General features: G+C 58.4%; 36 protein-coding genes and 2 pseudogenes. 21 read left to right on the top strand and 17 right to left on the bottom strand.

Features of this window, described 5'->3' with window-relative positions; translation table 11 throughout:
• Window positions 1-98 precede the first annotated feature (98 nt).
• From ACEWE8_RS23450 to ACEWE8_RS23480, 7 genes are all read right to left on the bottom strand, one after another.
• On the bottom strand, window positions 99-1,748 hold the full coding sequence (locus ACEWE8_RS23450) for a restriction endonuclease subunit S (protein WP_046785167.1): 1,650 nt from the start codon (window positions 1,746-1,748) through the stop codon (window positions 99-101).
• Window positions 1,745-3,214 (bottom strand): class I SAM-dependent DNA methyltransferase, encoded by a 1,470-nt coding sequence (locus ACEWE8_RS23455; protein WP_046785168.1) that lies wholly within the window; start codon window positions 3,212-3,214, stop codon window positions 1,745-1,747. Before ACEWE8_RS23455 ends, ACEWE8_RS23450 begins: the two co-directional genes overlap by 4 nt.
• Before the next feature lie 99 nt (window positions 3,215-3,313).
• Window positions 3,314-5,677: an EcoAI/FtnUII family type I restriction enzme subunit R gene (gene hsdR / locus ACEWE8_RS23460; protein ID WP_046785169.1), complete on the bottom strand. Its 2,364-nt coding sequence runs from the start codon at window positions 5,675-5,677 to the stop codon at window positions 3,314-3,316.
• An 81-nt stretch (window positions 5,678-5,758) separates the two neighbouring features.
• Window positions 5,759-6,067 (bottom strand): hypothetical protein, encoded by a 309-nt coding sequence (locus tag ACEWE8_RS23465; protein WP_046785170.1) that lies wholly within the window; start codon window positions 6,065-6,067, stop codon window positions 5,759-5,761.
• Complete coding sequence (locus ACEWE8_RS23470; RefSeq protein ID WP_046785183.1) at window positions 6,064-7,044, bottom strand: integrase domain-containing protein; 981 nt, start codon at window positions 7,042-7,044, stop codon at window positions 6,064-6,066. Before ACEWE8_RS23470 ends, ACEWE8_RS23465 begins: the two co-directional genes overlap by 4 nt.
• Window positions 7,045-7,997: 953 nt before the next feature.
• Entirely contained in the window at window positions 7,998-9,254 is a 1,257-nt protein-coding gene (locus ACEWE8_RS23475; RefSeq protein WP_046785171.1) for an integrase domain-containing protein, read from the bottom strand.
• A gap of 881 nt (window positions 9,255-10,135) precedes the next feature.
• A protein-coding gene (locus ACEWE8_RS23480; RefSeq protein WP_085983057.1) for an IS5 family transposase occupies window positions 10,136-10,989 on the bottom strand; the annotation gives its coding sequence in 2 pieces (ribosomal slippage) (window positions 10,136-10,633 and window positions 10,636-10,989; 852 coding nt in all).
• A gap of 346 nt (window positions 10,990-11,335) precedes the next feature.
• Between ACEWE8_RS23480 and ACEWE8_RS23485 the strand changes: the two are divergent.
• From ACEWE8_RS23485 to mobI, 6 genes and pseudogenes are all read left to right on the top strand, one after another.
• A pseudogene (locus ACEWE8_RS23485) lies at window positions 11,336-11,503 on the top strand (PAS domain-containing protein); the annotation flags it as partial.
• A gap of 177 nt (window positions 11,504-11,680) precedes the next feature.
• Window positions 11,681-12,790, top strand: a complete 1,110-nt coding sequence (locus tag ACEWE8_RS23490; protein ID WP_395589381.1) for a methyl-accepting chemotaxis protein — start codon at window positions 11,681-11,683, stop codon at window positions 12,788-12,790.
• Between the two features lie 36 nt (window positions 12,791-12,826).
• The gene (locus tag ACEWE8_RS23495) at window positions 12,827-14,518 is read left to right on the top strand and encodes a putative bifunctional diguanylate cyclase/phosphodiesterase (protein WP_395589376.1); all 1,692 of its coding nucleotides are present in this window, start codon (window positions 12,827-12,829) and stop codon (window positions 14,516-14,518) included.
• Window positions 14,519-14,767: 249 nt separating this feature from the next.
• A complete protein-coding gene (locus ACEWE8_RS23500) occupies window positions 14,768-15,037 on the top strand; it encodes a hypothetical protein (protein ID WP_003253606.1) in 270 nt (89 codons plus the stop codon).
• A 182-nt stretch (window positions 15,038-15,219) separates the two neighbouring features.
• Window positions 15,220-15,801 carry a hypothetical protein gene (locus ACEWE8_RS23505; protein WP_395589377.1) on the top strand — a complete coding sequence of 194 codons (582 nt, stop codon included), beginning with the start codon at window positions 15,220-15,222 and terminating at the stop codon, window positions 15,799-15,801.
• Between the two features lie 410 nt (window positions 15,802-16,211).
• A complete protein-coding gene (gene mobI / locus ACEWE8_RS23510; protein ID WP_014754508.1) occupies window positions 16,212-16,673 on the top strand; it encodes a conjugative transfer protein MobI(A/C) in 462 nt (153 codons plus the stop codon).
• A gap of 369 nt (window positions 16,674-17,042) precedes the next feature.
• Here mobI and ACEWE8_RS23515 read toward each other — a convergent pair whose 3' ends face one another.
• The 4 genes from ACEWE8_RS23515 to ACEWE8_RS23530 form a co-directional block, all read right to left on the bottom strand.
• On the bottom strand, window positions 17,043-17,408 hold the full coding sequence (locus ACEWE8_RS23515; protein WP_395589378.1) for a hypothetical protein: 366 nt from the start codon (window positions 17,406-17,408) through the stop codon (window positions 17,043-17,045).
• Window positions 17,409-17,630: 222 nt separating this feature from the next.
• Window positions 17,631-18,110: a helix-turn-helix domain-containing protein gene (locus ACEWE8_RS23520; protein WP_256207026.1), complete on the bottom strand. Its 480-nt coding sequence runs from the start codon at window positions 18,108-18,110 to the stop codon at window positions 17,631-17,633.
• On the bottom strand, window positions 18,103-18,342 hold the full coding sequence (locus tag ACEWE8_RS23525; RefSeq protein ID WP_082810596.1) for an AlpA family transcriptional regulator: 240 nt from the start codon (window positions 18,340-18,342) through the stop codon (window positions 18,103-18,105). Before ACEWE8_RS23525 ends, ACEWE8_RS23520 begins: the two co-directional genes overlap by 8 nt.
• Window positions 18,343-18,802: 460 nt before the next feature.
• Window positions 18,803-19,405, bottom strand: coding sequence for a site-specific integrase (locus tag ACEWE8_RS23530; RefSeq protein ID WP_256207027.1), 603 nt, complete (start codon window positions 19,403-19,405; stop codon window positions 18,803-18,805).
• Here ACEWE8_RS23530 and ACEWE8_RS23535 point away from each other — a divergent pair.
• From ACEWE8_RS23535 to ACEWE8_RS23590, 12 genes are all read left to right on the top strand, one after another.
• Entirely contained in the window at window positions 19,361-19,657 is a 297-nt protein-coding gene (locus tag ACEWE8_RS23535) for a hypothetical protein (RefSeq protein ID WP_177342411.1), read from the top strand. The genes ACEWE8_RS23530 and ACEWE8_RS23535 overlap by 45 nt on opposite strands.
• A gap of 69 nt (window positions 19,658-19,726) precedes the next feature.
• The gene (locus ACEWE8_RS23540) at window positions 19,727-19,957 is read left to right on the top strand and encodes an AlpA family transcriptional regulator (protein ID WP_009683504.1); all 231 of its coding nucleotides are present in this window, start codon (window positions 19,727-19,729) and stop codon (window positions 19,955-19,957) included.
• Window positions 19,958-20,294: 337 nt separating this feature from the next.
• Entirely contained in the window at window positions 20,295-21,302 is a 1,008-nt protein-coding gene (locus ACEWE8_RS23545; RefSeq protein WP_009683505.1) for an inovirus-type Gp2 protein, read from the top strand.
• Between the two features lie 67 nt (window positions 21,303-21,369).
• The gene (locus ACEWE8_RS23550) at window positions 21,370-22,209 is read left to right on the top strand and encodes a DUF2950 family protein (protein WP_079279884.1); all 840 of its coding nucleotides are present in this window, start codon (window positions 21,370-21,372) and stop codon (window positions 22,207-22,209) included.
• Between the two features lie 141 nt (window positions 22,210-22,350).
• Window positions 22,351-23,616: a cytosine permease gene (gene codB / locus ACEWE8_RS23555; RefSeq protein ID WP_023101490.1), complete on the top strand. Its 1,266-nt coding sequence runs from the start codon at window positions 22,351-22,353 to the stop codon at window positions 23,614-23,616.
• Complete coding sequence (locus ACEWE8_RS23560) at window positions 23,613-24,830, top strand: PucR family transcriptional regulator (RefSeq protein WP_023101489.1); 1,218 nt, start codon at window positions 23,613-23,615, stop codon at window positions 24,828-24,830. The genes codB and ACEWE8_RS23560 overlap by 4 nt, the downstream gene beginning before the upstream one ends.
• Window positions 24,831-24,834: 4 nt before the next feature.
• Entirely contained in the window at window positions 24,835-26,076 is a 1,242-nt protein-coding gene (gene codA / locus ACEWE8_RS23565) for a cytosine deaminase (RefSeq protein WP_023101488.1), read from the top strand.
• A 210-nt stretch (window positions 26,077-26,286) separates the two neighbouring features.
• Entirely contained in the window at window positions 26,287-27,543 is a 1,257-nt protein-coding gene (locus ACEWE8_RS23570) for a beta-ketoacyl synthase N-terminal-like domain-containing protein (RefSeq protein WP_009683511.1), read from the top strand.
• A gap of 120 nt (window positions 27,544-27,663) precedes the next feature.
• Entirely contained in the window at window positions 27,664-28,989 is a 1,326-nt protein-coding gene (locus tag ACEWE8_RS23575; RefSeq protein WP_009683512.1) for an MFS transporter, read from the top strand.
• Window positions 28,990-29,105: 116 nt separating this feature from the next.
• Window positions 29,106-31,196 carry a hydantoinase/oxoprolinase family protein gene (locus ACEWE8_RS23580; protein WP_023101487.1) on the top strand — a complete coding sequence of 697 codons (2,091 nt, stop codon included), beginning with the start codon at window positions 29,106-29,108 and terminating at the stop codon, window positions 31,194-31,196.
• A 17-nt stretch (window positions 31,197-31,213) separates the two neighbouring features.
• Window positions 31,214-32,974, top strand: coding sequence for a hydantoinase B/oxoprolinase family protein (locus tag ACEWE8_RS23585; RefSeq protein WP_009683515.1), 1,761 nt, complete (start codon window positions 31,214-31,216; stop codon window positions 32,972-32,974).
• 142 nt (window positions 32,975-33,116) lie between these two features.
• A complete protein-coding gene (locus tag ACEWE8_RS23590) occupies window positions 33,117-34,598 on the top strand; it encodes an NCS1 family transporter (RefSeq protein ID WP_023101486.1) in 1,482 nt (493 codons plus the stop codon).
• Here ACEWE8_RS23590 and ACEWE8_RS23595 read toward each other — a convergent pair.
• Entirely contained in the window at window positions 34,589-35,500 is a 912-nt protein-coding gene (locus tag ACEWE8_RS23595) for a LysR family transcriptional regulator (protein ID WP_009683517.1), read from the bottom strand. The two genes, ACEWE8_RS23590 and ACEWE8_RS23595, sit on opposite strands and share 10 nt — an antisense overlap.
• A gap of 124 nt (window positions 35,501-35,624) precedes the next feature.
• Between ACEWE8_RS23595 and ACEWE8_RS23600 the strand changes: the two genes are divergently transcribed.
• The gene (locus tag ACEWE8_RS23600) at window positions 35,625-36,314 is read left to right on the top strand and encodes an isochorismatase family protein (RefSeq protein WP_009683518.1); all 690 of its coding nucleotides are present in this window, start codon (window positions 35,625-35,627) and stop codon (window positions 36,312-36,314) included.
• A 151-nt stretch (window positions 36,315-36,465) separates the two neighbouring features.
• Window positions 36,466-36,650: pseudogene (locus ACEWE8_RS23605) on the top strand (transcriptional regulator); the annotation flags it as partial.
• Between the two features lie 329 nt (window positions 36,651-36,979).
• On the opposite strand, the gene ACEWE8_RS23610 reads toward ACEWE8_RS23605, so the two are convergent.
• The 5 genes from ACEWE8_RS23610 to ACEWE8_RS23630 all read right to left on the bottom strand — a co-directional run bounded on the left by ACEWE8_RS23610 (window position 36,980) and on the right by ACEWE8_RS23630 (window position 40,678).
• A complete protein-coding gene (locus tag ACEWE8_RS23610) occupies window positions 36,980-37,168 on the bottom strand; it encodes a hypothetical protein (RefSeq protein WP_009683519.1) in 189 nt (62 codons plus the stop codon).
• A 56-nt stretch (window positions 37,169-37,224) separates the two neighbouring features.
• Window positions 37,225-38,118 carry a hypothetical protein gene (locus ACEWE8_RS23615; RefSeq protein WP_009683520.1) on the bottom strand — a complete coding sequence of 298 codons (894 nt, stop codon included), beginning with the start codon at window positions 38,116-38,118 and terminating at the stop codon, window positions 37,225-37,227.
• 87 nt (window positions 38,119-38,205) lie between these two features.
• The gene (locus tag ACEWE8_RS23620; protein WP_034023887.1) at window positions 38,206-39,210 is read right to left on the bottom strand and encodes a YqaJ viral recombinase family protein; all 1,005 of its coding nucleotides are present in this window, start codon (window positions 39,208-39,210) and stop codon (window positions 38,206-38,208) included.
• 75 nt (window positions 39,211-39,285) lie between these two features.
• A complete protein-coding gene (locus ACEWE8_RS23625) occupies window positions 39,286-40,254 on the bottom strand; it encodes a DUF932 domain-containing protein (RefSeq protein ID WP_395589379.1) in 969 nt (322 codons plus the stop codon).
• Window positions 40,255-40,348: 94 nt separating this feature from the next.
• Entirely contained in the window at window positions 40,349-40,678 is a 330-nt protein-coding gene (locus ACEWE8_RS23630; RefSeq protein WP_009681987.1) for a hypothetical protein, read from the bottom strand.
• A 255-nt stretch (window positions 40,679-40,933) separates the two neighbouring features.
• On the opposite strand from ACEWE8_RS23630, the gene ACEWE8_RS23635 reads away from it, so the two are divergent.
• A protein-coding gene (locus tag ACEWE8_RS23635) for an IS3 family transposase (RefSeq protein WP_395589380.1) occupies window positions 40,934-42,079 on the top strand; the annotation gives its coding sequence in 2 pieces (ribosomal slippage) (window positions 40,934-41,168 and window positions 41,168-42,079; 1,147 coding nt annotated over the 2 pieces). This gene is flagged as partial in the annotation.

Below are 42,079 nucleotides of genomic sequence, written 5' to 3' on the forward strand. Positions count from 1 at the left end.
GATGCACTCATGCAACTGGCTGGGTTGCCCACCGACCGTCCAGATTTGCGTTTTGATGGGCATAGGGTTGTCCTTAACGTGATGCAGCCTGCAAGCCGCTAGGCCACGGCCTGCTCGATCATGGTGCTGGCCAGTTGTTCATTGAGTTGGCGGGCCTGGGTTAGGCTGGTTTTCAGTTGGTCGCAGAGGGCCATGAGTTGATCGACTTTGGCGACGATGCGGTGTTGCTCGGCGAGTGGTGGAATCGCTAAGACAATCGGATAGATTTTTCTACCTGAGATTACAGGTTGTGCTGTCGCGTTTTCCTGCTCTTTGAGATTCGTGCCTTTGAGAAGCCAAAAGAGAAAATTCTTATAAAGATTCTCTTCTGAGAAACTCACAATCAAGGCGTTGTCAGTAATCCACGCGCTGGCTGGCGTTAAATGTATTGATCCGCAGTAATAGCCTACGCGACCAATAACCAAAGTTGCTTTATCAATGTTCTTTTTATCGTGGTATCCAGTTACACCATTCCCACCATAGACAGGGATTCCACCCTCTACTTTCATGTTTGCGGATACAAGTCCATCACCAGAGGAAACCGAAATGATCTGCTGAAGCCGTACCCATTCCCAGCCACTTGGAAGCTCGAACGTCTTTTCAGTGTCATCAGTGCTAGGTAGTGTAGTGTGTTTTGCTGATCGCCGACCAGCCACACAACTTTCCCTTTCCTCAGCAATCCGCCTAAGCAGTTCACTGGCTGGCTCATCATTGGGATCTTGCGGCACCAGTTTCCCCATCACGGCCAGTTGCAGCAGCGTTTGCTTGAGGGCGTCGATGCTGGATTCGGTGGTGAACAGTATGTGGAAATGTTCGGCTAGGCGTTGCCAGTTGGTGGCGAAGTCGGTCGCGTCGCTGGCTTGGGTCAGGCTGTCGAGCAGCGCTTGCACCAGTTGGGTGTGGGCGTTTTTGGCTTCGGCCTGCTCGGCTTCCAGGCGGTCGCACAGGGCCATAAGCTCATCGACTTTGGCGACGATGCGGTGTTGTTCGGGGAGTGGCGGAATTGCAAAAGGTAACGGTTTCAGCTTAGCCAGTGAGACGTTTGCAATATTTGTTGTCTGGCTTGAACTGTCGATTAAAGCACTACGTGCATGAGGAGTGCGCAAAAGCGCCATAACAAACCTAGGCTCAATAAAAACAGGTCGTAACACGCCTAAAAAGCCACCAAAACTAGTCTTCTGCGTAAGCTCTACATCAATAATGGCAACTTTGCCAACAAGCTCTCGGCTGTTTGCCATCGACATGACTATGTCGTGTGGCTGTATGTACTGATCTTCGCGCGACACAAAACTTTCGCGGATGTATAAAAGATCGTCCCACTCAATTTCGTCTTGAACGTTTGCTGTGCGTAAGCAGGCTACCCGGCCTGGCTCGGGAGTTCTTGATTTCTCGCTAGCTGGGAAAGTAATACCGCGAACAATCTCAACTACTTGCCCTAGACTAGTAACATCCCAGTTTTCCGGAATTGAGTAGTGAACCTCTGTAACCTCATACTCCTCCTGCTTGTTTTTTTTGATCTTCCCCTCCGCCGCCAACCGTTTTTTTTCTTCCGCAATACGCTTGAGCAACTCGCTGGCCGGCTCATCATTGGGATCTTGGGGCACCAGCTTCCCGCGCACCGCCAGTTCCAAAATCAGCTCACGCAGCTTTTTGATGCCATTGGGTGCACCGGCCATTAGTGGCAGGTTGTCGGTGAGCAGCGCCGTCATACCTCACGCTCCAGGGCTTCGGTCAGCACCGCCTTGAGCTGATCGCGCAGGTCGCTGATTTCTCCTTGCAGACTGGCATAGTTACGCAGCAATTCATTCGGGTCGCGGCTGATCTGCTCGCCAATATGTGGGTTTTTGCAGTCCAGGTTCCAGTTGCGGGCCTGCAGATCCTGGATGCTGACCTTCCAAGCAAACTCGTTCTCCACCCGTGCGGCAAATCCATTGGCCTCGCTGCCCCACCAGGCTTCCTCAGCAGTGAACTCCTCAATGCGCATCGGCTTGGTCTTGGAGTAGCTCTTATAGCCGGCCGGGTACTGGTGTTCGAAGAACCAAACCTGTTTGGTGGGTGTGCCCTTGGTGAAGAACAGTAGGTTGGTCTTGATGCCGGTGTAGGGGTTGAACACGCCGTTGGGCAGGCGAACGATAGTGTGCAGATTGCACTCGGTTAGCAGCTTTTCCTTAATACGGCTTTTAATGCCTTCGCCAAACAGAAAGCCATCGGGCAGCACCACGGCGGCGCGGCCACCGTCTTTTAGCAGCTGCATGATCAGCACCAGAAACAGATCGGCGGTTTCCCGGGTGCGGAAGGCAGCGGGGAAGTTGGTTTCGATGCCGTCTTCTTCCATACCGCCAAACGGCGGGTTGGCAACGATGCAGTGTACACGCTCGCTCGGGCCCCAGCTGATCAGTGGTTTGCTCAGGGTGTTGTCGTGGCGGATCTGGCTGGGCACCTCGATGCCGTGCAGGATCATATTGGTGGTTGCCAACAGGTGCGGCAGCGGCTTTTTCTCCACGCCGAAGATGCTGGCCTGCAAGGTGCGTTCGTCTTCAGCGGTTTTTACATAGCGGCTGCGCTTGTGCTCGATCGCGCAGGTGAGAAAGCCGCCGGTGCCGCAGGCCGGGTCCATGACCTTTTCGTCCAGCTTGGGATCGACCATGCGCACCATAAATTCGGTGACCGGACGCGGTGTATAGAACTCTCCAGCGTTGCCTGCGTTCTGCAGGTCGCGCAGCATCTGCTCGTAGAGGTTGCCGAACTCGTGGCGCTCCTTGGCTTTGTTGAAGTCCACACCGTCCTGAATCTTGTTGATCACCTGACGCAGTAACTGCCCGGACTTCATATAGTTGTAGGCGTCTTCAAACACGCCTTTCACCACGAAGGCGGAGGGCGTGTTGCTATACTCGTTAAGGTTCTGCAGCTGGGGGAACAGGTTGTTGTCGATAAAGTCCTTCAGCGCATCGCCGGTCATGCCTTCTGGGTCGGCAGCCCAAGTGCGCCAACGGCAGCTGTCGGGGATGGGCGAAGTGTAGTTGTCGTCCATCAGCTCCCATTCCAGCTCGCGGTCATCGAAGATCTTGAGGAACAGCAGCCAGACCAGCTGGCCAATGCGCTGGGCGTCGCCATCGACGCCGACGTCTTTGCGCATGATGTCCTGGATGGACTTGATGGTGGAGCTGATGGACATAACGAATTCTCGGTCGGTGTGGCAAAGCGGGGATTGTAATGGAGTTGGCTGCTTAGGTGGACAAGGCTCCGCCGTTGCCCACCCTACGGCTAGAGCGGATTAACTGGCGTACAGCGCGTCTTCCAGTTCATGGATAGCTTTGTTGTAGCCAGCTTTGCCGCCAAAGGCTTTAACCAGTTCGATGGGTGCACCGAGTTGGTTAAAGGGATCGAGCTGGAGGATTTTGATGTCCTCGATGTGCTCAATGCCGGTATCGGCGTATTTATCCAGCAGCGCTTCCAGCACCTGGCGGGCTGCACCGGAATACTTGGCGAAGTAGTTACGCTTTTTCACCTGTTCGGCGCGTTCTCTACGCGACAGCGGCGGTTGGTCGAAGGCGACGTGGCAGATCAAATCAAACGGATCGAGTGGCTTGCCCTGTTTCTTTTCCACTTCTTCGGCCAGGGCTTCCCACATCACGCCCTGGGCGGCAATTTCGTCGATGATGGCCTTTTTCTGCTCGGTATCACTCCAACGGCGCAGAAAGTCGTCCAGCGAGGCGAACTGTTTTTGCACGCAGGTGCGGGTGTAGTCGTGCAGTGATTCGGTGATCAGCCGGCCATCCGGGCCGTAGTACTGCACACGTTCGGCGATGACATAGATCGGGATGCTGTCGATGACATACTTGATGCGCTTCTTGCCATCTTCCCCGCCGGTAAAGTCCAAGTCATCACCTTCTCCATCGCTGCCTGCGCTGATGCCATCGCCTTCAAGTAAATCGTCGGGCGGGACTGGCGGCTCATTGCCTTCTGGGGCGTAGACCACCACCGGGTCACCGTCGAAGCCCGGGTCGGCAAACAGCTCGGTGGCCTTCTTGAAGTCCATGATGGTGAACCAGTATTTACCGAAGTCTTCATTGATGCGGGTGCCACGGCCGATGATCTGCTTGAACTCGGTCATCGACTTGATGTGCTGGTCGAGCACGATCAGCTTGCAAGTCTGCGCATCGACACCGGTGGTCATCAGCTTGCTGGTGGTGGCGATGACCGGGTAGGGCTCTTCCGGGTTGATGAAATTGTCTAATTCGGCCTTGCCTTCCTGCTCATCACCAGTGATGCGCATGACGTACTTACGGTTCTCAGCCACGCGTTCGGGGTTGAGGTTGACCAAGGCTTGGCGCATGCGTTCGGCGTGATTGATATCGTCGCAGAAGACGATGGTTTTCTGAAACGGGTCGGAGGCCTTGAGGAACTCTGTGACCTTCTGCGCCACTAGTTGGGTACGCGCCTCGATGACCAGGGTGCGATCCATATCCTTGAGGTTGTAGATGCGGTCTTCGATCAGCTCGCCATTCTTGTCGAGCATGCCCTTGGGGGGGCGCCAGCCTTGCAGGTCTTTGTCAAAGTCGATCCGCACCACTTTATAGGGCGCGAGGAAACCGTCCTCGATGCCCTGTTTGAGGGTGTAGCTGTACACCGGCTCACCGAAGTAGGTGATGCTGGACACCTCTTTGGTTTCCTTCGGCGTCGCGGTGAGGCCGACATGGGTGGCGTTGGAGAAGTAGTCAAGAATCTCGCGCCAGGCGGAGTCCTCGGCGGCGCTGCCACGGTGGCATTCGTCGATCACGATCAAGTCGAAGAAGTCGCGGGAGAACTGCTTGTAGACGTTCATCTCTTCTTCAGCGCCAGTCACCGCCTGATAGAGCGACAGGTAGATCTCGTAGGAAGTGTCTATCTGGCGTCTGGCGATTTTGGTCATCGCCTGGCCGAAGGGCTTAAAGTCATTGTTCTTTGTCTGGTCGACCAGGATGTTGCGGTCGGCAAGGAACAGGATTCTTTTTTTCTGTTTTGATTTCCACAGTCGCCAGATGATTTGAAAGGCGGTGTAGGTTTTTCCGGTGCCAGTTGCCATTACCAGGAGGACACGGTCCTGGCCGCGCGCTACCGCCTCAACAGTGCGGTTGATGGCGCTCATTTGGTAATAGCGCGGCATGCGGCCGGAGCCGTCGTCGTAGTAGGGCGCTTCTATCTTGTGTTGGGCAGCATTGTCCAACCCCTTCCATTGGCAGTAGCGGTGCCAAAGTTCGGCAGGACTAGGGAACTGATCCAAGGAGAGTTCAGTTTCGACCTTGCTGCCTGTTCCACTGCGATCATGAAAGAGGAAGCCATCGCCATTACTGGAGAACACGAATGGCACATCCAACGCCTCTGCATAGCCAAGCGCTTGCTGCATGCCGGAGCCAATGGAGTGCTTATTGTCCTTCGCCTCGATCACAGCGATAGGCAGGTTGGCTTGGTGGTAGAGGATGAAGTCTGCACGGCGTGCTTCGCCCCGGCTGTGAAGTTTGCCACGGACCATAATGCGGCCTTTGGTGAAGCTGACCTCCTCACGCACCTGTTTGTGCATGTCCCACCCAGATTGCTGGATAGCTGGGGCGATGTATTTACTGCAGATGTCCCGCTCGGAAAGTGATCTCTTGTCCATGGCTGGCTATATCCTTATGACGTGCTGCAGACTTTATCAGAAGGGCTAGAGGCATGCTGCCAGTATCAGCGGCGGAGCCTCTCAGGCTCGGCCGTCAGGCCTGCTTACGTCCTGATAGCGGTTGAAAACCCATGACTTTTCTAAACGACGAGCGAGCAGCCGCACAGTTAGCAAATAGTAATACCTGGTATCCTCACTGCTCCGACCTAGACGATGCTCAAGAAACCACACCACGTGCTTTCTCTGCCAAGTCCATGGAGTCTGTCGCTGCCAGCGTTCCCCGATTTCAGCTTGGATAAACGTCGCCTGCCGCAGATGGCGTTGCCGCGTCGCGTGCGACCCGGTCAGCACGCCAGCCAAAAATAATCCCATATCGAATGGCTTGCTCATGTCCGTCCTCCAATGTAAGCCGCGACCACGTCGATCCGACTGTGCCCAAGCTCGTAGCTGATTAGCCTCCGAGCCTCGCGATCAAGGTACTGTTCTAGCTCGCAGCATTGACCGCCGGTGATAGGTGCGCGGTGTTGAGTGATTTGCTCGTAGCGATCACATGCGTATGCCGCTCGTAGCTCATGAAAACCTTTGAGGTTGTGTGCATGCAGGACATCCCGCGCAGGACGGATAATCTCTTGCAGAAAACTCAGGTAGCTTTCGTGTGGTGCAATCAGGTTGCGACTACCTGCGGGCGACACTTGTAATGCGGACCTAAGCGCTTCGCGAACATGGTCATCCACCGCAATCCAGCGGGGTGCGGAGGCACCGGCGCGTCCCCCCTTGGTACCGTCCTGGATGTTGATCCTGCCTAAATTTTGGGCCTCACGACTTAGCCGTGGCAGGTCAGCCAAGATGGCCTCACGCAAGCGCATGCCGGTGGCTCGCGCTAACAACACAATCGCGGCGGCCCGCTGCTGATGATTTCGGCAAAGCGCATTGACGATCTCTTTAACCTGATTGCGGTCTTGGCCCTGCGGCACTGAGTGGCGAATACCGGTGCGCTGCATACCCAACGCCTTGCTCGGACTGGGCAATGTCACGTACTGATCACCGCGAAGCGCTGCCATAGTCCTGTTAACGCTGGATAGACGGTTTTGTGCGGTGCTGACAGCAAGGTCACCGCGCCTAACCACGTCGCGCAGATACGCCGCATAGTCCGCCAATACCTTCCGGTCAATCTGCCGCGCATCATTGATACCGGGCCCCTGTTCGGAGCGGCACCACTTAACGAATGCCTGCCACCGATCACAGTGTGCCTTCACCGTGCCGTAGTGGCCGCCGCCGAACATGTCTTTCAACGCCTGCGGCCCTGCATAGCTCAGTTGCCTGCCATAGCCGAAATTGCGGCCATCGCGTCTACCCACCAATGCCATGTCGGTCACCTCATCTGCCGATCTCCGATCCTCGCCCCACGTCATCCCGCCAAGAATGTTGAGTGTTATCAGGGATCAAGGCCCCTGCGACCTGTGGGGAATGTCCTCTACGCGGGACTGGCGGCTCCTTACTTCCGGGAGCAAGGGCATCTCATGATCTGGCCTCCTGAACACCGTTACCGGTGGGCGGGTGGAGGCAGCGCTGGCTGACGAGACCAGCGCCTGAAGATCCTGAGCCGGGTGAACGCAGCAATGCGATGACCGGGGCATGCCTGACTGTCAGTCAGGTGCAGTCCATTCCCTGGTCTGCGGCACCATCATCTACAGCGCTGTTGCTGGTGACATCGGCGTTTGTCACGCCAATTGTCAAGAGGGGAATTGCCGCAAAGCCAAGTGCGATAAGGGCTGCAGCAGTGTTAGAAGCGCCCGTCTCTTTCCAGTAGAAAGAGACGGGCGCAGGTTGGCGCAAGATTTGGCCAAGCGGATAGGTTGCTGCAGGGCAGCGAAGTAGGAAGTGTCGTCTGGCGCACGAGGGCCATGATCTGAAGTAGGCATCCATCACCGGGGAGGTGACCGGGCGAGCTGCCGGACGCGAATCGCCATTTGGGAGGAGAACCACCGCGGGAGCGGCGTGACCTTCAAGGTTCGGGTCACCTGGGTTGCTGTCATCGACAGCGCTTGCACGGCCAGTTCTACGCCTGTGGATAAACCCGGTCAAGGGGCGAAATTCAGCGCCACTTTGGACTTGAAGAACGGTTATCCACCGGTGGAATTACGTGGTAAATCCTGGACAACGTAGTCGCTTTTAGCTCCTCAACGTAAGGTCCATCCAAACAGGGCGGCTTTGCAGCCCTGTTTGGATGGACCCGCGCTTAGAAGCGAATAAGCGAGGCTGCTTGCCCCGAATCTTGCACGTTCAGTTGCTGTTGCTACAGTTCTTGGCCTTTACAGCGCTAGCGAATCGGCACCACGTTCTTGTCTCTGACTTGGCCGTACGCTGAGGCGAGCAGGCTGCCGGTGGCGGCTTTTTGGATGTACTCACTCCACCAAGCCATCATCGGACGACGGCGCTCGATGTAGTCGGCTCGGTTGTATGCGCTCCGCACCTCATCCTTGTCGACATGCGCCAGTGCGACCTCAATGAGTTCCGGGTCCCACCCATGTTCATTCAAGATGGTGCTGGCCATCGAGCGCATGCCGTGGCTGACCAATCGATCCTGAAAGCCCATGCGTTTCAATGCCATGTTGGCGGTCTGGCTATTGGCGTGGGTGCGTGGATTTCTATCGGCCGGGAAGACGTATTCGCGATGGCCGCTGTGAGTCTTCAGTGACTCCAATAGTGCGACAGCATGATCACTCAACGGGATGCTGTGTGGACGGCGCTTCTTCATACGCTCCGGTGGGATAGTCCAGACACGCCTTTCGAAGTCGATGTCTGCCCAGCGAGTAGTCGCCGCCTCGGCGGGGCGAGTCATCGTGTGCAACTGCCATTCGATCAGGCAGCGGGTGGTGCGTTTGATGCTGGCGTTCGCGATCTCCAGCATGAGCTCGGGGAGCTCTTCGGGCGGAAGCGCAGCCATGTTCTCTTTCTTGGGCTTTTTGAATACTGCCCTGATGCCGGTGAGCGGATTGGCGAAGATCAGGCCGGAGTTTACGCCGTAGGTCATGATCTCGTTTAGCCGCTGGCTGAGACGCTTGACCGTCTCCAGGCTGCCTTTCGCTTCGATTGGACGAAGCAAGGCGATCACCATCGGCGCGGTGATTTTCGTCAGTGGCGTCGTCTTCAAATCGGGGAACACGTGCAACGTGAGCGACCGCCAAATGTCCTCGGCGTAGGCCGGGGTGACCGAGTCTTTCTTGAGCTCGAACCAAGCGGTGGCCACGTTCTCGAAGGTGTGTTCCGTTTCTGCGCGCTTGGCTTCATTCACCGTATTGCGCTGCACCTTCGGATCAATGCCCTGAGCGAGCAGCTCACGCGCATCGACTGCCATCTTTCGTGCATTCGCAAGTGACAGTTCGGGGTAGGTCCCGAAGCCGATGTTAATGCGCTTCTTGGTCACTGGTTCGCGGTAGTTGAAATTCCACAGCAACGAGCCGTTGCTGCGTACGCGGAGCTGCAAACCGTCGCCGTCAGTAAGGACATAATCCTTGGACGCGGGTTTGACTCCCTTGAGCTGTCGATCGGAGAGGCGGAGGTTTTGAGCAGGCATGAGATTGTCCTCAGGCACTGATTCGGTATTCCAAAGATTAGCATCGGACGGACTGGAATACCGCCTGGAATACCCGAACGGTTGGAACTCAAAAACTCTCAAAAGACCGCAAAAGCGCTGGAGGCCGCGTATTTACTGGATCGCAGGCACAAAAAAAGACGTCCATGGACGTCTTTGATTGATCATTTGGTGGAGCCGGGGGGATTAAATATTTGTATCTAAGTTACTGTTTTAAAATGCATTTTTGTTTGTATTCTGCGTAAGTGCCCCCATAAGTGCCCCCGCGCACATATTTTCGATGAACGGCTATTTGAGGAGTTGAACTGGCGTCCTGAATTATCGTTCTGCGACAAGGCGGAGCTAGCCAGTCACCGGCGGGCATTAGATGGTGTCGGTCGTGCACAGCATGGTATCGGTTATCTGGCGACCAGGGTTTGATCCTAGCCCAGGCCGGGGCGCTGGGTAGCTCGGGCCACGCAATTGGGTTTTTTCCGCGGTCGCGCACCATGGGCTCATCTAGGACGTCTGAGCTGAGGTGCGGTATGAAACACTCGATGGTTACCTGTCAAAACTGTGGCAAAGCGATGGTTCCGAGAGCGACATATAGCCGTGGCTTCTGGGGCTATTCGCCTTCGTCGAATCACTGTCCCTTTTGCCTGAGTGAGAATTGGCATGGCGGCAATCCGGGGTTAGGGACTCGGCTATTTGCGTTAATTGGCCTGGCTCTAGGTGTTCTGGCCTGTGTGTTGATGGGAGCGTTTCTGTTCAAAGTGCAGTGGTGGCTGGGCGTTGAAGGACAATGGCCTCTATTGAGCCTAACCACATGCGCAGTGTCAGTTATCGCGGGGTATCGATTTTACAACTGGTTTGTAGATTTCTGACTAAGCTTTGTACGAAAAGTATTGCCGCATGCAACGTAGGCTGCAGGCCAAGGTGACCATGGCTGCAAAGCTCTTGGCCAGCTTGTCATAGCGAGTGCCGATCCTGCGATTTTCTTTCAGCCAGCCAAACATCCGCTCAATGATGTTCCGTTGCCGGTATTTGGGCCGGTCAAACAGTCGGGGCAAGCCAGGTCGAGGTTTGCGCGGCATAGCGCGCAATGGGATTACCGGCTGCATTCGGTAACGGTCGCAGTACTGGCGCAGGTGCTCGGCATCGTATCCCTTGTCAGCCAGCAACCACCGGCTACGTTTACGCGGTCGTCCTGGCTTGCCAGCAATTCTTACAGCATCCAGCAGCGGCTGAGCGTGGGAGACATCACTGGCTTGTCCTGGTGAAAGCCTGAAATGCAATGGCACGCCATTGGCATCGCACACCATGTGAATCTTGGTGGTCAGACCGCCTCGACTGCGCCCGAAGGCATGGTCTAACGGTTCTTCAGGCCCCCCTTTTTCCCGGCGCCTGAAGAGGCTCGGGTTGCTCGTACTGCGGTGGAGTCGATCATCCAGGTGTCCAAGTCGATCAGTCCTTCCCGGTTCAGCCGAATATGCAGACGCTCCAGTACTCGCTCGAATGTGCCGTCGTCGCGCCAGTCACGAAAACGCTGATACACCGTTGACCAAGGCCCAAAGCGTTCAGGCAGGTCGCGCCAGGGAGCGCCCGAGCACAGGATCCACAGAATTCCGTGGAGAACCTGACGATCATCGTTGCGAGGACGGCCCATTTTCTGTTCTGGAGAAACCAAATCCTTGATCAGCTCCCATGACGCATCAGAAAGTTCGTAACGCCTTGCCATACGGGCCTCCAACCGGTCATGGCGGCAATTTTAGCCACAACGACTTTTCGTACAAAACCTAATTCGCACTGGCAGGGGGACTTCAACCGAAGTCACCAGTGTCAGATAATGGTTGCAGCTGAGAACCATGGCTTAGCGTACAAACATCTCAGTGCTCTGTGATTTCCCTTTATTTCGCATGACCCGTTACTCACGCCTTATGGCATAATGCCATTATTGCTCATGGAGACTCATCTTGCGCTCGAACCTGCCTGTCACAACCGTTGAACAAATATTTCCAGTCCAGCAGCGATTGATCTCTGCTACGGATACGAATGGGAATATTTCCTATGTGAATGATGAGTTTATGAGAATAAGTGGCTATTCTCGTGAAGAGTTGTTGGGCAGTCCGCACAATTTGGTTCGTCATCCCGACATGCCTCCAGCTGTTTTCGGGCTGATGTGGGGCTATCTGAAGGCTGGCAAAAGCTGGATGGGTATCATCAAGAATCGCTGCAAGAATGGTGACTTCTATTGGGTCAGTGCGTATGTGACACCTATTTTCGAAGATGGCCGCTTAACAGGCTACGAGTCCGTTAGAGTCAAGCCGACTCGGGAGCAAATTGATCGCGCACAAAAGCTGTATGACCGGTTGCGTGCAGGTAAAAATTCCATTCCCCAAAATCGTCATTATGCGGCATTCATGAGGAGGATGGTCTTACCTGCAACTGCGGCTGCGTTGGCAATAGGTGCGGCTAGCGTGCTGCCAAGCCTGGCAGCACAAGCGGTAACTGCCGTGCTCTTTCTCGTTACAGGATGGTGGTCCTATACGCGGCTGGAACATCAGTTGAGTCATATCATGAAATGCGCCCCTGACGCTTTTTCAGATCCGATTAGCGCCATCACTTACAGCGATACGTATGGCCCTTCAGCGCAGTTGGAAATGATATTGATTAGTGAGGATGCACGCCTTAAAACCGCACTGACTCGGCTAAGCGATCTGGCCAGCCAAGTGGCTGAAGCCGCTGCGCATTCCTCCTTACTCTCGAACCAAACTGAAAATGCCTTGCTGGAGCAGCGAGCGGAAACGGACATGACGGCAGCCGCCATGACGGAGATGGCGGCCTCAATCAACGAAGTGGCAGGGCATGTTCAAAAAACCGCCATGGAAGCGCAAGCAGCAAATGAACTGGCTGAACAAGGTGATAAAGTCGCCGGTACTTCCCGTGAGGCCATTCAGTTGCTGGCCAGTACCGTCACGAATATCAGCACTGCTGTGGATTACCTTGCCAATGAAACCCAGCAAATTATGGCTGCTGCGGGGGTGATTCAAGCCATTGCTGATCAAACCAACCTACTCGCTCTCAACGCTGCAATTGAAGCGGCTAGGGCTGGTGAGCAGGGTCGTGGTTTTGCGGTAGTAGCTGATGAAGTCCGGGCCTTGGCCGCTAAAACCCGCGTATCGACTCAACAAATTCAAAGCGTCATTGAAACCCTTAAAAAAGGCGCAGATGAGGCTGTGAGCATTGCCAAACTCGGTATTCGCGAGGCCGACCACGGTGTACAGCAAGTTATAGAGGCGCAGTGTGCTCTCCAAGGCATTCGCGATGCTGTTGAACGGATCAGTGGTATGAGCCAGCAAATGGCAGCCGCTTCAGAAGAGCAGGCTAGTGTCGCTGAAGATATTGCTCGGCAGATTAATAACGTAGCGGGAACGGTTGAGAGAACAGCGAAGAATGCTAACTCCGCCGTGATTCGTGGCCGCGAACTTGAAAGTACATCCCGTGGTTTAAACTCGTTGGTTGAACGGTTCAACAGGTAGTGACCTTATGACTATTTTGGTGAATTAGGTTTATATATGAGTGCAAGATACCGTGCAGCGGTGGATGCGGCAGCTATTTTCTCGGAAACCGATAAATCCGGAATAATCACCTATGTCAATGAACAGTTCTGTGATATTTCTGGCTATAGCGCACAGGAGTTGATTGGGCAAAACCACCGCATACTAAACTCAGGGCAGCATCCCCCTGAGTTCTTTATTGATATGTGGAAAAAAGTTTCACGTGGGCAGGTATGGAAAGGTGAAATTTGCAACCGTAAAAAGGATGGCAGCCTGTATTGGGTAGAGAGCACCATTGTACCCATGTACGATGATGCCAGCCAGCGGGTGCAGAAATACGTTTCCATTCGTTTCGATGTGACCGAAAAGCGGAAGTTTCTGGAAACCTTGCAATGGCAGGCTGAGCACGACGAGCTGACGGGTCTTCCAAATCGTTTTTTGCTGTCCAAAGCGCTTGATCAGGCTATTGTCAAAGCAAAGAGCCAGCCCAGCACGGTTGCCGTGGGCGTGCTTGATCTCGATGGGTTTAAGCAGATTAACGACCGCTATGGCCACGAGATAGGTGATCGTCTGTTAGTGGCGGTGGCTGATCGCCTGAAACATAGTATGCGTATCGAAGATACCGTAGCCCGTTTGGGAGGCGATGAGTTCGTGCTGATTTTGGGTGTGCTGGATCCCAAGGTGTTGGAAAGCGCCCTGCAGAGGCTTTTAGCTGCCCTTTCCGCCGTCTACATCATCGATGGCATAGGCATTAATATTTCCGCCAGTATCGGTGTGACGCTCTATCCAAACGATAATGAGAATGCCGATACACTGCTACGTCATGCCGATCAGGCTATGTATAAGGCCAAACAAAGTGGCCGTAACTGTTTCCATTTGTTTGATGTATCAAAAGATAAGATGGATAAATCAGCTTTTGATACCGTAATACGGGTTCGCCAAGCGTTACATGATGGTGAGTTATGCTTGCATTATCAACCAAAAATAAGTTTGAGCAGTGGGGCAGTGATTGGTTTTGAAGCACTATTGCGTTGGCAGCATCCGCAAGATGGACTTATATTACCGCAGTATTTTATACCGTTGATTGAGCAGAGCGATCTGATCGTGGAGATCGGCGAGTGGGTCATAGATCAGGCGCTCAGTCAAATAGAACAATGGGCGGACTTGGGTCATTCGTGGTCTGTGAGTGTAAACATTGCAGCAATACATTTCAAAAAAGAAAACTTTGTAAAGTCCCTAAAGTTTTTGCTGGACAGCCACCCTAATGTTTTGCCGCAGATGTTGGATATTGAGATTACCGAATCAGTGGTGATAGAACACTTATCACATGTCACTCAGTGCCTCATTGCTTGCCAGGATCTGGGTGTGACATTTTCGTTGGACGACTTTGGAACCGGGTATTCATCGCTGAGCTACCTTAAACAACTGCCCACGCAGTCAATCAAGATAGACAAATCTTTTATACGCGACATACTCATCGATAAAGACAGCTTGGGGCTGACTAAGGCGATCATCGGCCTAGCGAAATCGTTTAACCGCGAGGTTATTGCTGAAGGGGTGGAAACGGTTGAGCACGAAGTGTTGCTGATGAACCTAGGTTGTGATGTAGCGCAAGGCTATGGTATTGCGAAACCCATGCCGGTAGAAAAAGTGCCATCTTGGGTGGCGAAGTTTGTCCCTGCTCATTTATCTAGAGGGGGTAATAGATAAACCGCACCGTCCACGAACTGATTGCGTCGTCGCAACCTAGTGGATTGAGCGGTTAATTCATTTATCCACCGGTAACGATATACTGTGCGTCCAATGCCATGGATTGGTTATGCGCATGCCTCGACCGACTTTCCCCATTTGCTCGAAATATATTTTTTATGATACACTATCCCAGCTGTTTTTTCTGGAACAATGAAATAATTAATATTATCATAAACAACAAATCGATAATAATAAAGGGGATCATATATGTCGGATCAAGAGTTAATACTAGAGCAACTCCGTAACGTGAATTATGATAAGTTAAGCAAACAAGATATCGTAACAATGCTAGATGCAGGGGAACAGACTCTAGAAAATATGGCAGCATCAAGAAAAACTGCCATTGATATAATAGCAGAGGCAATGAACCAAACAAAGAATACGCTTGAGGCACTTGATTATTCTGGAAAGGTAGAAGCTGAAATCAGGAAAAATCTCAGCATACTGAGAGAGCTACTGATGACTGGCGATCTATAGCCCCCTAGACTGGGCGAATTAGATTATGGGCTTTGTTGCATGAGGGGCCTGCAGTTGACAGCGCACCTCCTCCTGGATCAGAAGTGTCAGGCTCTGTGGCATCCCCGGCAGCAAACAGTTCCCAGAAAGCAATTCCGAGCCAGGCAGAGCCAGCTATTACGCCAGCAGTGATAGGTGTTGAGATGCCCGTCATTTCCGGCTGGTACACGTTCTGCCCTACCGCGGCTGACCAAGGTAGCCCAAAACTTCTGGATCTCCTTTATGACGTGCGAGCGAATGCCGGCAAAGTGGCCTTCTTCGACATACAGGTGGACATCGACTGCGTGTTGGGTAGGCAGCCGGACTATGATGCTGCGTTCAGTAGGCTCGAGGACGCGGACGAGGTAATTTACCTCTTGCGCGTGTCCCTAGTAATGGACGGCGATCCTGTCACGCCCCGGCAATGGATTAGCGGCAAGCGCGATCCCTCCGTTCTGCGTACCATGTATAGCGACAATGGTTCCGCGATAGCGATACACAATGGGAACGACAGTCGTAATCCCCTGTCACGTTTCCAGCCCCATGTTGAGGGAAGCAACGACATCCTCTTCGGGCCCTATGCGATAAAGGAAAGCTTCGACGACGATGCCATCACGTTCGATCTGAACGCTTCGTTTCTTGACAGTGCCGCTCTGCAGCAGGCGACCATTATCGCGGAAGAACTCCGTGCTACCCGTGCGCTGCCTACGACTTTGCATTCGCCAGTCGGGAAAGGCGGGTCATAACCGTTTTTGTTTTGCGCAACTGCCATTCTGCTTGTGGTTGGGAATGTTTGCGAACCAACACCGCAATGTTCGAAGCGCGAGCGGTAAAGATCCGGCTTGGGGCGGAAGCCGTCGATCAGAAGGATCAGCTCTTGGCCATTGCCTGCTTATCGTCACTTTGGCATTCGTTGATTCTGTTCAATCTCGAGCCAGGGCATCCGTCGTCGTCTGTTGTGCATCCTTTGCACGTAATGTTGCTGTACGTCTGCAATGTCGTCATCTGCCGCCCATCTAACGCGCGGCAGAGCGGCAGCGGTGCATTGCCAACTCCGCTTCCGTAAATTTCTGACGGTAAAATCGCCTGAAAGCGAATTTTTGATACCGGATGAGATGCCACCATTTGGGCTCTAGAAGCAGTTGGAGCCTTGGCCATGAGCAAAGAACCGCAAGCGATAGTCGCCTTGCTGGATCAGCAATATGAGCAGTTGTTGGTGGACGCGAGACGCCTGGTAACAAGCTATGTGGATGCGTCCATGAAGCTGTACAAAAAGACTGGGGCCAGATCTGTTGTAGCTGCCGTGTCAATCAAGCAAACGAGCCCGAATGCGTACTCGATCTACTGGTGCAAACTGGTGCCACTGCATGGGCAAAAAAACAAATTCGCGCCCCTTACTATTGCCAAGGGCAATGGCAAACACAAATACCCGGCTTCCTCGTTCGAGTTTGTTAAATACCCTTACCGCCGCCTGGTTTTGCAGGTTGAGGAGCGTCTTGCTGAGATTCGTAGCATTGCCAGCGAGAATCGTCAGCTGCGTCGGACGTTGGTCGCTTATGAAAAGAAACTGTCTAGATACCAAGCGCTTGATCATGGCGGTCTCTATTCGGGAGAGTAGAGGCTGAGTGCCTATAAGCAGTGCCGAACGGATCTGAACCGATTTTAGCGTCCGAAAGCCCCGTGCAGCATGGTCTGACGGGGCTTTCTTGTATCAGCAGTGAATTCCTGTGCGACATGTTGCAGCGCTTGAGTAGGTTACGGGCTATAAGCAGTGTAGTGCGCTAAATCTACTCGCTGCCAGCCAGCAGGCCAGTGCATGCGGGGTTCACAGGCTATATTTGCTATTAGCAGTGATGCGTACGTCTAAGGCTGCTGGCCAACTGCGATCTGTATTAGCAGTGAGAGGCTTCACTTTCATAAAATAAACATTGGTAGGTGCCGGTCTAGCTGGTACCTGTGTCGCGCAGCGGATGGCGGCGGTGATGCGCTACCCTTCACTGCATCGCTGCTGTTCGAATGCAATGCGGTTCATTACGCAGATGGGGATGGGGTAGCCCTGGATGTGGGTCGTGAGAGCCTCGCTGCCGGCGATCACCATGATGCAGGAGAGGCCTCTGCGGAAGCGCATTCCTCGTCCCGAGTAATTGCGCGGGATGATCTTCCATGATTCGTCGTCGTAGTAAAAACCAACGATTTCTGACCAGTGCGATTGGACGCCCGCGCCCATGATGCCTACTGGTGTCAGGCAGAAAATTTCTACCTGGGTTTCCTGCCCAAGAGGTACGGCGTAAACCCGACCGTTTGGTGCAATGGGTGGGAAGTACTGCCCGTTACCGAGGTGGCGAAATTCCATGGTGGTGCTCCGGATAGATGAGGTCGCTAGACACTCTCCGGTAGTTTTAGGAAAACCCAAGATCAGATGGTGCCTGCGAGTCGGCGCACGGGTTATGGCGTACCGGGCAAGCTAATTCGCCACATCGAGAAGCGAGCATGCCGTTGATCTAAGCGCTTCGGCGCTCCGGTCATTTTCGCATTGACGCGGCAACTGACTACCCAGCCAAGGTCATCGCTGATCTCATGGACTTGGGTGGCAAATATTGCGTATCGCAGTAGTGATGCCTTGCAGGTGGATTCGGGTACTCACAAGATCTCCGGCGGTCATGGCTTTTCTAAGCTCGGAAACGGTGTGCTGGGCGCGGCTTGGCACGTAATCCCAAGTTGCGACGGTATGAGGTAGGCCCGCCTCAGTGACCTGAACCTTTTCGCGTAGGGTGTAGTGATTGGATCGGCCGGATTTTGTTTTCGTGATGAGGCCGGCCGTTTCGAGAACCCCCAATGCCCGTTTGACCTGTGCCAGGCTGACGCCAGACTGCTCAGAGATCCGCTCGATGCCCGGATGCGCCATGCCGGAGTAGTAATTGGCGTGTGCCTTAATGACTGCATAAACCGTAAACGCGTAGGGCCCAATTCGGGCAACATCGCCTTGATCAATCATTGCCCTGAAAACATGGAACCACTGGGTCTGCGCGCGCAGTGGGGCTGATACATTAGTCATTGTTATGTCCCCCGCGGAGCTGTACGCGCGGTCGACTCAGGATCCAGGCAGATATCTCCGTGCTGAGCCAGCCAACCGATCTGCTGCTGCCTAGATCATATGGAGCAGGGAATTTTCCTGCGGCTATGTCGCGATAGATCGTGGATCTTTTTTTCCCGACAACGAGCTCAACCTCGGGCAGACGAAGGAAGCGCGGCTCCTCCGGGCTGGGTGCAATAGTTTGTGCTGACATTTGATTGGTGCTCAGGCGGTGGCGTTGCAGCAGCCCTCAAGTGCTGCAATACGCATATGTGTTGGGAGTGGCGCTCGGACTTTCCTACTGCAAAGCAGAGGCGTTTGTCGGGCCTCGTGTTACGGGCCTCCGAGGTTCATTGCCGGCGGCAGCTGTGCTCATGACAGCTGAAGCTGTGTCTTTGGCGTGGGGGAGAGGAAAGACCCAGCTGGTACGGGATAGAGGCCCGTACGTTTTTTAAGCAGCCTTGATGCTGACGAGCAGGCGAAAAAGGCCTTGCGAGATGCTGGCGATACCCCGATGAGGTAGCCAGAAAGTCCATTTGCTAACAACAGATGGACTTCGGATTCTTAACGCCGTAACCGGGGCAGCGTGACGATCCCATTGCGTCCTATGAACGCCCTAGAGATGCATGATTTTTACCAACCGGGAGTCTGTATTGCAAGCCCAAGCAGTGAGCTCAAGCCTTGATTGCATCTAGGTAATCTGACCAGCGCTGCATCATATCGCGGCGCTCAGGCAGAAATGATGTTCGGTCGTATGCGCGCCCCAGTGGATTTTTTACCGTGTGTGCAAGCTGATGCTCCAAGAGATCGGGGCGAAACCCCAACACCTCAGCACCTATGGTTCTCGCGGTCGCACGAAAGCCGTGCCCAGTCATTTCGTCGCCGCTGATGTCCATGCGGCGTAACGCGCTGAGTACGGCATTGTTGGACATCGGTCGGTCGCCTCCTCGTGCCGAGGGGAAGGCGTACCGATGTCTGCCGGTGAGTGGTTTCAGCTCGCGTAGAACCGCGATTGCTTGCTGGCTTAGGGGAACCAAGTGATCCGGGCGATCCTGTTTGGTGGCAGTGAGCCCTTTCATCTTGTGGCCGGGAATCAGCCATTCGCCAGCATCCAGATTGACCTCCGACCACTCCATGTGGCGCAGGTCTCCGGGTCGGCAGAACAGCAACGGAGCCAGTTTTAACGCACAACAAAGCCGGGGCAGGACGAGGCTGGCTACTACTGGCCTGGAGTGCTCGATCACTTTTTTGAGGTGGCGTTTGAGTGGGCCGAGCATTTGAAGCAGAAGTTCAATGGCAAGGCATGGTCGGGGTACCAACCCCAGGTGATTAGGCTGATACCTGTGCCAAAGCCAGAAGGGCGCGATGATGCCTTGGAGGTCGTTTCTCTGATCGTCTATCCGGCTCCCGAGAATCAGAACTGCTGCATTGTGTACAAGGATGTCCGGGGCGGGTTTCTTCGTGAGTTCGACAGCGAGGCTGACCTGGATGTGTGGAACCGCTATGAGTTTGGCTTGCTAACCGAGTAGGTGACGGGGCTTCAGGTTATTTCTTACTGCTCCTGCAGATCCTCTGAACGAATATGAGGAGCCCCGTTCATGAGGATCATTCGCCTGAAAGAAGTCATCGATTCGACTGGTCTTGCCCGATCGACCATCTACAAACACATCTCGGAAGGTACCTTCCCGAAGCCGGTCTCGTTGGGCGACCGCTGTGTCGGCTGGGTCGATAGCGAGGTGCATGACTGGATCCTGGCAAGGATCGAGGAGCGGGACCTGGCAGAGGGGGCTGCGGTGCGCCCCACCGGCCACCTGAGTATGGCTAGCTAGAACTATCACCTACGCCATGACCGGCTAAGGCTGGTCATGGCGTTTATGCCGCTTGGAAAGTCCAGCGCTCTCAGCTAACTCTCCCAGGATGCGATTGGGTGAATCTCTCGGCAGGCTCGGTAATGTTGCTCCCCATTGCCAGGCCAACCTGGGGTGATCGCTGAGTCTTGGAGCGGGATCTAGTTATATAGTTCTAGTCTATCACCGTGTCAATACTCGATAGGCTGAGTTTTTAGTAACCACACCGGCACTATCACCCTGCCTCCGGGTTAGGTCATCGGTTAATAAATACACATCCCGTACCTGGTATGCGAAACCACTCACCAGGTACAGAGCCATGACCAAACAAAACGCCAACACCCTCCAATCCCAGTCCGATATCGCAATTCGAATTGAGCGCCTCATCAACGCCATCCAGCGTACAGATAGCCAGGCCTGCCGAATCTCATATTCAAAGCATGGAGATGAACAGGTCAGAGAAACCATGCTTTCAAAATACTTCGATGGGATCGTGCAGATGGTCGCGCTGCTCGACGGAGATGTGGCGTATCAGTACAGCTGGCACTTGAGCCTTCTTCAGGAAGCCTGCCAGGCCATTGGGATTGAGCGCAGCCCCTTTGGCATCACCTGCTTGAACGAGGGTGAAACGCGCTATCTGAGCACCAGTGAGACGCTGAACGAGCTGACCAAGTGCATCCGTACACTCCTTGCCCAAAAGAGATTCAAGCGTAGGGAGCACGATCAGCGCTACCAGGCGATTCAGCAAGAGGTCGAAGTCGATCGCTACGTTGATGCCATGTTTGATCGCTACGCCCGGATCTGCGTGATCAGGGTTGATCTGTATTACCGTGCAGAGGTCCAGGCGAGGTTGCGTGTGGAGCGCGTATTCGACGATCTGAATCGGCTGATAGCTGAGCGTGAACGCAACCTAATTTTCGACCATGAAATTGGCTACATTTGCAGCGTCGAGCAAGGCGAGGACCGGGGCTATCACATCCATGCAGCGTTCTTCTTTAACGGTGCTGAAGTGAGTGCCGATATCTACAGGGCTCAGCGGATCGGTGAGCTATGGGAGCGTATTACCCGTGGTCAGGGCTACTTCCACAACTGCAACCTCGAAAAAGATAAATACCAAGACAGGCTGGGGCTTGGCCTGATCCACAGGCGGGACCTGAATGGGCGGGCTAACGTGCTTTGCGCCATGCGTTACCTGGTCAAGAATGATCAACATCTGCGGCTCAAACCGGTAGGAGCTCGTTGCTTGCGCAAGGGGCAGGCAAGGAAGGTTTCCGGGATTCCTAATCGATCCATTCCCCTGCGAGGTGCCGAACAAACATGTCGATGAGCCCAGCCTGCCGGCCGATCACCCGTTCAGCGAAACCAACCTGAACCCTGGCCTAAATGGTCGCGACATGCGCAAGGTGTCCGACACAGATGCTGGGACAGTGGCTGCACTCGCTTTGAAACGGTCATTGGAGACGATTCGCGCTGAGGCAAGTACTGTCGGCCGCATTCGGCCGCTACTGGATGCTACGGTCGGGAAGCTAGCTGAGCGTGCATCTGATGCAGAACTGGTTCGGCTGACCAAGGCTACCAACGGCTGGCGCTTCGACCGCAAGGCCGGCAGCGCCGAAATCCACGCCCGGCGCATCGGCCGTAACGAGCTGGCTGCATTGCAGTCGGTCCTAGCCTATCACGACGCGCAGATGGACTACGCCTCGAAGGACCGCAACAGCAACGGCGCGCTGGAATATGCCCAGCAGATCTTCAGCACGCCCGGCAAGCATGACGGCCTGTTCTGGGAGGACGAAGAGGGCGGCGAGATCAGCCCGCTGGGGCCGCTGTTCGGCAAGGATGTGGTGGGCGATGCCTGGTACGGCTACCACTTCCGCATCCTTGATGGCCAAGGCTCGTCGGCCCCGGGCGGCGCCTACAGCTACCTGATCGGCAACCAGATGAGCCGCGGCTTCGCCCTGGTCGCCTGGCCGGCGAAATACAACGATAGCGGTGTCATGAGCTTCATGATCAGCCACGACGACCAGGTGTTCGAGAAGGATCTGGGGCCACAGGGCGACAAGATTGCCAAGGCCATGAAACGCTTCGATCCGGATGACAGCTGGAAGAGGTGGATGTCAGCGCCAGCGAATGACGGCCGGCGCGCACCGCCGACGGCAGGCTGCGTGGAAACTATCCAGTGCTGTTCCGCGTTGGTGCGCGCCCGCATCAAAACAGGTCTTAACGCACAGGTTTAATTCATCAATTCGGCAAAATAGTGTGCAAGGTGAACAGGTAAAGTTGTGCCGATTGCCCGCAAATTTCCTGTTTTTCGCGCTTGGCAAAAGCGGCCCGCATATTGCTCCCCTAGTCGCAACGACAACCCGGAGCACCGTGCCATGAGCTCACCTACCGAATTCCCGCTTTGCGAAGCCCCGCCATCCTCGCGCAAAGGGCTGCTGCCCATTGCCATGGTGTTGTTCAGCTTTACCTTCTTCACCGGCACCATGTTCGCCGGTGGCAAGCTGGGCATGGCCTTCAACTTCGTCGACATGCTGTGGGTCGCCGCCATCGGCAACACGCTGCTGGCGTTGTACGCGGCGGCCTTGGCCTTCATCGCCTCGCGCAGCGGCTTGAACAGCGTGCTGATGGGGCGCTTCTGTTTCGGCGAGGCGGGCAGCCGGCTTTCCGACTTCATCCTGGGCTTCGCCGAACTTGGCTGGTACGCCTGGGGCACCGCGACCGTGGCGATCGTGCTGGTCAAGTTGCTGGGCCTGGCGGGTGGTTTCACCGTGCCGCTGATGGTGCTGTTCGGCCTGGGTTTCAGCATTACCGCGATCATCGGCTTCAAGGGCCTGGACCTGCTGTCGCGGGTGTCGGTGCCGCTGATGTTCGCGCTGCTGCTGGTTTCGATGTATATCGCCACCGCCGATGCCGGGGGCTTTGCCGGCCTGGCGGCGGTGGTGCCGCATGAAACCATGACCTTCTCGGCAGCGGTGACCATGGTCTTCGGCACCTTCGCCAGCGGTGCCACCCAGGCCACCAACTGGACCCGGTTGTCGAGCAGCGGGCGGGTGGCGGTGGTGGCCAGCATCGTCGCCTTCCTGCTCGGCAACGGCCTGATGGTGGTGGCCGGGGCCTGGTGCGCGATGGTCTACCAGCAGGCCGACATCGTCGAAGTGATGATGCTGCAAGGCCTGTCGTTCGCGGCGGTGGTGATGCTCTGCCTGAACCTCTGGACCATCCAGGGACCGACCATCTACAACGTCTCGGCAGCGGCCTGCCACTTGCTGCGCAGCGAGCGTCGACGCATCGCCACGCTGGTCGCGGCAGCGGTGGGCATCGTGCTGGCGATTGGCGGGATGTATGAAATGCTGATCCCGTTCCTGGTGCTGCTGGGCTCGATCATTCCGCCAGTGGGTGGGGTGATCATGGCCGACTTCTGGTACCGCCACCGCGGCAAGTACCCGGCGCTGGCCTCGGTGCAGCTGCCGCGCTACAACTTCTTGGGCCTCGGGTCCTATGCGCTGGGTGCGGTGCTGGCCTACGCCTCGCCGTGGGTCGCGCCGCTGGTGGGCATTGGCGCCTCGGCCCTGTGCTACATCGTCATGCTTGAACTGAGCGGCCGGCGCCGGGCGCTGGGCCAGGCGGGTGTCGAACCGTGAGCCTGGCGCTGGACGAAATCCTGCACCTGCCCGGCCTGCAGGACATGACCGTCCGGGCCGGCGCGCGCAACCTGCAGCGGCGGGTGCGCTGGCCGTATGTGGCCGAGAACGAAGGCATTGCCGAGTGGGTGATGGGCGGCGAGCTGGTGTTCGTCACCGGCATCAACCACCCACGCGGCGAGGCCAACCTGCTGAGCCTGGTGGAAGATGGCGACGCCGTGGGCATTGCCGGCATGGTGATCCTCACCGGCGGCACGTTCATCCACGGCATTCCGCCTGTAGTGATCGAGCGCGCCGAGCAACTGGGGCTGCCGCTGATCGAGCAGCCGTATGCGCTGAAAATGGTGGTCGTCACTCACCTGATCGGTACGGCCCTGGTGCAGATGACCCAGGTGCGGCGCTCGCGCAATGACATCCTCGGCCAGTTGCTGACCGGCGACTACCCGAGCCTGGCCATCGCTCGGCAGCGGGCCGCGCACCTTGAGCTGGCGCTGGACGAGCCACGGCGCCTGGTGACACTGCGGCTGTCTGGCGTCGATGGATTGTTCGAGCGCCATGGGCTGGCCCAGGGCGAGCGCGTGTGGCAGGGCATTCGCCAGGCGCTGGAAGATCAGCTTGAGGCCTGGTGTCGTGGCAGGCCGGGGACTGTGACCGCGCAATTGCCGGGTGACCTGTTCGTGTTGTTACTGGCCGATGCCCACGGCCTGCACGCCACCCTGGCCGCGCTGCACCGGCAGTTGGCGGGCGTGGTCGGTGAACTGGGCCTGTTCATGGGCCTGTCGCGCCTGGCCGAGGATTGCGCCCACTACCGCCAGGCGCTCAATGAAGCGCGCCAGGCCTTGGAAGTGGCGCAGAACCTGCGCCCGGCCACCGGTTTCTGCGACTTCAGCGAGTTGGGCGTGCTGCGCCTGCTGCAAGGCATCGTCGATCGCTCGCTGATCGACGACTTCGTCGCCGAAACCCTTGGCCCACTGATCGCGCCCGGCCGCAAGCACCCCCATGTGCTGGTGCATACCCTCGACGCCCTGCTCAAGGAAAACGGCAATGGCCTGAAGGCCGCCCAGCGTCTGGGCCTGCACCGCAACACCATCAACCAACGTATTCAACGTATCGAACAACTGAGTGGGCAGTCACTCGACGACCCGCTATTTCGTATGAACGCTTCGGTCGCCATGCTGGTATGGCGCATGAGCGAAGCCCAATGCAAGGAGTAACAGCATGAACATCATCAACGCCCGTCTGCGTGGCAAGTCGGGCCTGTTTCGTATCGAACTGAACGGCGACCGTATCGCCGCCATCGAGCCCCAGGCCGATGTGGCGGTGCTGGCCAACCCCGACGACCTGGACGCCCAACAGAACCTGGTGGTGGCGCCCTTCGTCGAGCCGCACATTCACCTGGACGCCACCCTCACCGCCGGCGAGCCGAAGTGGAACATGAGCGGCACCTTGTTCGAAGGCATCGAACGCTGGGCCGAGCGCAAGGAAATCACCACCCACGACGACATCAAGCAGCGCTCGAAGAAGACCATCGACATGCTGGTGGACCATGGCATTCAGCACGTGCGAACCCATGTGGATGTGACCGACCCCAAGCTCACCGCGCTCAAGGCCATGGTCGAGGTGCGCGAGGAAGTACGCCACCTGGTTGACCTGCAAATCGTCGCCTTCCCCCAGGAGGGCATCGAGTCGTTCGCCAATGGCCGGGCCCTGATGACCGAAGCGGTGGCCATGGGCGCCGATGTGGTCGGTGGCATTCCGCATTTCGAGAACACTCGCGATCAGGGTGTGTCGTCGGTGAAGTTCCTGATGGAGCTGGCTGAGCGCACCGGTTGCCTGGTGGACGTGCACTGTGACGAAACCGACGACCCACAGTCGCGCTTCCTCGAGGTGCTGGCCGAAGAGGCCCGGGTACGTGGCATGGGCGCTCGGGTCACGGCGAGCCACACCACGGCCATGGGCTCTTATGACAACGCTTACTGCTACAAGCTGTTCCGCCTGCTGAAAATGTCGGGCATCAACTTCATCTCGTGCCCGACCGAGAGCATTCACCTGCAAGGGCGCTTCGACACTTACCCCAAGCGCCGCGGGCTGACCCGCGTGGCCGAGATCGACCGCGCCGGGATGAACGTGTGCTTCGGCCAGGACTCCATCGTCGACCCGTGGTACCCGCTGGGCAACGGCAACATCCTGCGCATTCTCGAAGCCGGGCTGCACATCTGCCACATGCTCGGCTACGAAGACCTGCAACGCAGCCTGGATCTGATCACCGACAACAGTGCCCGCACCCTCAACCTTGGGGAGCGTTATGGCATCGAGGTCGGGCGGCCGGCCAACTTGCTGCTGCTGTCGGCGCCGGATGATTACGAGATGGTCCGCAGCCAGGGCCACGCACTGGTTTCGGTGCGCAACGGCAAGGTGTTGATGCGCCGCACGTCGGCGCAGGTCGAACGCTTTGCCTGACGCCACCCTCTAGCAACGGCATTCATCATGCCCCGCCGGCTTTGGCCGGGCGGGGTGCTTTGCCATGGGCGCAGGATAATTACTGATGCCAAATTCGGTATCAATGGCTAACGAAATACGAATTATCAGAATCAAAGCCGCCCCTTAGACTCGAGTCCATGGCAACCCAGCCAGGTTGCCCGGACAGTTCTGAACCTGTGGAGTCAGTGCATGTTATCGAAGCAGACAATCGGGCTACGCCGCGTGGTCGTGACCGGCATGGGCATCGTCTCATGTCTGGGCAACAGCCCTGCGCAGGTCCTCCAGGCATTGCGCCAGGGGCGCTCGGGAATCGCCTTCAACCTGGCCTATGCGCAAGCGGGGCTGCGCAGCCATGTCAGCGGCCGGCTGGAGGTAGACTTTCAGCGCATCGACCGGCGCCACCGGCGCTTCATGGGCGATGCCGCAGCCTATGGCTACCTGGCCATGGCCGATGCCATCGCCGATGCACGGCTGACGCCCGAGCAGGTGGCCGACACCCGCACCGGCTGCGTGATGGGCTCGGGTGGCGGCTCCAGCGAAGACATCGTCGAGGCCAACCAGCTGCTGCACAGCCAGGGCGTACGCAAGGTGGGGCCGTACCGTGTACCCCGTACCATGACCAGTACGGTCTCAGCGTGCCTGGCCAGTTTCTTCGGCATCAAGGGCCTCAACTATTCCATCGCCTCGGCCTGCGCCACCAGCGCCCATTGCATCGGCCACGCCTTCGAGCAGATCCAGTTCGGCAAACAGGATGTGGTGTTTGCTGGCGGTGCCGAAGCCGAGCACTTCAGCCAGAGCTGCATGTTCGACGCCATGGGCGCGTTTTCCACCGGCTACAACGACCGGCCGGCCACTGCCAGCCGCCCTTATGACGTGGCCCGTGATGGCTTCGTTATCAGCGGCGGGGCAGGGGTGCTGGTGCTGGAGGCGCTGGAGCATGCCCAGGCGCGCGGGGCGACCATCCTCGCCGAAGTGATCGGCTATGGCACTGCCTCCGATGGCCAGGACATGGTTTCCCCCAGCGGCGACGGCGCACTGCGCGCCATGCAGATGGCCCTGGCCAGTTGCGCCGAACCGGTGGATTACCTCAATACCCATGGCACCAGCACCCAGGCCGGCGACCTGGTGGAACTGCAGGCGGCACTGGCTGCCTTCGACGGTGAACTGCCGCCGTTTAGCTCGACCAAGTCGCTGAGCGGGCACGCGCTGGGGGCGGCCGGGGTGCACGAGGCGATCTATGCGTTGCTGATGATGCGCCACGGTTTCATGGCGGCTTCGCACAACATCGAACAGCTCGACCCGCAGGTCGAGGGGCTGCCCTTGGTACGCAGCGTGCGCGAAGGGCAGCAGGTGAATTGCGTGATGTCCAACAGCTTCGGTTTCGGCGGGGCCAATGCCTCGCTGGTGTTCAGCCGTCGGGGGCTGGAGGCGCAGGGCGCACATTGACGGTGACGGCCCAGCAGAGGCCCGCCCGGACTGAGCTTGAGGGCTGCGCCTGCAGCCCACTCGCTGCGTGAAGGTTTCGAACTGCCAATCGCTTGTTCTCCAACAGACAGTGAGGTGGATATGTCGGGTACGTCGCAGCAGCCGGTCGCGCCGGAGCAATTGAAACGCGTGGTCTGGGCCGCGTCCATCGGCAACTTCGTCGAGTGGTTCGACTTTGCCCTGTATGGTTTTCTGGCGACCACCATCGCCCAGTTGTTCTTCCCCTCGGGTGACAGCACCACGGCGCTGCTCAAGACCTTTGCCGTGTTCGCCGTTGCCTTTGCTTTCCGCCCGCTCGGCGGGCTGGTGTTCGGCATGCTGGGGGACCATTTCGGGCGGCGCCGGGTGTTGTCGATCACGATCCTGCTGATGGCCGCAGCCACCACCCTGATCGGGCTGCTGCCGACCTATGCCAGCATCGGCCTGGCCGCCCCGTTGCTGTTGACGCTGATCCGCTGTGTGCAGGGTTTTTCCGCCGGTGGCGAATACGCCGGTGCCTGCATTTACCTCATCGAGCACGCCCCGGCCGGGCAGCGCGCCCGCTATGGCAGTGCCGCGCTGGTGTCGACCTTCGCCTCGTTCGCGGCCGCCGCCATCGTCACCTATGCCCTGAACCGCTGGCTGACAGCCGAGCAGATGGCAACCTTCGGTTGGCGCCTGCCCTTTCTGATCGCCGCGCCCCTCGGGCTGGTGGGCCTGTACCTGCGCTGGCGCCTGGACGAGACGCCGGCGTTCAAGGCGCTGGCTAGCGCCGAGCGTGCCGTGCATGCACCGCTGGGCCAGACATTGCGCGAGCAGGGCGGGGCGATGTGCTGCCTGGCGGCGTTCATCTCGCTGACCGCGCTGTCGTTCTACATGTGCACCACCTACTTCGTGACCTACCTGCAACTGCAAGGCGGCCAGCCGCAGCCCACAGCGCTGTTGATCTCTTTGCTGACCTTGCTGTTCGCCGCAGCCTGCTGCCCCTTTGCCGGACGCTTTTCCGACCGCGTTGGCCGGCGCCCGACCATGGTCACGGCTGCCGCCTGGCTGGTGCTGACCATTTACCCGGCGTTTCTGCTGGCGCGCTCCGGGTTGTTCTACCCAGCATTGGCGGGGGCGTTCCTGTTGGCCATCGGCGCGGTGCTGTGCGGTGTGGTCACGGCCGTGCTGTTGTCGGAAGTGTTCCCCACCCGCAGTCGCTACACCGCCTCGGCCATCACCTACAACATGGCCTACACGCTGTTCGGCGGTACCGCGCCGCTGATCGCCACCTGGCTGATCGAGCGCAGCGGTGACCCGCTGTCGCCGGCCTATTACCTGGCCGGTATCGCCCTGTTCGCCCTGGCGGGCGGGCTGTCGTTGCCGGAGACGGCGGGGCGCCCCTTGAGCCACGCCGCCGATCAACCCGCCAACCCCTTGGCATAAAAAAACAGGCCCCGCTTGGGGCCCCCGCACCTCAACAACAACCATAAGACCCACGTGCGAATCGGCTCGGCGGCGCAGTTGCCGAGTGCATTCGCGATCACCAGGAGTGACGCAGAATGGCCCGTATAGGCGTAGATGTCGGCGGTACCAACACAGACCTGATCCTGGAAACCACGGAGCGCGACTCCATCGGCCGGCGGATCTTTTCCCACAAGGTCCCCACCACCCTCGAAGACCAGTCCATCGCTGTGATGCGCGGGATTCTCGAGCTGTGTGCCAAGGCCGGAATCGGCGCCGAAGAAGTGGACCTGATCGTCCATGGCACTACGGTGGCGACCAACATTTCCATCGAACACAATGGCGCCGAGGTGGGCATGCTCACCACCAGGGGCTTCCGCGACATTCTGCACATTGGCCGGCACAAACGGCCCTACAACTTCTCGCTGCAGTTCGATGTGCCATGGCAGAGCACACCGCTGGTGCGTCGGCGTAACCGCATCGCCATCAACGAGCGCATCCTACCGCCCCATGGCCAGGTCGAGACGCCGCTGGACGAGCAGGAAGTCCGCGAGGCCGCGCAGTTGCTCAAGGCCCGTGGCGTGCAGGCCGTAATCATCGGCTTCATGTACGCCTTCCTCGACCGCTCCCATGAGCTGCGCGCCAAGGCCATCGTGCAGAAGGTGATGCCCGAGGCGTTCGTCTGCTGCTCCACCGATGTGGTGGACGTGATGCGCGAGTACGAGCGCTTTTCCACCACGGCCATGAACGCCTACGTCGGACCGCGCACCGCCCACTACCTGACCCACCTGGCCAGCCAGCTGCGTGAAAACGGCATCCAGGCCGACCTGCGCATCATGCAGTCCAACGGCGGTGTGGCCACCGTTGAAAGCTGCTGCGAGCGGCCGGTGAACATCCTCATGTCCGGCCCCGCCGGTGGCGTGATGGGCGGGCATTACTTCGCTGGGCTCGACGGTGAGCGCAACATCATCACCGTCGACATTGGTGGTACCTCGGCGGACATCTCGACCTTGGTCGATGGCCAGATCAAGGTGATGAACCCGCGCGACTCCTACGTGTCCGGGCACCCGGTGCTGGTGCCGATGATCGACCTGATCACCATCGGTGCCGGTGGCGGATCGGTGGCCTTCATCGACCCGGCCGGTGGCTTCCAGGTCGGCCCACGCTCGGCCGGTTCCAACCCCGGCCCGGCCTGTTACGGCCGCGGTGGCGAGGAGCCCACCGTGACCGACGCCAACATCGTGTTGGGCCGTCTGGACCCGGACCAGATGCTGGGCGGCGACCTGAAGATCGACCCGGCGCTGTCGTTCCAGGCCATCGAGGCGAAGATCGCCAAGCCGTTGGGCCTTAGCGTGCACCGGGCGGCCCTGGGCATCCTGCGGGTGGTCAACAACAACATGGCCCTGGCCATTCGTTCCAACTCGGTGGCCCGTGGTATCGACCCCCGCGATTTCGTGCTGATGCCGTTCGGCGGGGCAGGGCCGGTGCATGGTCCGGCGCTGGCCGATGAGGTCAATGCCAAGTCGGTGCTCATCCCGCCAGCGCCGGGCATCACCGCCGCCGCAGGCCTGCTGACCACCGACCTGCAGTACGAGGCCCTGCGCTCGTTGCTGTGCACCCTGAATACCATCGACGACACGCAATTGAATCGGCTCGAAAGCGCCTTGCAGGAACTGGAAGCCAATGTTCGGCAACAACTGCGCAACGATGGCGTGGACGATGCCTGCATGCAGCTGACCCGCATCGCCGAATGCCGCTACGACGGTCAGGGCTTCGAGTTGCGTGCCCTGATCCCTGGCGGCAGGGTGGACCACCAGGCCATTGCCCAGGTCATGGCGCATTTCCACCAAGTGCATGAGCAGGACTACGGCTATTGCTACGCCGATGCCCCGGTGGAAGTCGTCAGCCTGCGTGTCATCGGCCATTCCCAGTCCGAGAAGCTGGCCTGGCAGCCGCTGCCGGCGGCGGTCGACAGCGACACCGGCCAGGCCTTCCTTTACGAGCGCGACACCTGGTTCGACGATGGCCAGTGCCTGCCCACGCCACGCTATGACCGCAGCAAGCTGCACGCCGGCCAGTACATCGAAGGCCCGGCCATGCTCATGCAGCACGACTCCACCTCGCTGGTGCCGCCGGGTTGGGTGGCCAGGGTGAGCGCCCACGGCAACCTGATCATCTCCCGCCAGTAACGCCAGAGGACACAGCCATGAATACGCAACCGGTCGATCCGATCACCCTGCAAGTCATCAGCGGCGCCTTGAAGACCATCGCCGAAGAGATGGGCCACGTGCTGTACCGCATGTCGTTCTCATCGATCATCCGCGAGTCCCAGGACATGGGCGCCGGGCTGTTCGACACCCGCTACCAGACCATCTGCGAGTCCGAATCCACGCCGATGCACATCGGCTCGATCCCGGCCTACCTGCGCGGCATCGAGGCCACCCTGCAAGGTGGCGCCTGGCACGAGGGCGATGTGGTGGTGCACAACCATCCCTATCACGGCTCCAGCCACAGCCCGGACCTGGCGGTGATCGTGCCGATTTTCCATGAAGGCGAGCTGGTGGGCTTTTCCGGCAACACCGCGCACCACATCGACATCGGCGCAGCTACGCCGGGGTTGATCATCGACGTAGGCGACGTGTACGCCGAAGGCATGCTGATGGCCGGGCTCAAGCTCTATGAGCGCGGTGTGCGCAACGAAGCGCTGGTGCAGATGTTCCGTTACAACAGCCGTGCATCCGACCAGCTGATTCGCGACATCGAAGCCCAGGTGGCCTCGGCGCAGCTGGGCGCCCGGCGCTTCAAGGAACTACTGACCCGCTACGGCAAGGACTTCAGCTTTACCGCGATCAACCAGTTGATCGACTACGCCGAAACCATCATGCGCCAGCAGATCGCGCAGATTCCCGATGGCGACTACCGCGCCGAAGGCTTCCTCGACGACGACGGCCGCAACCGCGAGCGGCGCCTGCCGGTGGTGGTCACGGTAAAAGTGAGCGGTGATGCCCTGGAGGTGGACCTGACCGGTTCGGCGTTGCAAACCGAAACCGCCTATAACGTGCCGTTCGAAGGTTCGTGCAAGGTGGCCGCCTACGCCGCCTTCCGCAAGCTGCTGCTCGACGCTGCCACGCTGCCCAGCCCGGTGCCGTCCAACGAGGGGTCGTTCCGCCCGATCAGCGTCGTGGCGCCGCTGGGCACGATTTTCAACCCAGTGTTCCCAGCCGCTGCCGAGGCGCGCTTCACCCAGTGCAACCGGATGATCGATCTCATCATCAAGGCCCTGGCCCCGGTGCTGCCGGAGCGGGTGATCGCCGGCAGCTCGGCGTCGATCTCCTTCGCTGCCTATTCCGGGGTGAAGGCCGATGGCGACTATTGGGTATTCCTCGAAGTCAACGAAGGGGCATACGGCGGGCGGCCGAAATCCGACGGGCCCGATGCCATCGACAACCTGATGGCCAACACCCGCAACAACCCCATCGAAGACCTGGGGATGCACCTGCCGATGATCTGCGACCGCTACGAGCTGCGTGACGATGTGCAGCCAGGCGCTGGCAAGTACCGCGGTGGCATCGGTGTGGTAAAGGCCCAGCGGGTGCTCACGGCGGGCTTCATCACCCACGAAAGCGAACGGCATTTCGATGTGCCCTGGGGGGTGTTCGGTGGCTGCGACGGGGTGGTAGGCAAGACCGAGATCTACAATGTCGCCAGCCCCGGGCAGGTGGTGTCGATGCCGTCGAAGTTCTCCGGGTACGCGTCCAAGGCGGGGGATGTGATGGCCTACTACTCGCCCTGTGGCGGTGGCTATGGCAACCCGCTAGAACGCAGTGCCGAGCAGGTGCGCGAAGACGTGCTGGATGACTTCTGCAGCCTCGAACAGGCCTTTGAGGTGTACGGAGTGGTGCTCGACGAGCAGGTGCGCCTGGACATCGAGGCCACCCGCGCCCGGCGCCAGCAACTGCAGGGCTGACCACAGGTCTGCCCGCCGCAGCCTTTGCTGGGTTGCTATTCGCCAGCAAAGGCCGTTGCCCACGTTCGTTCCTTTCCCCAAGAGCCTGCGGCCATCGCCATGGCAGGTAGGTTGCGCCTTCCATTCATGCACAGGTGCTTCGATGAACAGCCCCGAATTGACTTCTGTCTCACCGACTCCGGCCGTCTCCCGTCACAACCTGTTGGAACCGTCGATTCTTCCGGTACAACGACGACATCGCTCGATCGGTACCCTGGGTTTCACCTGGATCTGGATCGGTATCGCGTTCATGATCGCCACCTTCCAGCTGGGTGCTACGGGTGTTGCCGGCCTGCCGCTGCCACAGGTCGTAGCGATCATTCTGCTGGCCAACATCGTCCTGGCGCTACTGATGACCCTGACCGCGGACATCGGTACCGAACATGGTTTGTCTTTCGCGGTGTATTTGCGAGCGCCGTTCGGCGTGCATGGCACACACATTCCGTCATTGTTTCGCGGCCTGGTCGCGGCGATCTGGTTCGGTATCCAGACCTACCTCGGCGCCCTGGCCCTGAGCGGTATCGTCGAGTACTTGACCGGGTTCGACAACTGGGCCTTGTGGTATGTGATCTTCGCAGTGGTGCAAATCATCAATACCGCGCTGGGTATCAAGGCGGTAGAGTTTCTCTCGTCCATCGCAGCGCCGGCGATCATTGCCATCTCGGTTTGGATGTACCTGACCCTCGATGTGCTGGCAGTCACCAAAGGGGTCAATATCTGGACGTTCGTCGGCGACAAGCAGCTGACCATCATTACCCTGTTCCTGGCTAACGTGGCTTTCTGGTCGACCTTGGCCATCGACATTCCCAATATCACCCGTTACGTGCGGACACCAGTCAATGCTCGGGGGTTCCTGTCTCGTAACCGGCATATCTTTCTTGCTCAACTGGTCGCATTACCGCTGACTCAGACCTGGATCGCGGTCATTGGCGCGGCATCTTTCGTCGCCGCCGGAGACTGGAATCCAATCAATGTCATCCAGGCCCAGAGCACCGGGCTGAGCCTGGTCGTGCTGATGGTCCTGGTGGTGCTGGCACAGTGGTCGACCAATACTGCAGCCAACCTGATCCCGGCGGCGCTGACCTTCGTCAATGCTGGAGCACCACGAGTCAGATACCCGACTGCAGTGATGATCGCGGGAGTCATCGGTACACTTTCGATGCCGTGGGCCATCCTCGATAACCTGTTCGCCTTCCTGTTTTCGTATGGATCGTTCCTCTCGGCAATTGGCGGGATCATGGTGGCTGACTATTACCTGATTCGGCGACGCCGGTTGAACGTGCCGCAGTTGTATGAGCTGCAAGGGCAATTCCACTATTGGCGCGGTTTCAACCCTGCCGGCTTGTTAGCGTGGGCTGCGGCCAGCGTGTTGGCGTACTGTTCCGGTGACTGGGCATTTGTAGTCGGTTTCGTCAGCGGTTTGGTGATCCATGCCATGCTGATGAAGTTCTGGATCGTTCGGCGCTATCCCCAGCAAGAGCTCACCGGCAATGGCGCGCAGTGGCTGGCCAGCAGTGTCGGCCACGACTGGCGCTACGATGCCAGTACCGATCGCTTCGGCCTTACGCCATCAGATCAGGCGTGAAGCTCCGCAGCTCGGTGCCCTAGTAGGGCTTTGAAACGCGCGGCGGTAGGGCTCTGGTATTCCTCGTTCCACGCGGCGATGGTCTGCACCTGGGCATGCTCGTCCTGCAGCGGCACGATGACCACGCCTTCGCGCTGGATCCGGTAGGCGCATTCCGAATACAGCGACACCCCCATGTTGGCCGCCACCAGCCCGAGGATACCGATGCTGGTGGTGGCCTCCTGGTGAATGTTCGGGCTGAAACCGGCGCGCTGGCACAGCTGAAACGCCTGGTCGCGGAACAGGCTCCAGCCACTGGGCGCACCGAAGATGAAGCGCTCGTCGCGCAACTGTTCGATGCGCAAAGTGGCCTGTCCGGCCAGCGGGTGCCGTGACGGCAGAATTGCCACCATGCGTTCCTGGTTCACCGGCAATGAGGCGATGTCCGGCTCGGTCATTGGCCCCAGCAGGAACCCCACGTCGATCAGGCAATCGCGGATCGCCTTGTACTGCTCGTGAGAGGGCATGTACAGCAACTCCACGGTCACATCCGGGTGCAGGTCCTTGAAGCGCTCGAGAATGCCCGGCAGCGCGCCGTTGATGGCGAAGTCGTTGTAGGCCACGGTCAGGTGGCCGATGTCCCCCGCCGCGGCGCTACGCGCCAGGTCGATACCGCGTTCGATATGGCGGAACACCTGCTGGCATTCCTGCAAGAACAGCCGACCGGCCTCGGTCAGCGCCACATGGCGCGTGGTGCGCATGAACAACTCCGCCCCCAGCTCGCTTTCCAGCGCCTTGATCAGGCGGCTCAAAGCCGGCTGGGTGATGAACAGGGCATCGGCGGCGCGCTTGAAATGCAGCAGTTGCGCGACGCGGACGAAGGCTTTTATCTGCTTGAGATCAAAGCGGATATTAATGCTCATTTTGGTATCAATGCTCGCCAACAATGAATTGGATGTCATCAGTGGCCGAGATTATCGTGAGTTCCAGGTCAAGGCAAACCTTCCTTGCCGAACCGCTCACAACGACCCACTGGGGAGATTCACTATGTCGCAAGACCTGATGACCATGCTCGAACGCGCCTTCGAAGAATCGACCAAGCTCTACAAGGAGCGTGGCTTCCAGCGCCGTATCGGCTTCGGCAAGCGCCCGGCGCTGATCAACGTCGACCTGGCCAACGCCTGGACCCGCCCAGGCAACCCGTTCACCTGCGAAAAGATCGACGACGAAATCATCCCCGGCGTGCAGCGCCTGATGAAGGTGTTCCGTGCCAACCACTTCCCGATCGTCCACGTCACCACCTGCTACCAGAACACCGACCGCCATGACCCCAACACCGACATGGGCCAGTGGCACAACAAGATCCCGGTGGACGTGGTCAACCAGGCCGATGAGAACCTCTGGGCGATCGACTCGCGCATCGCGCCAGTCGATGGCGAGTTCGTGCTGGTGAAGAAGCGCGCCAGTTCGTTCAGCGGCACCTCGCTGGCCGGGTACCTGCGCTCGGCAGGGGTCGACACCATCCTGGTGACCGGCGTGACGGCCTCGGCTTGCGTGCGTACCACCCTGTGCGACGGCCTGGCCGAAGGCTTCCGCACCATCGCCGTGAAAGAGTGCATCGGCGACCGGGTACCGGGCGCGGTGGCCTGGAACCTGTTTGACATTGATGCCAAGTTCGCCGACGTGGAAACCGTCGACAGCTGCCTGGATTACCTGGCTAGCATTGGCAAACGTTGACCGCCCGGGTGTGACCCGCGCCATGCTGAAGCCGGGCTTCAGCATGGCGCGTTGCGTTTGTCCAGCCGCATGGCTGAAACACACCTGTACGCCAGGCTCATTGATTGCAAGCTAAGCGATTGTTAAGGTCGGTCCTCCCAAGAATCATCATGAGCGTCTGGTCGAGCTGGCAACTATCTTCAACTGCGAAACAGCCGACCTGCTGACCGAGGGAGCTCCCGCCCGGAGGACCAGGCCCGCAGGCTCCATGACCTTCTTTCCCGGCTGACAGCGGCAGACCGTGAGCTTGTCATGGACATGGTGGAGCGCCTGGTTGCCCGGCTCGGCCAGGACTGAGCGCTGAATCATGGCGACTACATGGCGGGCTCGGACGCCTCCTCTGTACCCGGCTCATCGAACAGCGATCCACAGCGCAGGCACAAATACCTGAACCCTCCGAAGTGATATTTGGCGACCCCAGGGTTGGGGTATCTGTGTCCGCCTCCTGAGCCCCCTGCAATGCACTGTCGGCCAGGCTGACCAGCAGGGCGATGCCCTTGGCAACGTCCCGCGTCAGAATGGCCTTGGACTCGCAGATTAAGCATCTGATCATGGTTCCTCGTGGTAATAACGGCCGAATGCACAGCCGCTGGTGATGACTGGTTGGCGGTTGTCGCTGGGGGTTTTCAGCAGGGATTGCCCGGGCGTGGGCAGAGCAATCTGAGCAGGCGATTCAGCATCCAGCAGGCCAGGACCACGGCGAGCAGCAGCGGCGGGAAGCGCAGCATGAGCAAGATGCTCAGCACCACCGTAGCAGCGGCCGCGAGCGCGCCGATGAAGATGAGCAGGTGGAGTAGAAATCGAAGTAGAAGCATAGTGAGTCTCCAAGAAAACCTGCCTGGCCGATGACGGCAGCGCAGGCAGGTGGGATTCAGTGGGGCTGTGAGGCGAGGGCTTCCAGTTTGTCTGCGAGGAATTTGGGCGCCGCCTGTGAATCAACGGGGGCGGTCGAGCTGGCTGGCTCTGGGGCGGTGAAGAACTCCTCGATCACGGCGTGACTGTCTTCTTCGCTGTCCTCAAAGGCGCCATTGCCGAAGCCCCGGCGGGCTGCCTCATCCAGCGCCCCTTGATCGAAGCCGGCGGTTTGCCGTTGCGCCGCGAGCTCGCCCGCCTGCTGCAGAGCTTCAGCCATGCCCATGCCGTTGCGTACCGTGAGGTCGACGTAGAAGATCGGGGTGCCGTGGCTCTGGCGCGTCGACTTGCCGCGTAGGCGCAGCTCCAGCGGCAGGCAGGCCAAGCGATTGCCGGAAATGGCCTGGAAGTAATGTAGCCGGGCTGCCAGGGTGCGGATGCTGTTGAAGCCGGTGGTGCGGAACACGAAGGTGCCCAGCGGATCCTCCTCGCCAATGACCACGTTCAGCCGGCCATAGGGCCTGCAGGCATTACCCTTGGCCAGCGGGCAGGCATCCGGCGAAGGGCAGGGCAGCGATTGCATACCGTCCTGAGTGACGCGCTTGCAGGTTTCGCCATTACCGACGCACAGTGGCCGTCCCGACTGCCGGTCGAACAGGGTGTAGTCGGCGCGAAAGTTCAATTCCGGTTCGTTGAACAGCAGACGTACCGGGATGCTACGCAGCTTGTCGTCCTTGCCCTGACGCAGTTCATCGTTGAGCGGGTGCAACAGCCAGCCATCCCGGCCCTGCACTTGGGACGTGATGGTGAACTGGTCATCCTTCTCCGGAAGACGCTTACCGTTTTTCTCGACGACCTTGCCAATGGAGATGCGACCGAGTGCGGGAGGGATGAGTGCGAGACCTTTCAACATGGTGGTGCTCCTGGAAATGAAAAAGGCCAGCCACGCAGCGCGAACTGCATGGACTGGCCAAGGGGGAAGGGGTGATGGAGGAGGAAATCAGCCGACCAGGAAGCGCCGCGCACCGGGCTTCAGCAACGGATACTTGGCCTGCAGGTACGGCTTGTCCTTGAGCAGTTGCGCGACATCGAAACCGATGTTGTCCTTGGCCTTGCGCCAACTGACGTAGCCGCTGGAGAACTCCGCGCGACTGGCGTCGCCCATGGCCTGCTGCAGCATCTGCTTGAGCTCGGCCTCGCGCTTTTCCTTGTCGGCCATCGACTGCCGCAGGGCCTTCAGTTCGATATAGGCGGCAGTCAGCCCAGCATGGCTGCTGAAGTTGACTACCTGACCGTTGTCCTCCGGATACAGGCAGCGTAGCGCTGCCTCCGCGGATGCCGTCCCGTCGGCTGGCGGTGGTGTGTCGGTCTCCACGTAGCGCCAGAACTTGCACTCCAGCTCGATCAGGCGAGCAATCATCTGCTCGTCCCGCTCAATGCGGTGGATCTCCAGCGTCTGGCCACCAAGCAGCACGGCTACATCCGCAGCCTGCTTGCCAGTGACGGCGAGCTGGTGCATCACCTGAAGCTCGACATACTCGGGGATGCCTTCCTTCCAGAGACGTGCCCCGTTTATGCCGGCGGTCTTGCATTCGAGGATCTGCACATCGTCGGCACCGATTACCTCACGGTCGATGTTGGCCAGCATCCAGGGCAGCTCCGGATCCGGATGCTGTAGCACGGCGTTAATGCGGCGGACCTTGTTCTTGGTGCGCTTGCTGTAGTGCCAGGCCACGATGGGTTCCAGGACGTTGCCCCAATACATCGGGCTTTCCTCATCCTGGGTATCGCCCTTAGGCAGCGCAGTGTCGCGGCCGGTCTTCTCCAGCCACAGTTCGAGCTGCGATTTGTAGGGATTCAGTCCCACGGCAGCCGCGGCATCCGAACTGCCGATGCCTTGTTTACGGATCTGCAGCCAGTCCTCGCGCGGAAGCTCCTTGGTGCTGACCAGGCGCAGGGCCGGGCGGGCTTTGCGGGAGCTGCCGTTCAATGACGTTGCTTTCATGGTATTCACCTGCAGACATGAAAACGCCCGACCAGCACAAGGCTGACCGGGCGCGAGGGTTGAAGTAAGTGAGGGCTAAGCGGCGAGCTGTAGCGCGCCATCCAGAGCGCGTTGCTTGATCTGTGCCCCCTGGCCGAACCAGGCCGAGTCCATGCGGTACTCGTTGCTGCGGGCACGACGTTCGTGGTCGACGTACTCGGTCACGGCGTTGAGTAGGCCCCAAGCTGTGCCACGTGCAGAGTCCAGCTGGCTACCGCGACCACGGCCTTCGTACAGCTCCTGGGCTTTGCGTAGCGCACGCTCGTTGGGCAGTACCTCCGGTAGGGCGCCGGTCGGGCTGGTCTCGCACAGCACGCCCATAAAGAATCCCAAAGCCTCATGCCACTGCACCTTGCGTTCGGCCAGCGCGCGCATGCGGTACATGAAGTCGTCCCACTGGGATACGGCAATACCGAGCTGTTTCTTCACTGCTTGCGGATCGAAGCGGGTGTTGTGCGGCACCTTGATCGCGCGGCTGGTGCCGTCCAGGGCGATGGTCAGGGTGTTGTTGCACACCACGCGCACAGTGGTGGGTGTGGCAGTGGTGGCCAGGGTGCCGTCGCAGGATGTCGCGAGCAGCAGATAGCCGTTGACCTGATCATTACCCTTGATCGCAGCGCCTTGCCCGGTACGCGCCAGCGCCCAGAACTTGCGACCGCCCTTGAGCACGCCAGCGGTTTCCAGCTCGTAGCCGGATACCTCGGTGAGGTCCCGGTAAAACTCGAGCACTTCCCGGGGCTGCACGGTGTGGTAGCGCTGCGAGACCACCGACAGCGGGGTTTTGGTGTCCGAACGGAACAGCACCTTCTGTTCGGGGAAGGAGTGAATTGCGCCCAGATGGCCCGTGACCTCTGATTTGAAATGCACGGGACTTTCGAGGATCTGCCAGTCCATCCCGGCTTCACGCTGCCAGACTTCGATGGGTTGTTTCTGAGTGAGCTGATTGCCCAGGCCATGCCACGGAGTAGCGCCAGCGTAGGCCATGATTTCGACGAGATGTGCCATGTGAGCGATTCCTTTGGGTGCAGGCCGGCATAAAGCGCCGCGCCAGGCGCAGCACCGACCGGACGATTGAAATGAGAGGAGAGAAAGGGCCGGATCAGACTGGCAGGTTGAAGCGATGACCGCAGAGCAGACAGAGATTGTGGGCCAGGACGTGGCGGTCGAGCGACTCGCCAAGCTGGGCGCCTAGCGCACACCCGCCTACGCCGCCGGCCAGGCCGGCGAGAATGGCACCAGACACGGAACCTAGGGTGATACCGACAGGTCCGGCGAACGCGCCGATAGCTGCGCCAGCTTGGCCACCTCCCAGGGCTGCGCTGACGCTACGTGCAATACCGCCAAGGGTGCCGACGGCGGCGCCGACTCTCATGGCGTGATGGAAGGAAGCGATTTTTGGGGAGTGACAGCGAGGGCACTGCAATGACATGGGGCTAACCTCCTTGGTGCTTATGTCATCGCGATAATGTGTGGTTGAGATTTTTTCGAGTCGAATGGTCGCATTTCAGAAGCGAAACCAATGACGTAACGAGCCACAATCGGCAGAGACAGGCCGGGATTAGTGCTGATAGCTACTGCTCGCGTAGCGTCGCTCAAACTCCATCGTGCAGAGATAGCCCTTTGAATCGCCCCTGGTTTCGTAGACACCTCCAAGCCTCATAATGAGGCCCAAATAGGAGGTGCCATGAGTCGTCAGCGTTACCCCGAAGAGTTCAAGATCGAAGCGGTCAAGCAAGTGACCGAGAAAGGCAAACCCGTCGCCGATGTCGCCCAGCGCCTGGGCATGTCCGTACATAGCCTTTACGCCTGGATCAAGGTCTACACCAAGCCCCAAGAGCAGCGTCAGCAAGACGACGATCAGCAGGCCGAATTGCGCAAGCTACGCGCTGAACTCAAGCGCGTGACTGAAGAGCGAGACATCTTAAAAAAGGCCGCCGCGTACTTTGCCAAGGAGTGCGGCTGAAGTACGCCTTCATCAAGAAGCACTCGACTGATTACCCGGTGCGGCGCCTTTGCCAAACCCTCAAGGTGCACCCCAGCGGCTACTACGCCTGGCTGGCCGAGCCTCAATCTGCCCGAGCAAAAGAAGATCAACGTCTGCTTGGCTTGATCAAGCACGCTTGGCTAGAAAGCGGAGGTGTATACGGCTACCGCAAAATTCACGATGACCTACGTGAGCTGGGAGAGGAATGCGGACGAAATCGAGTCGGGCGCTTGATGCAGGCGGAGGGGCTGCGTTCGCAAACGGGCTATCGGCGGCGTCCAGGGTTTTACGGTGGAAAACCAACAGTGGCCTCGCCCAACCACCTCGCGCGGCAGTTCAAGGTCAGTGAGCCGAACAAGGTCTGGGTGACAGATATCACTTACATCCGCACCTATGAAGGATGGCTCTATCTAGCGGTAGTGCTGGATCTGTTCTCACGCCAAGTAATTGGTTGGTCAATGAAGCCAAGGATGTGCAGCGACCTGGCTATCGACGCAATGTTGATGGCTGTGTGGCGACGCAAGCCACAGCAGCAAGTGATGATTCACTCAGATCAAGGTAGTCAGTTCAGTAGCTCAGATTGGCAAAGCTGCTTGAAGGCTAACAATGTAACCAGCAGCATGAGTCGGCGGGGAAACTGCCACGACAATGCCGTAGCCGAGAGCTTTTTCCAACTTTTGAAGCGGGAGCGCATCCGACGAAAGATCTACACAACCCGTGAAGAAGCCCGAAGTGATATTTTCGATTACATCGAAATGTTCTATAACCCTAAACGCCGACACAGCAGTGCTATGCAGCTGTTTCCAATAGAGTATGAGAAACGCTATTTCCTGAGCTTGGAGAGTG

The organism is Pseudomonas sp. TR47 (assembly GCF_044143025.1).
GTDB lineage: Bacteria > Pseudomonadota > Gammaproteobacteria > Pseudomonadales > Pseudomonadaceae > Aquipseudomonas > Aquipseudomonas putida_E.

Excerpts from the sequence above, each read along its gene's own strand:
- ACEWE8_RS23455 (WP_046785168.1), bottom strand. The coding sequence starts at position 3,214 with ATGTCCATCAGCTCCACCATCAAGTCCATCCAGGACATCATGCGCAAA.
- ACEWE8_RS23475 (WP_046785171.1), bottom strand. The coding sequence starts at position 9,254 with ATGCCTGCTCAAAACCTCCGCCTCTCCGATCGACAGCTCAAGGGAGTC.
- ACEWE8_RS23620 (WP_034023887.1), bottom strand. The coding sequence starts at position 39,210 with ATGAAAGCAACGTCATTGAACGGCAGCTCCCGCAAAGCCCGCCCGGCC.
- ACEWE8_RS23590 (WP_023101486.1), top strand. The coding sequence starts at position 33,117 with ATGAACAGCCCCGAATTGACTTCTGTCTCACCGACTCCGGCCGTCTCC.
- ACEWE8_RS23490 (WP_395589381.1), top strand. The coding sequence starts at position 11,681 with ATGGTCTTACCTGCAACTGCGGCTGCGTTGGCAATAGGTGCGGCTAGC.
- ACEWE8_RS23465 (WP_046785170.1), bottom strand. The coding sequence starts at position 6,067 with ATGAGCAAGCCATTCGATATGGGATTATTTTTGGCTGGCGTGCTGACC.
- hsdR (WP_046785169.1), bottom strand. The coding sequence starts at position 5,677 with ATGGACAAGAGATCACTTTCCGAGCGGGACATCTGCAGTAAATACATC.
- mobI (WP_014754508.1), top strand. The coding sequence starts at position 16,212 with ATGAGCAAAGAACCGCAAGCGATAGTCGCCTTGCTGGATCAGCAATAT.
- ACEWE8_RS23550 (WP_079279884.1), top strand. The coding sequence starts at position 21,370 with ATGCGCAAGGTGTCCGACACAGATGCTGGGACAGTGGCTGCACTCGCT.
- ACEWE8_RS23520 (WP_256207026.1), bottom strand. The coding sequence starts at position 18,110 with ATGACTAATGTATCAGCCCCACTGCGCGCGCAGACCCAGTGGTTCCAT.
- codB (WP_023101490.1), top strand. The coding sequence starts at position 22,351 with ATGAGCTCACCTACCGAATTCCCGCTTTGCGAAGCCCCGCCATCCTCG.
- ACEWE8_RS23585 (WP_009683515.1), top strand. The coding sequence starts at position 31,214 with ATGAATACGCAACCGGTCGATCCGATCACCCTGCAAGTCATCAGCGGC.
- ACEWE8_RS23545 (WP_009683505.1), top strand. The coding sequence starts at position 20,295 with ATGACCAAACAAAACGCCAACACCCTCCAATCCCAGTCCGATATCGCA.
- ACEWE8_RS23610 (WP_009683519.1), bottom strand. The coding sequence starts at position 37,168 with ATGCTTCTACTTCGATTTCTACTCCACCTGCTCATCTTCATCGGCGCG.
- ACEWE8_RS23615 (WP_009683520.1), bottom strand. The coding sequence starts at position 38,118 with ATGTTGAAAGGTCTCGCACTCATCCCTCCCGCACTCGGTCGCATCTCC.
- ACEWE8_RS23515 (WP_395589378.1), bottom strand. The coding sequence starts at position 17,408 with ATGGAATTTCGCCACCTCGGTAACGGGCAGTACTTCCCACCCATTGCA.
- ACEWE8_RS23500 (WP_003253606.1), top strand. The coding sequence starts at position 14,768 with ATGTCGGATCAAGAGTTAATACTAGAGCAACTCCGTAACGTGAATTAT.
- ACEWE8_RS23495 (WP_395589376.1), top strand. The coding sequence starts at position 12,827 with ATGAGTGCAAGATACCGTGCAGCGGTGGATGCGGCAGCTATTTTCTCG.
- ACEWE8_RS23600 (WP_009683518.1), top strand. The coding sequence starts at position 35,625 with ATGTCGCAAGACCTGATGACCATGCTCGAACGCGCCTTCGAAGAATCG.
- ACEWE8_RS23630 (WP_009681987.1), bottom strand. The coding sequence starts at position 40,678 with ATGTCATTGCAGTGCCCTCGCTGTCACTCCCCAAAAATCGCTTCCTTC.
- codA (WP_023101488.1), top strand. The coding sequence starts at position 24,835 with ATGAACATCATCAACGCCCGTCTGCGTGGCAAGTCGGGCCTGTTTCGT.
- ACEWE8_RS23570 (WP_009683511.1), top strand. The coding sequence starts at position 26,287 with ATGTTATCGAAGCAGACAATCGGGCTACGCCGCGTGGTCGTGACCGGC.
- ACEWE8_RS23525 (WP_082810596.1), bottom strand. The coding sequence starts at position 18,342 with ATGTCAGCACAAACTATTGCACCCAGCCCGGAGGAGCCGCGCTTCCTT.
- ACEWE8_RS23595 (WP_009683517.1), bottom strand. The coding sequence starts at position 35,500 with ATGAGCATTAATATCCGCTTTGATCTCAAGCAGATAAAAGCCTTCGTC.
- ACEWE8_RS23505 (WP_395589377.1), top strand. The coding sequence starts at position 15,220 with ATGCCCGTCATTTCCGGCTGGTACACGTTCTGCCCTACCGCGGCTGAC.
- ACEWE8_RS23530 (WP_256207027.1), bottom strand. The coding sequence starts at position 19,405 with ATGCTCGGCCCACTCAAACGCCACCTCAAAAAAGTGATCGAGCACTCC.
- ACEWE8_RS23625 (WP_395589379.1), bottom strand. The coding sequence starts at position 40,254 with ATGGCACATCTCGTCGAAATCATGGCCTACGCTGGCGCTACTCCGTGG.
- ACEWE8_RS23580 (WP_023101487.1), top strand. The coding sequence starts at position 29,106 with ATGGCCCGTATAGGCGTAGATGTCGGCGGTACCAACACAGACCTGATC.
- ACEWE8_RS23450 (WP_046785167.1), bottom strand. The coding sequence starts at position 1,748 with ATGACGGCGCTGCTCACCGACAACCTGCCACTAATGGCCGGTGCACCC.
- ACEWE8_RS23575 (WP_009683512.1), top strand. The coding sequence starts at position 27,664 with ATGTCGGGTACGTCGCAGCAGCCGGTCGCGCCGGAGCAATTGAAACGC.
- ACEWE8_RS23470 (WP_046785183.1), bottom strand. The coding sequence starts at position 7,044 with ATGGCATTGGTGGGTAGACGCGATGGCCGCAATTTCGGCTATGGCAGG.
- ACEWE8_RS23540 (WP_009683504.1), top strand. The coding sequence starts at position 19,727 with ATGAGGATCATTCGCCTGAAAGAAGTCATCGATTCGACTGGTCTTGCC.